Origin of the sequence: Microbacterium sp., assembly GCF_003248605.1 — a bacterium.
Classification (GTDB): domain Bacteria; phylum Actinomycetota; class Actinomycetes; order Actinomycetales; family Microbacteriaceae; genus Microbacterium.
In genome coordinates, this window is record NZ_QFPF01000005.1 from 1 (window position 1) to 57192 (window position 57192).

Below are 57192 nucleotides of genomic sequence, written 5' to 3' on the forward strand. Positions count from 1 at the left end.
GGTACCCGGGCGGCAACTTCGTCTCGGGGTTCCGCTGGGAGGACAGCGTGGGGCCGCGCGAGAAGCGGCCGCGCAGACTCGACCTCGCGTGGCACTCCACCGAGACGAACGAGGTCGGCATGCACGAGTTCTCGTCGTGGCTCGACAAGGTCGGCAGCGACATGATGATGGCGGTCAACCTCGGCACGCGCGGCACACTCGAGGCGATCGATCTGCTCGAATACGCCAATCTGCCCGGCGGCACCGAGCTGTCGGCCCGGCGCGCCGAGAACGGCCGTGCGGAGCCGTTCGACGTGCGCGTGTGGTGCCTCGGCAACGAGATGGACGGTCCGTGGCAGCTCGGCCATCGTTCTGCCGACGACTACGGCAAGATCGCGTCGCAGACCGCGAAGGCGATGCGGCAGCTCGATCCCTCCATCGAGCTCGTCGTGTGCGGATCCTCCAGCGCCCACATGCCGACGTTCGGCGAGTGGGAGCGCGTGGTGCTCTCGCACACCTACGACGACGTCGACATGATCTCGTGCCACGCCTACTACGAGGAGAAGAACGGCGACCTCGACAGCTTCCTCGCCTCGGCGGTCGACATGGACGGCTTCATCGAGACCGTCGTGGCCACGGCGGATCACGTCCGGTCGGTGCGCGGCAGCGGCAAGCGCATCGACATCTCGTTCGACGAGTGGAACGTCTGGTACATCGAGCGCTACCACGGCGTCGACAAGATCGAGGGCATCGCCAACTGGCCGGTCGCCCCGCGGCTGCTGGAGGATGTGTACTCGGTCGCCGACGCCGTCGTCTTCGGCAATCTGATGATCTCGCTGCTCAAGCACGCCGATCGCGTCGCCAGCGCGTCCCTCGCACAGCTCGTGAACGTCATCGCTCCGATCATGACCGAACCCGGCGGGCCGGCGTGGCGGCAGACGACGTTCTTCCCCTTCGCGATCACCTCGCGTCTGGCGGTCGGCAAGGCTCTCCAGCTCAAGCTCGACGCGCCCACCTACAGCACCGAGCAGTACGGCGAGGTTCCGCTGATCGACGCGGTGGCCACGCACGACGCCGAGTCGGGGCGCGCGGCCGTGTTCCTCGTCAACCGCAGTCGGACCGAGGCGATCGACGTGACGGTCGACGTCGCGGCGCTCGGCGGGGTGGGTGTGCTCGAATCGCACACCCTCGCCGACGACGACGTGTACGCCAAGAACACCCTCGACGACCGCGAGCGTGTCGCGCCGCGCCCGAATGACAGCATCCGGCTCTCGGAGGGGCGGTTGACCGTCTCGCTTCCGCCGGTGTCGTGGACGGCGATCGCGCTGGGGTGATCGCCGTCCCACGGATGCTGCGTGTAAAGAATTCTTGACACGCAGCATCCGTGGGCGTAGCCTCCGAATGTCAAACATTCCTGACATTGGGAGGTCGTCGTGGGGTACGTCGAACGCAACACCTGGTCGGGCCTGATCGTCACGATCGCGGCCTTCACCGTCTACATCGTCGTCGTCCTGCAGCAGGCGGACGGCGGATCGCTCGAGCGCGTCGACTGGGTGCCGATCATGCTCTGGACGATCGGCGTCTCGATCATCGCGGTGATCATCCTCACCATCCTGTGGGGGATCGTCGCCGGCATGCGCGACCCGGAGGCCTCGCGAACGGACGTCCGCGACCGCGAGATCGGTCGGATCGGCGACCGTGTCGGTCAGGCGTTCACCGCCATGGGCGGTCTCGGCGCGATCGTGCTGTGCGCGCTCGAGGCGGACTGGTTCTGGATCGCGAACACGATCTTCTTCGGGTTCGGACTCTCGGCCCTCGTCGGGGGCATCGCCACCGTCGTGCTCTACCGCCGCGGGATGCCGTGATGGTCAAGCCCACCAGAGTCACCAACACGATCCGCGAGCTGCGGGGTGCGCGCGAGGTGACACAGGCCGACCTGGCCCGCCGCATCGGCGTGACGCGGCAGACCGTCATCGCGATCGAGCAGGGACGGTACTCGCCCTCGCTCGAGCTCGCGTTCCAGATCGCCCATGTCTTCGGGGTGCGTGTCGAGGACGTCTTCCACTACCCGACCGCCGAGGAGCAGCCATGACCGCCGAGCACCCGAACGAACAGAGGACGGATGCTGCCGCCGCGGCGCTTCCGGCGACGATGACGGCGTGGGTGCAGCGCCGATACGGTGACGCGTCTTCGGTCCACCGCGCGCAGGTGCCGGTCCCGACGCCCGGCCCCGGCGAGGCGCTGCTGCGGGTGCACGCGACCGCGCTGCACGCGGGCGACGTGCACATCATGCACGGGGAGCCCCTGCTCGTGCGGGCCTTCTTCGGTCTGCGCCGTCCGCGCCGGGCGACGCGGGGGATGGATGTCGCAGGCACCGTCGTCGCGGTCGGCGCCGGAGTCCGGGGGCTCGCTCCCGGCGACGAGGTGGTCGGCGAACTGCCCGGAGGAGGGCTCGCCGAGTACACGGTCGCCCCGGCGGCGCGTGTCGTGCGCCGGCCGGAAGCGGTCGCCGCCGGCGTTGCCGCGGCCGTCCCCGTCTCAGCGGGAACGGCGTGGCAGGCGCTCGATCTCGCGGGCCCCGCGGCGGGACCCGACAAGCGGGTGCTCATCATCGGCGCGAGCGGGGGCGTCGGCACCCACACGGTGCAGCTCGCTGCTCTGCGCGGCGCGGAGGTCTGGGCCATCTGCGGCGCGCGGAACGAGCGTCTCGTCGCCGATCTCGGTGCCGCGCGCACCCTCGACTACGCGCGGGTCGACGTCGCGACCCAGTCGCGGGAGCTGTCCCCGGCATCCTTCGACACGGTCATCGACATCGTCGGCGCGGCCCCGCTGCGGACGCTGCGGCGACTCGTCGCACCGGGCGGAAGCGTCGTGCTCGTCTCGGGCGAGGGTGGCCGCGTGCTCGGCCCGGTGGGGCGCATGCTGCGCGCCGGCGTGCTCTCCCTCACCCCCGGCCCGCGGATCCGGCCCCTCGCTGCGACGCCCAAGACCGAGATCACCGCAGAGCTGCTGCGGCTCGTCGCATCGGGCGCGCTGCGCCCGGTGATCGAGCGGACGTTCCCGCTCGCCGACGCCGGCGCCGCGCTCGCGCACGTCGACGCGCGCCACACCGTCGGCAAGGTCGTCGTGCTGCCGTGACGGCGCTCGCCGCGCCTCGGCGGGTGTCGTGGGATAATGGCCTCGGCGTGCTCGAGTGACCTTTCCTCGCGATTCCCCGGAGCCGAGTCGAAGGGCCGCCGAGCCTCAGGACAGCGTCCGCCGCACCTCGACGAAGGAGCGACAGATGTCGACGCACACCGCACCCGCAGCGGCCGAAACCGCCGTATCCACCGCAGCCGCAGCATCCGCCGCCGCCGACACCGCACCCGGCGGCCGCACCGCCCACCGCCGCCGGTACCTGATGTGCCGGCCCGAGCACTTCACGGTCAGCTACACGATCAACCCCTGGATGCAGCCCGCGCTGCCCACCGACACCGCCACCGCGCTGCGGCAGTGGCAGACCCTGTACGACACCTACGTCTCGCTCGGACACGAGGTCGAGCTGATCGATCCCGTGCCCGGCCTGCCCGACATGGTCTACACAGCCAACGGCGGCTTCGTCATCGACGGCGTCGCCTACGGTGCGAAGTTCCGCTTCGCCCAGCGCGCGCCCGAGGCCACGCACTTCAACACCTGGTTCGCCGCGAACGGTTTCGAGCTCGCCGAGGCGCGCGAGGTGAACGAGGGTGAGGGAGACTTCCTGCTCGTGGGCGACACGATCCTCGCGGGCACGGGCTTCCGGTCCACGGGCGACAGCCACCGCGAGGTCGGCGACGTATTCGGTCGCGAGGTGGTGAGCCTGACCCTCATCGACCCGCGCTTCTACCACCTCGACACCGCGATCGCCGTGCTCGATCCCGTCGAGGGTACGGCCCGGGGTGGCGCCCTGCGCGCCAACATCGCCTACCTGCCGCACGCGTTCGATGCGCCGAGCCGCGCCGTGCTCGCCGAGCGCTACCCCGACGCGATCCAGGTGGCCGAGGCCGACGGCGACGTCTTCGGGCTCAACTCCGCGAGCGACGGCCGTCACGTGCTGATCTCGCCCCGCGCGACCGGTTTCGAGGCGCAGCTGCGCGAACGCGGCTACACACCCGTCCTGATCGATCTGTCCGAGCTGCTGCTCGGCGGCGGCGGCATCAAGTGCTGCACGCTCGAACTGCGAGGAGGCTCCCGATGAGCGCACCCGTGCTGGATTCCCAGATCGGCGGTCAGACCGCCGGCATCATCGCGCACGAAGCGGCCCACCTGGCCCACAACTATCACCCCCTGCCGGTGGTCATCACCCGCGGAGAAGGGTCGTGGGTGACGGATGTCGAGGGCAAGCGCTACCTCGACCTGCTCTCGGCCTACTCGGCGCTCAACTTCGGGCACGGCCACCCGGCGATCCTCGCCGCCGCGCGCGAGCAGCTCGACCGGCTCACCCTCACGAGCCGCGCGTACCACAACGACCGGCTCGGAGCATTCGCTGCGGCCCTCGCGGAGCTCGCGGGCAAAGACATGGTTCTGCCGATGAACACGGGCGCCGAGGCCGTCGAGACCGGGATCAAGGTCGCACGGGCGTGGGGCTACCGCGTCAAAGGCATCGCCCCGGATGCCGCCACCATCGTCGTCGCGCACGGCAACTTCCACGGGCGCACGACGACGATCGTCGGCTTCAGCGACGACGATCAGGCGCGCGAGGGCTTCGGCCCCTTCGCTCCGGGGTTCGTGCACGTGCCGTTCGGCGACGCTGCCGCGCTCGCGGGCGCGATCGACGAGAACACCGCGGCGGTTCTGATCGAGCCCGTCCAGGGCGAGGCCGGCGTCATCGTCCCGCCGGAGGGCTACCTGCGTGCGGTCCGCGAGATCACCCGCGAGCGGGGCGTGCTGATGATCGCCGACGAGATCCAGTCCGGCCTCGGCCGCGTCGGCACGACGTTCGCGTGCGACCGTGAAGAGGTCGTCCCCGACATGTACCTGCTCGGCAAAGCGCTCGGTGGCGGCATCCTGCCCCTGTCGGCCGTCGTCGCCGATGCCGACGTGCTCGGCGTGATCCGCCCGGGTGAGCACGGCTCGACGTTCGGGGGCAACCCGCTGGCCGCCGCCGTGGGGCTGCAGGTGGTCGAGATGCTCGCGTCGGGAGAGTTCCAGGCGCGGGCCGCGGCGCTCGGCGAGCACCTCGAGGCGCGGCTGCAGGATCTCATCGGCCACGGCGTCACCGGTGTGCGCGTCGCGGGGCTGTGGGCAGGGGTCGACATCGATCCGTCACGCGGCACGGGTCGCGAGGTCGCGGAGCGCCTGCTCGCGCGGGGCGTCCTGGTGAAAGACACGCACGGGCAGACCATCCGCATCGCGCCGCCGCTCGTGGTGCGCGCGACCGAACTGGACTGGGCCCTCGAGCAGCTGCGGGTCGTGCTCGCCGGCTGAGGTCAGCGCACCGACACGCGGATCTCGTGCCAGCCCGTCGCTCCGTCGGGGATCACGCCCACGCGGGCCTCGGTCTGCGTCTCGCCATCGGCGTTCGTCGCGCGGCAGCGGATGGTGTGGTCGCCGGACTCGGCCTCCCACGGCACGCTCCACTGCACCCAGGTGTCGTCCGAGATGGCGCTCGCGAGCGTGGCCGGCTGCCAGGCGCCGTCATCGATCTGCACCTCGACACCCGACACCCCGACGTGCTGCTGCCAGGCGACACCCGCGATGACGGTGGCCCCGGCATCCACCCCGCCCCGCGGCACGTCGATGCGGGACTGCAGCTTGATGGGCCCCCGCTCCGACCAGCCGCGATCGGTCCAGTACGCCCGCGCGGCGTCGAAGCGCGTCACTTCGAGGTCGACCACCCACTTGGTGGCGGACACGTACCCGTACAGGCCCGGGACGACCATGCGCACGGGAAAGCCGTGCTCGGCGGGCAGGGGCTCGCCGTTCATGCCGACGGCGAGGATCGCGTTGCGATCGTCGGTGAGGGCCTCGATCGGGGTGGATGCCGTGAAGCCGTCGATCGAGCGCGAGAGCACCATGTCGGCCTCGGGCAGGGGAACGGCACGCGCGAGCAGCTCCCGGATCGGGTATCCGAGCCATAGCGCGTTGCCGATGAGGTCGCCGCCCACCTCGTTCGAGACGCAGGTCAGCGTCGTGACGCTCTCTTCGAGGGGAAGGGCGAGCAGGTCGTCCCACGTGATGCTCACCTCGTTCTCGACGAGGCCGTGGATGCGCAGCGCCCACTCCGCGGTGGTCACCTGCGGCACGATGAGCGCGGTGTCGATGCGGTAGAAGATCTCGTTCGGCGTGATGACGGGCGCGAGCCCCTCGATGCCCAGCTCGGCGCCCGCCGGAATCGGCGCGGCGGCCGTCGCGGCGGCGGGCAGCCGGATCGCCTCGCGCACCGCATCGGCCGCGCGCCGCCCCGCCCGGATCGCGCTCGACCCGGCCGCTGCCAGCGCACCCGCCGCGGCGGTGCCGAGGGTCCAGAGCAGGAAGCCGCGTCGCGACGCGTAGCCCTCGGCATCCCGTCCCGCGTCGGGAGCGTCGCGCGGGTCGGGAGCGTCACGGGAGTCGCGCACCCGCACCGCGAGTCGCACGAGCATGCCCAGAGCGAGGGCGGATGCTGCTCCCGCCACCGCCGAGGGAACCCAGGCCATCGCGGGGGCGTTCGCCCGCGTCATCGCCGCGATCACGCCGAAGACCGCGATTCCGGCCACGGCGACCCTGCCCCACGGTGGTCGGAATCGTTCGAGCACACCCGCTCCCGCGGCGGCGACGAGCAGCACGATCGCGATGCCCACCAGCAGGGCGATCTTGTCGGCGGTGCCGAAGAGCGCGATCGCGAGGTCCTTGGCCCACGAGGGGGCGACGTCGATCATCAACGCGCCGATGGCCGCGAACGGGCTGGATTCGGAGGCGACGAGGGCGGCGGTCAGCTCGCCGAGCCCCGCACCCAGCACGACGGCCGCCACGCCCGCCCCGGCCGCGCGCAGGCTCCGACGCCGCGATGTCGCCGTCGTCGATGCCCGCGGAAGGGTGGGGGCGCTCGTCATGCGCCCGAGCCTACGTCGATGCCGCCGCGCCGGGGCCGGGTGGCGGCATCCGTCACCGGCCCGTAAGAAACATTCAGGCAACACGCCCCGGACTAGGCTCGACCCATGGGTGACCTCTTCGACGGCTACGGCTCGACGCTCGCGCCGCGCAAGAGCGTCCACGGCGCTCCGGCGTTCGATGAGATGTTCGGCTCGCCCGCGCATCCGGGTGCGCTCGCCGAGTCCCGCGATGCGTATCGCGAGCTCTACCAGGCGCTCGCCCGCATGACGCAGGAGGAGTTGCGGGGTCGTACCGACTCTCTCGCCAGTTCGTACCTCGCCCAGGGCGTGACGTTCGACTTCGCGGGTGAGGAGCGGCCGTTCCCGCTGGATGCCGTGCCCCGCATCATCGACTTCGACGAGTGGTCCGAGGTCGAGGCGGGCATCAAGCAGCGCGTGCGCGCGCTCGAGGCCTTCCTCGATGACGCGTACGGGCGGCAGAACTGCGTGCGCGACGGAGTGATCCCGGCGCAGCTGATCGCGTCGTCCCAGTACTTCTATCGACAGGCCTACGGCATCCACTCCGCCAACGGCGTGCGCATCCAGGTCTCGGGCATCGACCTGATCCGGGACGAGCACGGCAAGATGCGCGTGCTCGAAGACAACGTGCGGGTACCGAGCGGGGTCAGCTACGTCATCTCCAACCGCCGCGTGATGGCGCAGACGCTGCCCGAGCTGTTCGTCTCGATGCGGGTGCGTCCGGTCGGCGACTACCCCAACAAGCTGCTCGCGGCCCTGCGGGCGTCGGCCCCGCCCGGCATCGACGAGCCCAACGTGGTGGTGCTGACCCCCGGCGTCTACAACTCGGCGTACTTCGAGCACACCCTGCTCGCCCGGCTGATGGGCGTCGAGCTCGTCGAGGGCCGCGACCTGCTCTGCGCGGGCGGCAAGGTGTTCATGCGCACGACGCGTGGACCCAAGCGCGTCGACGTCATCTACCGCCGCGTCGACGATGACTTCCTCGATCCGCTGCAGTTCCGAGCCGACTCGATGCTCGGGGCGCCCGGGCTCATGCTCGCCGCGCGCCTGGGCAACGTCACGATCGCGAACGCCGTGGGCAACGGCGTCGCCGACGACAAGCTGCTCTACACCTACACGCCCGACCTCATCCGCTACTACCTGTCGGAGGAACCGATCCTGCCGATCGTCGACACGTGGCGGCTCGAGGAGCCCGAGGCACTCGAAGAGGTGCTCGACCGCCTCGACGAGCTCGTCGTGAAGCCGGTCGACGGCTCGGGCGGAAAGGGCCTCGTCGTGGGGCCCGATGCCTCGCGCGCCGAGCTCGACACCCTCCGCAAACGGCTTCTCGCCGACCCGCGCGGATGGATCGCCCAGCCGGTGGTCATGCTCTCGACCATCCCCACGCTGGTGGAGGACGGCATGCGGCCGCGCCACGCCGACCTGCGTCCGTTCGCCGTCAACGACGGCGACGACATCTGGGTTCTGCCGGGCGGTCTCACGCGCGTCGCGCTGCCCGAGGGGCAGCTCGTGGTCAACTCCAGTCAGGGCGGCGGATCGAAGGACACCTGGGTCGTCGGCGGCTCGGCGCCCGCGCACGTCGAGTACGGACAGGGGCACGGCCTGGCCGGCCTCGTCGCCGACCAGGCCTCGACCGTCACCGCGGCGATCCCGATCATCACCGCTGCCGCCCTCGAGGCCGAGCACGACGCGGCGCAGCCCGAGGTCGACCACTCGCCCCACGATCGTCCGCGCTCGCGCGTCGAACAGCAGGAGCAGCAGCAGCAGGCCGTCGCCGATGGTGGTGCAGGATGCTGAGCCGCATCGCCGAATCGCTGTTCTGGATCGGGCGTTACATCGAGCGCAGCGACGGCACGGCGCGCATCCTGGACGTGCATCTGCAGCTTCTGCTCGAAGATCCGTGGATCGACGAGGACATCGCCTGCCGGTCGCTGCTGTCGGTGATGGGGTCGGCCCCGGTCAAGACGGTTGAGCGGGTCAGCCGCGAGGACGTTCTGTCGCGGCTGGCCACAGACCGCATGAACCCCGCGAGCATCGTCTACTCGCTCAACGCCGCCCGCGAGAACGCGCGCCGCGCCCGCGAGATCGTCTCCACAGAGCTGTGGGAGTGCCTCAACACGACCAATGCACGCATGCCCCGCCGGCTGCAGACCGACAAGGTGCACGAGTTCTTCCAGTGGGTTCGTGAGCGCGCGGCGCTCGCCGTCGGCGTCGTGGACTCTTCGACCAGCCGCGACGAAGCCTGGCAGTTCTTCACGCTCGGTCGCAGCATCGAACGCGCCGACATGACGGCACGACTGCTCGCCACGCGGTCGCTGACCGAGGCATCCGGCCCGTCGTGGACGACGATCCTCCGCTCCTGCGGCGCCTACGAGGCGTACCTGCGCACGTACCGGGGGATGCCGAGTGCGCGCAACGCGGCCGAGTTCCTGTTGCTCGACCGATTGTTCCCCCGCTCGATCATCTACTCGATCCAGCGGGCCGAGGAGTGCATGAGCGCGATCGATCCGCGCGAGGATCGGGTGGGCCACTCCAACCAGGTGCTGCGGGCGCTCGGGCGCATCCGCAACGATCTCGAATACCGGCCGATCAGCGAGATCCTCGCCGAGCTTCCCACCCACATGCTGCGCGTCGAGACCGTCACCCGCGAAGCGTCCGAGGCGATCCGGCAGCGGTTCTTCCCGACGCAGGCCGAGCCGAGCTGGATCGGGGAGATCTCATGAAAAGACTCCGCATCGAGCACGCGACCGGTTTCAGCTATCACGGCGACGTCACGGCGTCATACAACGAGGCGAGGATGCTGCCGGGCACGACCGACAGTCAGTTCGTGCTGAGTTCGTCCCTCGAGATCGACCCCTCGACGTCGGTGAACAACTACGTCGACTACTTCGGCACCCGGGTGAGCGCGTTCGACGTGCTCTCGCCGCACGCCGACCTCAACCTCACCGCGAAGTCGCTCGTCGAGGTGCGGCCGCGCCCGCTCGAGCACACCGGTATCACGTGGGACAAGCTCGCCGCCGAGGCGGGGCGCTCGATCGACACCGTCGAGCAGCTCGTGCAGACCCAGCGCACGAAGCCGCACGACGATGTCGTCGAGATCGCACGCTCCATCGCGGGCCGGCACGATGATCCGGGTCGCGCGGCGCACGACATCGTCGCCGCGATCGGCGACGCCGTCGAGTACATGCACGGCATCACCGGCGTGCACTCGACCGCCATGGAGGCATGGGAGGCACGCAAGGGCGTGTGCCAGGACATGGCGCATATTGCTCTCGGCGCGCTGCGGGCCGTCGGCATCCCGGCGCGCTACGTCTCGGGCTACCTGCACCCGCGGGCGAACGCCGAGGTCGGCGTCGCCGTCAGCGGAGAGTCGCACGCGTGGGTCGAGTGGTTCGCCGGCGAATGGCAGGGCTTCGACCCCACGAACAACATCGAGATCGGCGACCGTCACGTGCTCGTGGGCCGTGGCCGCGACTACAACGACGTTCCGCCGCTGCGGGGCGTCTACGCGGGGCCGTTCAAGAGCCAGCTCTTCGTCCGGGTGACCATCACGCGCGAGGCGTGAGGCCGTCGGGCGGTCCCTGAGGTGCCGCGGAGCGGCGTCTCGAAAGGACGCGCTGAACCGCTATCAACCTCTCATCTTTTGATGCCTTGATCCGCGCTTTTTCGGCGATCGAATGTCGGTGGCCCCCTGTTGAATGGGGGTCATGAACCTGCTGGTCACCGCTCTCGCCGAGGTCGGCGACAGCGTGCGCGGGGTGGTTGAGCCCGCGCTGGCGGGTGGGGCGTTCGAGGCGCTGGGCGATGATGATCTGCTCGCGGTGATGGGTGCCCTGGCGGCGATCGCGCGGCGAGTGGAGGGCGCGCTGATCGAGGCCGTGGGGGTCGTCGAGGCGCGGTCGCAGGGCGCCCGGAGTGATCGGCTCTCGGCGCGGGCGGGGTGCCGGTCGGTGTCGGAACTCGTGCAGCGTGTCACGCGGGTGTCGCCGCACGCGGCGTCGGGCATGATTCGCGCGGGTCGGGTGGTGCACCGCGATCGGGCCCTGGCGTCAGGGGAGTGGCTGGAGCCCACCCTGCCTGCGCTTCGTGATGCCCTGGTGGCGGGCGAGGTCGGGGTCGAGGCGGTGAACGCGATCGCCGGGCCGCTGACGGACGCCGCCGCGCGGGCGGCGCGTGACGATGTGCTGGCGGCGGACGCGTTCCTCGCCGACGCGGCGAGGGGGCTCCGCGATCGCGATGTCGATGTCGATGTCGATGTCGATGCCGATGCCGATGCCGGTGTTCGGGGGCCTGCGCCGTCGGTGGCGGATCTGCGGGCGATGGCGCACCTGTGGGCGAGTGCGATCGACGCTGACGGCGCTGAGCCGGTCGAGGCTGGGGCGTTGCGAGGCCGAGGGCTGGCGTTGGGGGTGCCGCGGCGGGGGTTGGTGCCGTTATCGGGCATGCTGCTGCCGGAGGTCGCGGCGCAGCTGCAGACGATCTTCGATGCGTTGATGAGTCCGAGGGTGACCGGGCCCGAGCATCCCGGGTCGAATGCGGGTGGTCCGACCTTCCGTGAGGACGCCGCACCCGGCTCATCCGGTGACGGTGTGCCCGTGGATGGGCGCACGCGGCTGCAGAAGCAGCATGACGCGTTCGCGACGGCGCTGGGGGCGGCGGCACGGGCGGGGGAGTTGGCCACGATCGGCGGGGCCGCGCCGACGCTCGTGGTGTACGTGCGGGAGGACGACCTGGTGTCCGGGTCGGGGTGGGCGCAGGTCGAGGGCTCCGACCAGCCGGTGAGCATGGGGGTGGCGGCGCAGATCGCGTGTTGCGGCACGATCCAGCGGGTCGGTTTCGACGGTGCAGGACGGATCGTGTCGCTCGGGGTGCGGGACCGCGTGTTCACCGCGGTGCAGCGCAAGGCGATCGCGTTGCGCGACGGGGGATGCGTGATCCCCGGGTGCGGGGTGCGGGCGGCGTGGTGCGAGGTGCATCACGATCAGGAGCACTCCCGCGGTGGACCCACCCACTGCGACAACGGTCTGCTGCTGTGCTGGTTCCACCACCGCACCCTGGGCACCTCGGGGTGGTCGGTCCGCATGCGCCACGGCGTCCCCGAGGTCCGCGGACCCGCCTGGTGGGATCCCCACCGACGATGGCGACCCGTACGCGGATCACCCCTGCGACGGGTGCGACGGGCTCAGGGCGCGTGAACGCGATGCGAAACGCAATCTTCTCGGTCCGAAACACGAGCGCTATCCGTTCGTAGCCACACCGAAACGCGGAATCCGTCTACTGGAGATATGACTCCCGCATCGGCAGCTCCGACCGACACCGCCGCCCACGTGTCGACCCGAGTGAACATCGCCCTGCTCGGCATCCGAAGCGATGCGCCGGTGCGCCGGACGGGCGGTGCGGGCCCCAGCGACGACGGGCATTTCATCATAAACGGCGAGGGTGCGGCGATCCCGCTCAACCCGTCGAGCCCCTACGTGGTCAACGCCAGCGGCAGGCTCACGTTCGAGGGCGCCGACCTCGGCTTCGATGTGCAGCCTGTGGTGCGTCCCCGCTTCTACGACCTCGAGACCGCCGAGGGCGTCAACTACGAGAAGATCGCCAAGCTCCACGGACGCAACGTGCTCGCGACCACCGTCGTGCAGACCTGCGTGCGCTACGACGAGAGCGAGCGCTGTCGGTTCTGCGCGATCGAGGCGTCGCTGGATGCCGGGCTCACGATCGCGGTGAAGACCCCGGCGATGCTCGCCGAGGTCGCCGAGGCGGCCGTGCGGCTGGATGGCATCACGAGCATGGTGATGACGACGGGCACCTCCAACGGCTGGGACCGCGGAGCCAAGCACATCGCCCGCTGCGTACGCGCCGTCAAGGAGGCGGTGCCCGACCTCCAGATCCAGGTGCAGTGCGAGCCGCCCGCCGATCTGCGCGCCATCACCGACCTCTACGACGCCGGCGCGCGCTCCATCGGCATCCACGTCGAGTCGATGGACGACGAGGTCCGGCGACGGTGGATGCCGGGCAAATCCCGCGTGAGCATGGACGAGTACCGCGCAGCCTGGCGTGAGGCGGTGCGGGTGTTCGGCTTCAATCAGGTCTCGACCTACCTGCTCGTGGGCATGGGGGAGGACCCCGACGAGCTCGTCGAAGGTGCGCGCGAACTGATCGAGATGGGTGTCTACCCCTTCGTCGTCCCGTTCCGCCCGCTCAAGGGCACGCTCGCCACCGACGTCGACAAGGTGCCCGCCCCGCATCGATCGCTGCTCGACTCGGTGACGAGTCGTGTCGCTGATCTGCTCAAGGCGGCGGGCATGCGCGGCGAGGACCAGCGCGCCGGCTGTGTGGCGTGCGGGGCCTGCAGCGTGCTCAAGACGGCAGGAGCCTGACGTGCTCGACGTGCCGCTGCTCGCCGGCGTCGCCCACCGTGCGCGCCCGAACCGGACCGTGTGGCGCATCGAGAGGGCGACCGGCCGCCAGATCGAGGACTATCGCGCGATCCGTCGCGAGGTCTTCGTCGCCGAGCAGGGCATCTTCGATGCCGACGATTTCGATCGCATCGACGACGATCCCCGCACGATCGTGCTCGTCTGCGTCGACCCCGAGGAGGTGGTGCTCGGCGGCGTGCGGCTGGCCCCGGCCCTCGAAGGACGCGACATCGGGTGGTGGACCGGCAGCCGCCTCGTCGTGCGTCGCGATGCCCGCGGCGCGGGCGGCATCGGATCGGCCCTCGTGCGGGAAGCGTGCGCGACCGCGCTCGCCCGCGGCGTGCTCCGCTTCGAGGCGACCGTGCAGGATCGCAACGAACCGCTGTTCCGCCACCTCGGCTGGACAGCGTGGGGGCGAACATCCCTCGGCGGTGCGCCGCACGTGCGCATGCGCTGGCCCATCGACCGCATCCAGCGACTGCTTCAAGCCACGAAGGCCCCGCTCGGCGACGTGCTCGGCGGGCTGCGCGGCGACGACCCGAAAGCCCTCGGCGGCAGCGGCTTCGTCGGCGACGACGGGGCGCCGCTTCCGGGCACGGACGTCATCGCCGCGTGCGACGCGATCCTGCCGGCGATCCTCGAACGCGACCCCGAGTGGGCCGGATGGTGTGCGGTTCTGGTCAACGTGAACGATCTGTCGGCGATGGGTGCGAAGCCGATCGGACTGCTCGACTCCGTCGCCGCCCCCACCGCCTCGTTCGCGCGGCGCATCCTCGGGGGTCTGCGAAGTGGGGCGGATGCCTGGGGCCTGCCGATCCTCGGGGGCCACACCCAGCTGGGGGTCGCGCCGTCGCTGTCGGTGACCGCGCTCGGTCGGACGAAGCGGCCGGTGCCCGGCGGCGGTGGACGCGTGGGCGACGACCTCAGCCTCACCGTCGACCTCCGTGGTCGGTGGCGGCGCGGGTTCGAGGGCCGGCAGTGGGACACGACATCGGCTCGGACCGGTTCCGAGTTGCGCGAGCTCGGCGCCGTCGTGCGGAGAGCCCGCCCCGCCGCGGCGAAGGACGTCAGCATGGGTGGCATCGTCGGCAGCGCGGCGATGCTCGCGGAGGCATCCGGCACGGGGCTCACCCTCGACGTCGCCGCGATCCCGTCACCCGACGACGTCTCGTTCGGAGACTGGCTCACGTGCTTTCCGGGATTCGGGATGCTCACGGCCGACCGCCCGGGACGCTCGCGCGCGGCATCCCGCATCGCCGAGACCGCCGTCATCGGAACGCTGGATGCCGGAGACGATGTCCGGCTGCGCTGGCCCGACGGCGTCGAGACGGTGGCGTGCGAAAGTGCGGCGACGGGGCTCGGATCTGCGAGTTCGTAACACGACCTCATTCCGGATGAAACCAAACAGAAACACCCGCTTGGGAGTGTGGACACACTCTCCCTTCAGCTCCATCCCGTGCACCACCCCACGAAAGAGATGACCAATGCCTGAAGACATCGACGCCCAGATCGCCGAGAACATCGCCAAATCCCTCGGCGAGATCCCGCACCCCTCGCTGCCCAAGGGCACGAACATCTATGGATCGACCAATATCTTCCCCGACTTCCAGGCCGAGGACGGCGAGACTTACTTCACGCTGATCCACGGCATCCCGCACGAGTCCTCGGTCAGCTTCGTCGCGATCCTGCAGGCGACCCGCGCCCTCCGCAAGGGGTTCGAGTCGGCGATCTACTTTTACGGCCCGGGCACGCTCGCCTGCACGGCGAACCGCGGATTCCCGACCACCGGGGATGCCGGATTCCCGGGTGAACTCAACATGAATGGCTCGCTCGAGACCTTCATCAAGGAGGGCGGCACGGTCTACTGCTGCCGCTTCGGCATGGCCCTGCACGGCATGCGCGAAGAAGACCTCATCGAGGGCGTCATCCCGGCGCACCCGCTCGATGTCCAGGACGCCCTCATCTACTACGCGCGCAAGGGCGCGATCATCAACTCCACCTACAACCTCTAGGTCCGGCCATGACACTCACCGTCGCGTCGGTCTCGGCGAACTTCACGCGGGACCTGGACCAGAACTACGCGCTCATCGAGCAGCTGCTCCAGGACGCGCGTGCTCGGGGGGCGCGGATCGTCGCATTCCCCGAGGCGGCGATCGGGGGGTATCTCTCGTCGCTCGGCAAGCACGGCGACACCGTGCAGAACACGAAGCGCTCGCTCCCGCCGGCCATCCGGCTGGACGGACCCGAGATCGCTCGCGTCCAGGAGCTCGCGGGCGACACGATCCTCACGATCGGGTTCTGCGAGCTCGACGACGACGGGGTGACGCGCTACAACGCGGCCGCGTGCCTCGACGGCGGGCAGATCTACGGGTCGTATCGCAAGGTGCATCAGCCGCTCGGTGAGAACATGTCGTACTCGGCGGGGTCCGAATACACGGCGTTCGACACCCCGCTCGCGCGCATCGGGATGCAGATCTGCTACGACAAGGCCTTCCCCGAGGCGGCACGTATGCTCGCGCTCGACGGTGCCGAGATCGTCGTGAGCATGTCTGCCTGGCCGGCGGCCCGCACGGCGACGGCCGAGAACCTGCAGGACGACCGCTGGACGTATCGGTTCAACCAGTTCGACATCGCGCGGGCGCTCGACAACCAGGTGTTCTGGATGGCGTCGAACCAGTCGGGCACGTTCGGGTCGCTGCGCTACGTCGGCAACGCCAAGGTCGTCGATCCGGGCGGCAACATCCTCGCGACGACACTGCTGGGAGCCGGTCTCGCCGTGGCCGAGATCGACATCGACGAGACGTTCCGGGCGATGCGCGGTGGCATGTTCCACCTGCGGGATCGGCGACCGGATGTCTACGGCCCGGTCGCCGAGACGGGGAGCGCCAGCGCGACCCGGTGGACGGAGCTCGCCCATGCCTGAGATGACGTTCGCCGTGCGCTGGCCGGACGGCCGCGAGAGCACGCTCTACTCGCCGAGCCTGGTGATGCACGACTTCCTCACCGTGGGGGAGCGGTACCCGGTGTCGGACTTCGTCGGACGCACGAGCGAGGCCTTCGCCATCGCGAGCGAACGGGTGCGGGCGAAGTTCGGATTCGCGTGCACTTCGGCGATGCACTCGGAGCAGACGATCGCTTCGGCCGCCGCCTCGTACGCGGACGGTGACGTCGAGGTCGTCGCGATGGAGCCCGGCCTGGAGCCGACCGCGGACGGCGGCGGCGCATGATTGCCGTCGAGCTGCGGGACGGCGACCATTTCGATGCCGTGATCGTGGGCGGCGGCCAGGCCGGTCTCGCCCTCAGCTGGCACCTCGTGCAGCAGGGTATCCGGCACGTGGTGATCGAGCGCGACACGCTCGTGCACGAGTGGAGCGACGGCCGCTGGGACAACTTCACGCTCGTGACCCCCAACTGGCACTGCCGGCTGCCGGGTTATCCGTACGACGGAGCCGACCCCGACGGCTTCATGACCCGCGACGAGGTCTACGCCTGGGTGCGGCGCTACGCCGACACCTTCGACGCGCCGGTCGCCGAGGGCACATCGGTCACACTGGTCGAGACCCGCCCGAGCAGGGGCTTCCGGGTGCGCACGAGCGCCGGCACCATCACCGCGGACTCCGTCATCTCCGCCACGGGCGGCTACCACGTTCCCGTCACCCCGGCATGGGCGGGCGACATCCCGGACGCGGTGTTCCAGCTCCACTCGCACGAGTACCGCAACGCGGCACAGCTGCCCGAGGGGCCCGTGCTCGTGATCGGATCCGGCCAGTCGGGCACGCAGATCGCCGAGGATCTCCTGATCGAGGGGCGCGAGGTCCACCTCGCCCTCGGGCGCGCCCCGCGGGTCGCCCGTTTCTACCGGGGCAAGGACTGCATGACCTGGCTCGCGGAGATGGGTGTCTACGACGTGCCCGTCGCCGCCCACGGGCCGGCCAAGCGCGAGTCCACGAACCACTACGTCACGGGCCGAGACGGCGGCCGAGACATCGACCTGCGCGAGTTCGCACGCCGGGGTATGGCCCTCTACGGCCGCGCGATCGGGTTCTCAGGCGGGGGCTTCCGGTTCGACGACACGCTCGCGGAGAACCTCGACTACGCCGACTCGGTGGCCGAGTCGATCAAGAACGACATCGATCGCTACATCGCACGCGAAGGCATCCACGCGCCGCCCGAGGACCGCTACGTCGCGCGCTGGCACCCCCACGGTGTGCCGCACGATCTGCCGGCCGCTGAGATCGCATCGGTGATCTGGTCGATCGGCTTCCGTGCGGACTGGTCGTGGCTCGGCGACCTCGACGTGCTCGACCACGCCGGGCACCCCGCCCACACCTACGGAGAGACGAGCGTGCCCGGGTTCCACTTCATCGGCCTGCCGTGGATGCACACGTGGGGCTCCGGACGCTTCCACGCCATCGCGCGCGACGCCGAGCACGTCGCGAACATGATCGCTGCCCGGGCGGATCAGCAGGTCCGCGTCGCCTGAGGCGAGCGCGTGCCGAGATATAGCCTGAGGCGATGGGCACGGTGACGATGGCGGGAGTCGCGGCGCATTTCGGTCGTGACATCGACCGCACGCTCGCGAAGCTGCCGGGCATCATCACCCAGGCGCGCGAGAAGGGCGTGGATCTGCTCGTCCTTCCCGACGCAACCATCGGCGGATATCTGCTCGAACTCGAGCATCCATCGCAGGACGCGGACAGTGCGCCGCGGTCCGTCGACCTGGACGGTCCCGAGATCGCGTCGGTGATCGCGATGGCGGGTGGCATGACGGTCTGCTTCGGCGTGGCGGAGCGCGCGAGCGTCGACGGTGCCGAGGTGAGATTCAACACCGCGGTGTGTGTGACCGGCGACGGAATCCTGGGTACGCATCGCAAGGTGCACCTGCCGCTCGGCGAGTCCGGCATCTACCGAGCCGGTGACGAGTTCGCGGCGTTCGACACTCCGGTCGGGCGCCTGGGCATGCTGATCGACTTCGACAAGACGTTCCCCGAATCGGCGCGTTCGCTCGCGCTCGACGGCGCCGAGATCCTGGCGTGCCTCTGCGCCTGGCCGGCCAGCGTCACCGATCGCTCCGACCGCATCCGCAACGATCGGCAAGCGCACCTGTTCGATCTCTACGACTGCGCGCGGGCGGCCGAGAACCAGGTCTACCTCGTGTCGTCCAACCAGACGGGCGTCATGGGCGGGCTGCGGTTCCTCGGACAGGCGAAGGTCGTCGACCCCGCCGGCGAGATCATCGCCAAGACCTGGGCCAAGGGAGGTCTCGCGATCGCGGAGGCCGACGTGAGAGCATCCCGTGCCCGCGCGCGACGCAGCCTCAACCACCTCGAGCAGCGCGCGGAGCATGCGTACCGGCTGACCACGTCGTGAAGATCGCCCAGATCACCTACTCGACCAAGCCGCGCGGCGGTGTCGTGCACACCCTCGCGCTGGCGGAGGCGCTGGCGGCCCGCGGCCACGACGTCGAGGTGTGGACGCTCGGTCGTGGCGATGACACTGCGTTCTTCCGCGCGGTCGATCCCGCCGTGCGGGTGCGTGTCGTGCCGTTCGAACCGCGCGAGGGCGAAGACGTCGGCGATCGCATCGAGAGGTCGATCGCCGTGATGGCCCGGAGCTTCTCGGCCGACGCCGATATCGTGCACGCGCAGGACTGCATCTCGGCGAACGCGGTGGAGGCGGCGGGTGCCGCCTGCGTGCGCACCATCCACCACCTCGACGCGTTCACGACACCCAGGCTCATCGAGTGCCACGAGCTCGCCATCCATCGCCCCGTCGCCCGAATCTGCGTCTCGCGCGCCGTCGCCGCCGAGGTCGCGACCGAGTACGGCTACACGCCCACCGTGATCCCGAACGGCGTCGATGCGGAGCGCTTCGAGGCGGCCGCCGGGCCCGCGGGGGACTCGGAGCGGTCGCGGTGGCGCGCCGAGCTGGGAGACTACGTGCTCGCGCTGGGCGGGATCGAGCCGCGCAAGGGATCGATCGATCTGCTCGAGGCGTTCGCGATGCTGCGCGCGAGACGGCGTGAGCTTCGGCTTGTCTTCGGCGGCGGCGAGACGCTCTTCGACTACCGCTCCTACCGCGAAGCCTTCGACCGGCGAGCCGAGCAGTTGGGTGTGGTCCCCACGATTCTCGGCACGCTGCCGGACGGGGACGTGCCGTCGCTCGTGGCCGCCGCGCGCGCTCTCGCCTTCGTCTCGACCAAGGAGGGGTTCGGGCTCGCCGCGATGGAAGCGCTGGCGGCGGGCGTGCCCGTCGTCGCCCGCGACCTTCCCGTCGTGCGCGAGGTCTTCGGCGAGGCGGTGACCTACGCGACGGACGCGCGAGGGATCGCCGACGCCCTCGGCCGGGTGATCGGCGATGGTGTGGTCGACCCGATCGCCGGGGTGCGACTGGCGCGTTCCTACACGTGGCAGATGGCCGCGCGGGCGCACGAGGACTTCTACCGGGCCCTGCTCGGGAGAGGAGGCGAACGGGATGCGGCAGTCCCTCTCCTCGATCATCGCTGACCGCGCGCGATCGCATCCCGACGAGGTCGTCGTCATCGACCGCGACGGGCCGATGACCGCGGTCGAGCTCGACGACGCGGCGACCCGACTGGCCCACCTGCTGGTCGATCGTGGGGTCGGTCACGACGACCTCGTCACGGTGTCGCTGCCCAACGGCAGGGACTACGTCATCGCCTGCGCCGCCGTCTGGCGGGCGGGCGCCACGCCCCAGCCGGTCTCACGTGGCCTCACCGATGCGGAACGGGCGGCCGTGGAGGCCGCAGCACGTCCACGGGCGGCGATCGGCCGCAGGCCGCACTCGCCACGGATCCCATGGATCGATTCCCTCGTCGCTCCGCCCGTCGACCGGGCGCTTCCCGACCTGGTCGCCACGTCGTGGAAGGCCCCGACGACATCGGGATCGACGGGCAGGCCGAAGGTCGTGCGAGCGAACGCGCCCGCGGCGATGGATCCCACGGTGCCGGTCGCCAAGTTCCTGCCGCTACGTGCGACGCAGCTGGTCGCGGGCCCGATGACGCACTCCGCGACCTTCACCTACGCGTTCCGGGGCCTGCTGACCGGGCATCGGCTGGTCATCCTGCCGCGCTTTGACGAGCGCGCCTGGCTCGAGGCGGTCCAGACGCACGCCGTGACGTGGGCTCTCGTGGTGCCGACGATGATGCACCGGCTCCTGCGGCTTCCCGTCTCGGAGCGCGACCCGCTCAGACTCCGATCGATCGAGACCCTCCTGCACATGGGTGCGCCCTGCGCCGTCGACCTCAAACGCGCCTTTCTCGACTGGGTCGGCGCCGAGCGCGTCGTCGAGGTGTACGCGGGCTCCGAGTCGAACGGGCTGACCATGATCCGGGGTGATGAATGGCTCGAGCATCCCGGGAGCGTCGGGCGACCCATCGGCGGGACCGAGGTGCAGATCCGTTCGCCGGCGGGCGAGGAGCGTGCGGTCGGTGAGACGGGCCTCGTGTGGATGCGACGCGGCGAGACGTCCGCCTACGACTACATCGGCTCCGCGTCTCGCCGAGACCCGCTCGGGTGGGACACCCTCGGCGACATCGGTCGTCTCGACGCCGAGGGCTACCTTCACCTCATCGACCGCGAGGACGATCTCATCATCCGCGGCGGCGAGAAGGTGTACCCCGTCGAGATCGAGCGCGTGCTCGAACAGCACCCCGACATCCGCAGCGCGGTGGCGTTCGGTGTGCCCGATGACGCGCTCGGGCAGCGCATCGCCGCCGTGCTCGACGTCGCGGGGGCGACGGTGGACGAGGCCGAACTGGTCGGGTGGGCGCGGCAGCGCCTCGGGTGGCGCGCGCCTGCCGTGCTTCGCCTCGTCCGCGAACCCGTCCGCGACGACGCAGGCAAGACGTCCCGCCGACGGTGGGCTCGCGCCTGACCGGAAGACTCAGGCTCGAGTGAGGGGGATCGGCGTCGTGCCCGCCGCCTCGTCACTGAACTCCACCGGCTCGGGAGCGATGATCGACACCGGACGCGTGTGGCCGAGCGAGAGCCCGAACCGCCGCGTCTCGTGGCGGTGCACGCGGCCGGATGCCAGCATCCACGTCGCCCCGATGAGGAACGCGGCGAACCCCGCTGCGGCGCCCACGAGGATCGCCATGCGCGGGCCGAACTGTCCCGCGATCCAGCCGACGATGGGGGCCCCGACCGGCGTGCCGCCCATGATGACGGCGACATAGAGCGCCATCACCCGCCCGCGCACGGCCGGGTCGGTGGTCGTCTGCACGTAGCCGTTGGCCGTGGTCAGGGTCGTGACGACGCTGAATCCGACGAGCACGAGCGTCGCGGCGTACGCCCAGTACGAGGGCATCAGCACGGACAGCGCCGACGCGAGGCCGAAACCGAGAGTGGCGATGATCACCACGCGGATGCGGGCGCGATCGCGGCGTGCGGCGAGCAGGGCGCCGGCGAGCGAGCCGATCGCGAGGATCGATGAGAGCAGGCCGAACCCGTCGGCCTGCTGCCCGAACTCCAGCGCCATCGTCGACGCGAAGATCGGGAAGTTCATGCCGAACGCGCCCATCAGGAACACCATCGCGAACACGACGAGCAGGTCGGGCCGGTGCGAGACGTACCGGAAGCCCTCGGCGATGCGCGAGCGTCCCGGGGCGCTGGCACGCGGGATCAGCTCGGCGGGCCGGATCAGCAGCAGCGCGATCGCCATCGCGAGGAATGTGAACGCGTTGGCGATGAACACCCAGCCGGTGCCTATCGCGACGATCATGATGCCCGCCACGGCGGGGCCGATCATGCGGGCCCCGTTGAAGGATGCTGCATTCAGGGCGATCGCGTTGGAGGCGTTCTCGCGCTCCACGATGTCGGAGACGAACGCCTGCCGGGCCGGGTTGTCGAAGGCGGTCGCGACGCCGAGCGCCAGCGCGAAGCCGTACATCATCGGCAGAGTCATGACGCCGGTCAGCAGCAGAACGCCGAGGGCGATCGCCAGCAGCAGCATCGCGCCCTGCGTGATCATGAGCAGTCGGCGCCGGTCGAACCTGTCGGCGACCCATCCCGTCACGCTCACGAGCAGCAGCGGGGGCCCGAACTGCAGCGCCATCGTGATGCCCATCGCGCCGGGATCGTTGTCGGTCAGCTCGGTCAGCACGACCCAGCTCTGCGCGGTCGACTGCATCCACGCGCCGATGTTCGACACGAGCGCGCCGATGAACCAGACGCGGTAGTTGAACACCGAGAACGAGCGGAACATGCTCGAGCTCATCGGTCGGCCATCCGGGTCATGATCTCGGCCGCGGCCGCGAGCGTCGCCCGCTCGTCGGCGGACAGCTCGGCGAGCGCGTCGTCAAGCCACGCGTCGCGGCGCCTGCTCGTCTCGACGACGATCTCGTGACCGGCCTCGGTGAGCGAGACGTTGACCTTGCGGCGATCGGCGTCGTCGGGGTTGCGCTCGAGGTACCCGGACTCCTCGAGACAGTTGACGGTGCGGTTCATCGACGGCGCCGACACACGCTCACGCTCGGCGAGTTCGCCGAGCGTGTGTGGGCCGCGCATCTTGAGCCACCCGAGCACGGCCAACTGCCCGTCGCTCATCGTGTCGATCGCGCGCTGGTTGCGCAGGCGCCGCGCGAATCGCAGAACGGCGCCGCGCAGACGCGACGCCTCGGTCGAGTGATCGTCGGTGGCAGCGGGCGCGGAATCGGGTCTCATTCTTTTGTTTAGCATAGCTCATTACCAAGGCTAACTAAATCGTGGGCCGCCGCGTGGGTCGTGCGGGGCCGCCGCGCGCGCCCCCGCCCCTAGACTCGACCGCGTGCCCGAGTTCACCGACGCCCATGGCATCACGATCGTCTACGACGTGCATCCCGCCCGCGGCGCCGCCCGGGGCGTGGTGCAGCTGCTGCACGGCGTCGGCGAACACGCCGGCCGCTACGGCAGCCTCATCGACGCCCTGAACACCGCCGGGTTCACCGTCTACGCCGACGATCACCGCGGCCACGGCCGCACCGGGCTGGCGCATCACGGCACGCCCGAGCGCCTCGGCAGACTGGGCCCGGGCGGCATGCCCGCCACGCTCGACGCGCTCTGGCAGCTGACCGGATTGATCCGCACCCTGCACCCCGGCCTCCCCCTCGTTCTGCTCGGGCACTCGTGGGGCTCGTTCCTTGCGCAGATGCTGCTCGACCGGCATGCCGACGCGTACGACGCGCTCGTCCTGTCGGGGTCGGCGCTGCGCTGGCCCGGCTCACTCAATCCCGGCGACCTCAACGCACCGTGGAAGCACGAGGATCCGACGGGGCTCGCGTGGCTCTCCTCCGATCCCTCCGTGGGCGAGGCGTTCGCCGCCGACCCGCTCACGACGTCGCAGCCGCTGCTGAAGCTGTTCGGCCCGATCGACGCGGCGCGTCTGTACGGGCGCCCGCGCCGGGGCCTGCGCGAGGCGGTGGGCCACAGCATCCCGATCCTTCTCATGGTCGGCCGCGACGACACCGTCGGCGGGCCCGTCTCGGTGCACCGGCTCGCCCGCGCCTACCGCGAGCGCTCGGGGTTCGACGACGTCACGACGCTGGTCTACCCGGGCGCGCGGCACGAGATCTTCAACGAGGTGCAGCAGGGCGAGGTGCGCGCCGACCTGCTCGTGTGGCTCGACGCGCGATTCGCGGCGAGGGTCTGAGATCGCCGTGACCGACGCGCCCGCTCGCCCGCACACGCGCCCCCGTGTCGATCTCATCCGCGGCCTCGTGGTCGTCGCGGCACTGCCCGGCGCCGTGACCACGCCCGTCGCCGTGGCGGCGGTGCTCGAGGGCGGCATCTCGCTCGGCACGGTCGTATCAGCGGCGGTGCTGTCGCCCCTCGTCCTTCCGGGTGTGCTCGGCGGCGCCTTCTCCGGCTTCCGGGTGTTCTCCGTCTTCGGCGCGGCGCACGGGCACGAGCGGGGGGATGCTGCCGCCGAGCGCTCGGAAGCCGACGCCGAGGTTCGCGTGCGCTCGTTCGGGGGCGACCTGCTGTGGGGCGCCGTTGTCGCGGCGGTCGCCGGCATCCTCGGTGCGCTGCTCGCCGGTGTGGCGACTGGTTCGGCCGCTCCGGCCGCCCTCGTGGTCATCGCCGTGCTGCCCGTCGCGTGGGGGATCGGCTGGTGCGTGGGCGCCGTGATCGGCGCGACTCTCGCGGCCGCGACGGCGATCGGGTGGGGCGCCGTGCGGTCCCGGCGCCGCGGCAGAGGCGCCTGATCCGGACCCCGTGGGTCCGCCCGCTTTAGGCTGAGGGGATGCACGGCGAATACAAGGTGCCCGGCGGCAAGCTGGTGGTCGTCGACCTCGAGGTGCGCGAGGGGCGGATCGCCGACTTCCACCTCGCGGGCGACTTCTTCCTCGAGCCGGATGTCGCGCTCGACGCGATCGATGGGGCCGTCACGGGTCTGCCGGAGACCGCGGATGTCGCCGCGATCGCCGCCGCGATCCGCGCCGTGCTCCCCGAGGGCACGCAGATGCTGGGCTTCACACCCGAGGCGGTCGGCACCGCGGTGCGGCGCTCCCTCGTCACGGCGCCCGGCTGGCGTGACTTCGATTGGCAGATCGTGCACGAGAAGGCGGTGTCGCCGCGCATGAACCTCGCCCTCGACGAGGTGCTCACGGCGCGCGTCGGCGACGGGCGCCGCACCCCGACCCTGCGCATGTGGGAGTGGGATGCCTCGGCCGTCGTGATCGGATCGTTCCAGTCCCTGCGCAACGAGGTCGACCCCGAGGGCGCGGCGCGGCACGGCTTCGACGTCGTCCGCCGCATCTCCGGCGGCGGGGCGATGATGATGGGCGCCGGGCAGATCGTGACCTACTCGCTCTACGTTCCGGCGGCGCTGGTGGCGGGTATGACGTTCGCGGACTCGTACGCCTTTCTCGATGACTGGGTGCTGCAGGCTCTGCGCTCGCTCGGCATCGACGCGACCTATCAGCCGCTGAACGACATCGCGAGCCCGACCGGGAAGATCGGCGGCGCCGCGCAGAAGCGTCTCGCGAACGGCGGGGTGCTCCATCACGCGACGCTGAGCTACGACATCGACGGTCAGATGATGACCGAGGTGCTGCGCATCGGCCGCGAGAAGCTCAGCGACAAGGGCACGGCCTCGGCGGCGAAGCGCGTCGATCCGCTGCGCAGCCAGACCGGGCTGCCGCGGGAGGCCGTCATCGAGCGGCTGCTGGAGACCTTCGCGAACCTGTACGGCGCGGAGCGGGGCACCATCAGCGCGGACGAGTACGCCGAGGCCGAGGCCCTCGTCGCCGCCAAGTTCGCCACCGACGCCTGGCTGCGGCGCGTGCCGTGAGCCGGGTCGACATCATCCAGGGTGACAACCTCTCGGTCATGTCCGGCCTCGCCGACGGCGCCTTCACCGTCGTCTACCTCGACCCGCCGTTCAACACCGGCCGCGCGCGCGAGCGAGCCGTGGAGACCGCGCGGGCGCCGGGAGCGGACGCGGGGTCGCCCGGGGACGAGACGGCGGAGGCGGGGGTCGCCCAGGCGGGTGTCATCAACCGCGGCTTCCACGGGCGCGAATACGAGCGGGTGCGGGGGCTGCTCCGGGCGTACGACGACAGGTTCGACGACTACTGGGCGTTCCTCGAGCCGCGCCTGTACGAGGCGTGGCGTCTGCTCTCGCCCGAGGGCACCCTCTACCTGCACCTGGACTATCGCGAGGCGCACTACGCGAAGGTCGCCCTCGACGCCCTCTTCGGCCGGGACTGCTTCTTGAACGAGATCATCTGGGCGTACGACTACGGGGCCAAGACCCGGCGGCGCTGGCCGACGAAGCACGACACGATCTTGGTCTACGTCAAAGACCCGGCGCGGTATGTCTTCGACGCCGATGCCGCCGACCGCGAGCCGTACATGGCCCCGGGCCTGGTGACGCCCGAGAAGGCGGCGCGGGGCAAGCTGCCCACCGATGTGTGGTGGCACACGATCGTGCCCACGAGCGGGCGCGAGAAGACCGGGTACCCCACACAGAAGCCCGAGGGGATCCTGCGGCGCATGATCGGCGCCTCCAGTCGCCCGGGCGACCTCGTGCTCGACCCGTTCGCCGGCAGCGGCACGACGGGCGCGGTCGCGGCCGCTCTCGGCCGCAGCGCCGTGCTCATCGACGCCAACCCCGCCGCGATCGAGGTGATGGCCGTGCGGATGCCGGGGGCCCGAGTGCGCGGCGAAGACCGTGCGAGCGCCGCCCCTGCCTAGGGTGGGGGGATGAGATTCGGAACCTTCATCCCGCAGGGCTGGCGTCACGACCTGGTCGGCATCGAGCCGTCCGAGCAGTGGCGCGTCATGCGCGAACTCGCCCAGCGTGCCGACGAGGGCCCGTGGGAGTCGCTGTGGGTCTACGACCACTTCCACACCGTCCCCGTCCCGAGCGATGAGGCCACCCACGAGGCGTGGACGCTGATGGCGGCGTTCGCCGCCGTGACAGACCGCATCCGCCTCGGTCAGATGTGCACCTGCATGGGCTACCGCAACCCCGCCTACCTCGCGAAGGTCGCCGCGACCATCGACCTGGTCTCGGGTGGACGCGTCGAGATGGGGATCGGCGGTGGCTGGTACGAGCACGAGTGGCGTGCGTACGGCTACGGATTCCCGCCGATCAAGGATCGCCTCGCGATGCTCGACGAGGGTGTCCAGATCATGCAGCAGGCCTGGCGCACGGGCCGAGCCACCCTGCAGGGCGCGCACTACGCGGTCGAAGACGCGATCGTGCAGCCGCGACCGCTCCAGGAGGGCGGCATCCCCGTCTGGGTCGCCGGGGGAGGCGAGAAGGTCACCCTGCGCATCGCTGCGAAGTATGCGCAGTACACGAACTTCTCGAACGATCCCGAGCAGTTCAGCCACAAGCGCGAGGTGCTGAAGGGCCACACCGATGCGATCGGTCGAGACCTCGGCGAGATCACCCTGTCGGCCAACTTCAACACCGTCATCGCCTCGTCCGAGGCCGAGGTGGCGGAGCGCCTCGCGGTCATCGAGGATCGGGTCGCCCCCTATCTCGGCGACCGCACCGAGGCGTTCATGCACGAGTATCGCGGTGGTGCGGGCCTGGTGGGCACGCCCGAGCAGGTCATCGAGCGGCTCGTCGCGCTGCGCGAGCGGGGGCTGGGCTACGCGATCCACTACTTCCCCGAGCACGCCTACGACCGCTCCGGTATCGAGCTCTTCCAGCGAGAGGTGATCCCCGCGCTGACGTGAGGGGCGGCGAGCCCCTGTCGCGGCGCTACTCGGCGCGCTCCTCGAGGGCGCCGAGCAGCGCCGCGATGGTCCCGGCCATGTCGAGCTCGGGATCGACGAGCCACTGCGTCTGAAGGCCGTCGCCGAGGGCGAGCACGATCGTCGCGAGGGTCGCGGGGTCGATGCGCGTCGTCAGCCGGCCCTCCTGCTGCAGTCGCTCGATGACGGGCACGAACAGATCGCGCAACCTGTGCTGGCGCCCGGCGAAGTAGTCGTGCGCGGGGTGCTCCGGATCGACCGCGTCGACGGAGACGTGGGCGAAGAGCTGCACGAGCCCTGGTACGTCCGCATTGTGCCGGATGACATCGAGGTAGGTCTCGAGCACGGCGTCCGGCTGCTGGGCGGAGTCGATGGGGCCGTACGTGGCGGCATCGACCTCGTCGCGCTTGCTGAGGATCGCGGTGTACAGCTCCTCCTTCGTGCCGAAGTAGTGCAGCAGCCCCGCCTGCGAGAGCCCGACCGCGTCGGCCAGCTCCCGCACGGAGGTGTTCCGGAAGCCCTCCCGCGCGATCACCTCGAGAGCCGTGCGCAGGATCTCGTCGCGTTTGGCCACGCCCTTGGCGTATGACCCCCGTTGTGCCATGCCCCGAGCGTAGACCGAGCGATGCTTGCTTTTCAAAACCTAGCGCCATATGGTTTTGCTGGACGGCGTCGCCCGTCCACCCGCTGCGTCGCTGCCGGCGACAGATCCCACGAAGGAGTGACCGTGACCGATACGACCCTCACCGACACCCCCGCCGACACGACCGCACCCGCCGTCGCCGACCTGACTCTCGAGGAGAGGGCGTCGCTGACCAGCGGGGCCGACTTCTGGACGACCACCGCGATCGAGCGCGCCGGCGTGCCCAGCGTCATGATGACCGATGGCCCGCACGGCCTGCGCAAGCAGAGCGGCGGAAACGACCACGTCGGCCTCGCCGACAGCGTGCCGGCCACCTGCTTTCCCCCCGCGGTCGGGCTGAGCGCCACCTTCGACCCCGAGCTCGCGGAGCGCGTGGGCGCGGCCCTGGGCGTCGAGTCCGCCATCGAGGACGTCGCCGTCATCCTCGGCCCCGGCATCAACATCAAGCGCTCGCCGCTGTGCGGCCGCAACTTCGAGTACATGTCCGAGGACCCGATCGTCTCCGGCGTGATGGGCGCCGCGCTCGTGCGCGGCATCCAGTCGCAGGGCGTGGGCGCCTCGCTCAAGCACTTCGCGGCCAACAACCAGGAGACCGACCGCCTGCGCGTCTCGAGCGACGTCGACCCGCGTCCGCTGCGCGAGATCTACCTGCGCGGATTCCAGCGCGCCGTTCAGGACGCGCAGCCGTGGACGGTGATGTGCTCCTACAACCGCATCAACGGGGTCTACGCGTCGGAGGACCCGTGGCTGCTCACGAGCGTCCTGCGCGACGAGTGGGGCTTCGAGGGCCTCGTCGTCTCGGACTGGGGCGCCGTGAACGATCGTGTCGCCGCTGTCGCCGCCGGGCTCGACCTCGAGATGCCCTCCAGCGGAGGGATCTCCGATGCGCGGGTCGTCGCGGCCGTGCGTGAGGGCTCGCTCGCCGAGTCCGCCCTCGACCTGGTCGCCGGTCGCGTGCTCGATCTCGTCGGCAAGGCCCAGCGCCGTCCCGCCCAGGCCGGTCCGCTCGATGTCGACGCGCACCACGCGCTGGCCCGCGAGGTCGCCGGCCGCGCGCTCGTGCTGCTCAAGAACGAGGGCGGGATGCTGCCGCTGAACCCCGCACAGAAGGTCGCCGTCATCGGGGCCTTCGCCACGACGCCGCGCTTCCAGGGCGCCGGGTCGTCGCTGATCAACCCGACCCGTCTCGACACGGCGCTCGAGGCGATCGTCGAGTATGCCGACGAGGACACGGTCTCCTTCGCCGCCGGTTTCCGCATCGACGGTTCGGGCGACGCCGCGGCGCTGCGCGCGGAGGCCGCGGCGACCGCCGCCGCCGCCGACGTCGCCGTCGTCTTCATCGGCCTGCCCGCCGCCGCCGAGTCCGAGGGCTTCGACCGCGAGCACATCGACCTGCCGGCCGATCAGCTCGCCGCGCTCGACGCCGTGGTCGCCGCCAACCCGCGCACGGTCGTCGTGCTCTCCAATGGCGGCGTGGTCGCGCTGCCCTTCGCGGGCGACGTGCCCGCCATCGTCGAGGGCTGGCTGCTCGGCCAGGCCGGCGGATCGGCGACGGCCGATGTGCTCTACGGCGCCGTCAACCCCTCCGGCCGCCTCGCCGAGACCATCCCGCTGCGCCTGGAGGACAACCCCTCCTACGGCAACTTCCCCGGCGAGAACGGCCACGTCCGATACGGCGAGGGCCTGTTCGTCGGGTACCGCTGGTACGACGAGCGGGGGCTCGATGTGACCTACCCCTTCGGTCACGGCCTCTCGTACACGAGCTTCGAATACGGCCGGCCGACAGCATCCCTCGCCGCGAACGGCGACGTGCTCGTGCGGGTCGCCGTCACCAACACCGGGTCGCGCGCGGGCCGCGAGGTCGTGCAGGTCTACACCGCGCTCGAGGGATCGAGCGTGCAGCGCGCACCGCGCGAACTCAAGGCGTTCGAGAGTGTGGCGATCGAGGCGGGGCAGACCCGAGAGGTCGAACTGACGGTGCGCCGCGAGGACCTGGCCTACTGGGACATCCGCGTCGACCGGTGGATCGTCGAGGGCGGCGCGTACCACGTGCACGTTGGAGCGTCCAGCCGCGACATCCGCGGCGTCGTCGTCGTCGACGTGCCCGGTGACGAGCTCGTGCTGCCCGCCACGGCGGACTCGTCGATCTCGGAACTGCTCGCCGACCCGACGGTCGGGCCGCGCCTGCGCGAGATCCTCGGCCAGGCGTTCGGCGTGGGCGACGCGGCCGACGAGATGCTTCAGCTGCTGGGTTCGTTCCCGATCGGGCGTCTCGCGACGTTCCCGAACGTCGCGATCACCCAGGAGCAGGTGCAGGAGCTGCTCGCCGGCGCGTGAGCGCTAGCCGCGGAGGAAGGCGAGCAGCTCATCGTTGATCTCGTCGCCGTGGGTCCACAGCATCCCGTGCGGTGCGCCCTCGATCTCGACGTAGGTCGCGGCGGGGAGCAGCTCCTTGAAACGGCGTCCCGTCGCGTCGATGGGCAGGACGTTGTCGGCCGTGCCGTGCACGATCAGCGCCGGCACGTCGACGGCCGGGATGTCGGCGCGGAAGTCGGTGGGCCACGTCAGCGGCGCGGCGGCCAGCGCGGTGTTGCCCGCCTGGTTGGCGACCTGGATGCTGGCATCCACCGCCTGCTGCGAGATGCGGGAGCCCAGGTTCTCGTCGAGGTTGTAGAAGCCCGCGAAGAACCCGGTCAGATAGGCGTAGCGGTCGCGGCGGATGTCGGTGACGATGCCGTCGAAGAACTCCTGCGGCCCCGCGCCGTCGGGGTTGTCGTCGGTGATCAGCAGGAACGGCTCGAGCGATCCGAGGAAGGCGACCTTCGCGATGCGGTCGCTGCCGTGACGCGAGAGGTACCGGGCGATCTCCCCCGTGCCCATCGAGAACCCCACGAGCACGGTGTCGTGCAGGTCCAGGGTGTTCAGCAGCGCGGCCAGATCGTCGGCGAACGTGTCGTAGTCGTATCCCGTGCCCGCCTTCGTCGAGGCGCCGAATCCCCGCCGGTCGTAGGCGATCACGCGATACCCGGCATCGAGCAGGGCCGACTGCTGCTTGCCCCACGATTCGCCGTTCAGCGGAAAGCCGTGGATGAGCACCACGGGATGACCCGAGCCCTGGTCGGTGTAGAAGAGCTCGACGTCGACCGAGTTCTCCGCTGCGACGGTGACATACGCCATGATGTGTCCTTCCTCGAGGGGGCCCGGATGGGTTGCGAGGCTGACCCCGGCCCCGACTCTACGAAGGTGAGCGGCGCCGCGCGAGGGGTTGCGTGCGTGCCGAGGCTCGCCTATGCGTCCTGCTCCTACGCGTCCGGCGCCTCGCCTACGCGTCGCGTCCGGCGCCGCGCGAGGGTGTGACGGTGAACACGTGCGGCGCGGCGAAGCCGCGGTCGGCGAAGGCCTGGACCGCAGCATCCGCCACCGCATCGCGCAGCGCATCCGGCACGAGCGCGATCGCCGCGCCGCCGAAGCCGCCCCCCGTCATGCGCGCGCCCACCGCCCCCGCCCGCAGCGCGGCCTCGACCGCCGTGTCCAGCTCGGGCACCGAGATCTCGAAGTCGTCGCGCATCGAGGCGTGCGAGGCCACGAGCAGCCCGCCGATCGCGAGCGGACCGCGTTCGCGCAGCGTCTGCACGGTGTCGAGCACCCGGTCGTTCTCCGTCACGATGTGGCGCACGCGCCGGAACGTGACGGCATCGAGCAGGGCTTCGGCGCGGGGCAGGTCGTCGATCGTCAGATCCCGCAGCGCGGGAACGCCCAGCGTCTCGGCCCCGAGCTCGCACGACGCGCGGCGCTCGCGGTAGCCGCCTGTCGCGTGGGAGTGACTGACCCTGGTGTCGATGACGAGCAGCCGCAGCCCGGCGGCGTCGAATCCGAGGTCGACGCTCTGCGTCTCGAGGCTCCGGCAGTCCAGGAACGTCGCGGCGTCCGGTCGACCGAGCATCGATGCGACCTGGTCCATGATGCCAGTGGGTGCGCCGACGGCTTCGTTCTCGGCCCTGCGGCCAACCTGGGCGAGCGCGAGGGGCGTGAGTCCCAGCATCCACAGGTCGTCGAGGGCGGATGCCGTGGCCCCCTCGATCGCGGCCGACGACGACAGGCCCGCCCCGATGGGCACGTCCGACGCGAACGCGAGGTCGAGGCCCGTGAGAGCGCCCGGCGCGGCACCCGCCGCAGCGATCGCGGCCCATGCGACCCCGAGGGGGTATGCCGCCCACTCGGGGATGCCGTGATCCGGCCGGTCGAAGAGGGTGGGGAGGTCGTCGAGGCGCACCTCGACGGGAATCGGGTCGAACGTCGACACCACCCGGACCACGCCGTCGGCGCGGCGCGCGGCGGCGACGTGCGTGCGGTGCTGGATGGCGAAGGGCAGCACGAAGCCCTCGTTGTAATCGGTGTGCTCGCCGATGAGGTTGGCGCGGCCGGGAGCCGACCACGCCCCCTCGGCGGCGGCGTCGGTGAGTGTGCGCAGGAGGGCGGTCGCCCGTGCGGCCGCGGTCTGGGGCTCGGTCAACTCTCGATCGCCTCTCGGATTCGGGTGGCGGCGTCTTCGGGGGCGATGTCGCCGATCCAGGCGCCCATCGCGGCCTCGGAGCCCGCGAGGTACTTCAGCTTGTCGGCCGCGCGCCGGGGTGAGGTCAGCTGCAGGTGCAGGCGCGCGGTGTCGCGCGCCGTGTGCACGGGCGCCTGATGCCACGCGGCGATGTAGGGGGTGGGGGTGTCGTACAGCCGGTCGATGCCGCGCAGCAGCCGGAGGTACACCTCGGCGAGCTCGTCGCGCTCGGCGGCGGTCGTCGCCGCCAGGTCGGGTGCGTGGCGCCGGGGCGCGAGGTGCACCTCGAGGGGCCAGCGCGCGGCGAACGGCACGTACGCGACCCAGTGCTCGGCGTCGATCACGACGCGCGGCCCCGCGGACTCGAACGCGATGATGCGCTCGAACAGATCATCGCCCTCCCGCTCGATCGCCGAGAGCAGCGACCTCGTGCGGGGCGTGATGTAGGGGTAGGAGTAGATCTGGCCGTGCGGATGGTGCAGCGTGACGCCGATCTCCTCTCCGCGGTTCTCGAAGGGGAAGACCTGCTGCACCCCCGGCAGGGCCGACAGCGCGGCGGTCCGGTCGGCCCAGGCTTCGATGACCGTGCGCGCGCGGACGGGGGTCTGCGTGCCGAACGAGCCCTCGTGCGCGGGGCTGAAGCACACGACCTCGCATCGGCCGACGGAAGAGCGGGTGCGGCCGAGGCCCGGGGCGTCGAGGTCGGCGAGATCCTGCGGCGGATCGTCGGCCCGGGGTGCATCCGCCGTGGCCTCGGCGAGGCCCGGCCCGAAGGAGGGCGACTTGTTCTCGAAGACGACGACGTCGTAGAGCGAGGGCACCTCGGAGGGGTTGGTGGGGCTCTGCGGGGCGAGCGGATCGAGGTGGGCGGGCGGCAGGAACGCGCGGTTCTGGCGGGCCTGGGCGACCGAGATCCAGTCTCCGGTGAGCACGTCGTGCCGCATCGTCGCGGTCGCGGGGCGGGGGGCGAGCTCGCGCGCGTCGACGGCGCGCGCGAGCGGCAGGGTGGTGTCGGCGTCGTCGTAGTAGATCAGTTCGCGGCCGTCGGCCATGCGGGTCGCGCGGCGGACGACGCCGGCGCCGAGCGCGGTGACGGTGAGTTCGGCGGTAGTGCCGCCGAGTCCGACCTCGGGGTCGGCGTCCGAGGTCGGATCTGTCCAAAGCTCCGGAGTGTTCACGTCAACACGATAGTGCGGACGCAATGATAACGTCAACATCGGCGAACCACCGGAGTTGTGAACAGAAAGAGGTCGGCATGGAGCGGCGAGTATCGATGGCCGATGTCGCGGCCGAGGCCGGGGTGTCCGGTCAGACGGTGTCGCGCGTCGCGAACGGTCTGTCCAATGTCGATCCGGCGACGCGGGCCCGCGTCGAGGCCGCGATGCAGCGTCTCGGGTATCGTCCGCACCGTGCGGCCCGCGCCCTGCGCACGGGGCGCACGCACACGCTCGGCGTCGTCGTCGCGACCCTCGCCTCGGTCGGCAACACCCGCATGCTCGAGAGCCTCGTCGCCGCTGCCGCGGCGCGCGGGTACGCGGTCGTGGTCGCGAGCCTCTCCGTGCCCGCCGCGAACGCCGCCCCGAATGCCGTGGACGCCGCCCCGAATGCCGTGAACGCCGCCCCGGACGCCGCCCCGGACGCCGCGAACCTACCCGCAGACTCCGCCTTCGCCGCGCTCGCGGAGCAGGGCGTGGACGGTGCGATCGTGCTGAACGAGGCCACGCCCGCGGCCCGCGCCGCGAACGTCCCGGCCGGGATGCCGGTCGTCGCGATCGACTCCGGCGGTGATGCGCGGTTCCTCGCGGTCGAGTCGGACCACGCGGGAGGCGCCGCAGCCGCCACGCGGCATCTGCTCGCGCGCGGGGCACGCACGGTCCATCACGTGGCGGGGCCCGCCTCGGCGTACGCGGCGGCCGAGCGCGAACGCGGCTGGCGTGCGGCGCTCGACGAGGCCGGCATCGCGGCGCCCGAGGTCCGGCGCGGTGACTGGAGCGCAGCATCCGGTCACGTCGCGGGTCGGTCGCTGGCCGACGACCCGGGGGTGGAGGCGGTGTTCGCCGCCAACGATCAGATGGCACTCGGCGTGCTGCGCGCGCTCCACGAGCGCGGTCGCGCCGTGCCCGGCGAGGTCGCGGTGGTCGGCTTCGACGACGTGCTCGACGCCGCCGACTACTGGCCGCCGCTCACGAGCGTGCGGCAGGACTTCGACGCCCTGGGAGCGCGCGCCGTGTCGGCCCTCCTCGCACGCGTCGAGGGTCGGGATGCTGCGGCCCACGACATCGTCGCGACGTCGCTCATCGTGCGCGAGAGTGCCCCGGGGTCTTCGCGATGAGAGCCGCTTCAGTCGCCGAGGGCGGCGGACACCACGGCGCGGGCCTCGGCCTGCACCTGAGCGAGGTGCTCGGGACCGCGCAGCGACTCGGCGTAGAGCTTGTAGACGTCTTCGGTGCCCGAGGGGCGCGCGGCGAACCACGCATGCTCGGTCACGACCTTCAGCCCCCCGATCGCCGCTTCGTTGCCGGGGGCGTGCGAGAGCTTCGCGAGGATCGGCTCACCCGCAAGCTCCGTCGCGGTGACGGCATCCGGAGACAGCTTCGACAGCGCCGCCTTCTGCGCGGGGGAGGCGGGCGCGTCGACCCGCTGGTAGACCGACGCGCCGAACTCGGCCTCGAGCTCGGCGTACCGCTGCGAGGGCGTCTTGCCCGTGACCGCGAGGATCTCGGCCGCGAGCAGACACAGGATGATGCCGTCCTTGTCGGTCGTCCACACCCCGCCGTCGGTGCGCAGGAACGACGCCCCGGCGGACTCTTCGCCGCCGAAGGCGACGGACCCGTCGAGCAGGCCGGGCACGAACCATTTGAATCCGACCGGCACCTCGAGCAGGCGCCGCCCGAGTGACTCGGTCACGCGGTCGATGATCATCGACGACACGAGCGTCTTGCCGACGGCGGCATCGGCGCCCCAGCCCGGGCGGTGCGAGAACAGGTAGTCGATCGCGACCGCGAGGTAGTGGTTGGGGTTCATCAGGCCGGCATCGGGGGTGACGATGCCGTGCCGGTCAGCGTCGGCGTCGTTGCCCGTGAGCAGGTCGTAGTCGTCGCGTCGCGCGACGAGCGAGGCCATGGCGTTCGGCGACGAGGGATCCATGCGGATCTTCTCGTCCCAGTCGAGCGTCATGAACTTCCACGTCGGGTCGACGTCCGGGTTCACGACGGTCAGATCGAGACCGTACATCTCGGCGATGAGCGCCCAGTAGTCGACCGATGCCCCGCCGAGCGGGTCGGCGCCGATGCGCACGCCCGCATTCTTGATCGACTCCAGGTCGATGATGCTCGCGAGGTCGCGGACGTACTCCTGGCGGAAGTCGTAGGTACCCAGCGAGTCGGCCACGATGTCGGCGAACCGCACGCGCTGCACGCCGTCCAGGCCCGCGGCGATGAGCTCGTTCGCCCGGTTCGCGATCCAGCCGGTCGCGTCGGTGTCGGCGGGCCCGCCGTTCGGCGGGTTGTACTTGAACCCGCCGTCGCGCGGGGGGTTGTGACTGGGGGTGACGACGATGCCGTCGGCGCGGCCGGAGTCGTCGAGGTCGAGGTCGCGGTTGTACGCGAGGATCGCGTGGCTGAGCGCGGGCGTGGGCACCCACGAGTCGCGCGCGTCGACGCGCACGTCGATGCCGTTGGCGACGAGCACCTCGATGGCGCTGCGCTCGGCGGGGCGCGAGAGGCCGTGTGTGTCGCGGCCGAGGAACAGGGGCCCCTCGATGCCCTGCGCGCGGCGGTAGTCGATGATCGCCTGCGTCGTGGCGAGGATGTGGTCTTCGTTGAAGCTCGTCGACAGCGACGAGCCGCGGTGGCCGCTCGTGCCGAACGCGACGCGTTGCTCGGGGATGCCGGCGTCCGGCTTTCGGTCGTAGTACGCCGAGATGAGTTCGTCGATGTCGATCAGATCGGATGCCTCGGCGGGCTGTCCTGCGCGGCTCATGTGCTTAGTCTGCCCTGCCGAGGGCGCTCCAGCATCCTTTCGTCGCGTTCGCACACCCCGGCGGGTGCGTGCCGATATGGTTCGAGAGTGCCGCGTGTGACGGAAGTGCAGCCGACCGCGATGCCGACGCGGGTCGCGATCGTCGATGATCACGAACTCGTGGCGATGGCGGTGCGGGCGATCGTCGACGACGCACCCGATCTGGTCTTCGCCCGGCACGAGACGACGATGGATGCTCTCGTCCGCCGTCGTCGGGACGCCGATCTCGTCGTGCTCGATCTGAGTCTGCCGGATGGCACCGCCCCCGACGCGAACGTACGGGCGGCCACTGCGTGGGGGGGGCGTCCATTCTGATCCTGACCGCCGCGGAGAATCCGTACCTCGTGCGCGAGGCGTCGCGGACGGACGCGCTGGGCATCGTGCGCAAGTCCGTTCCGCGCGATGTCCTGGCCGCCGCGCTGCTCGCCGCAGCACGCGGGGAGTACGTGCCCACGACCGAGTGGGCGTCGGCCCTGGACACCGACCCTCTGCTGCGTGCGGCGCCGCTCACCGCTCGGGAGCGAGAGGTGCTGGGGCTCTACGCCGTAGGCCTCGGTGCCAAGGAGGTGGGGGCCGCGCTGTACGTGAGCGAGAACACGGTCAACGATCATCTGCGCCGTATCCGCGCCGTGTATCGCCAGCTCGGGCGCCCCGCGGCGACGAAGATCGAGCTGTACCAGCGCAGCCTCGAGGACGGCTTCCTGCCTGCTCCGCGCCGTGGGTGAGCTCGCGCGGGGGATGCGCGGCGGACGCCGCGCGGAACTCGCCGCTGCGCGGCTGCTCGTCTCGGGGATCGCCGTCACGGTGGTGATGTCGTCCATCACGACGTTCGTCGTCGCTGATCCTCAGGGCCGGGTGGAACTCCCGGGGTGGTTCTCCGTCGTGACCGGTGCGGCCTTCGCGGTGCTCGTGGTCGTGGGCGCTGCATCGGCATGGGTGGGGGTGCGGGCGCTGCGGGTCGGGGCCGCGGCCGGAGTGGCGATCTTCTTCCTCGCGCTCGTGTTGTTCGCGCCCGCGAGCGGCGTGCTGGATGGCACCGCGACCGCGGGAACCGTGCCCTGGGTGCTGACGGCCGTGGGTGGATTCGCCGTCGCCGCCGTGGTCGCAGGGGGACCGGGCCTGGGCTGGGCGGCGATCCTCGCCTGGGCGGGGCTGCTCGCGACATACCGCGTCGCCCTGGGCGGCTACTCGATGACGGGGCTCGCAAACGATGCTCAGGCGCTGATGACCGGCGCGACGCTCTGCCTGATCTCGGCGCGCGTCCTGCGGGTCAGTCGGGAGCTGGACGCGACCGCGGCGCGGGTGAACGCCGTCGTGGCCGAGCAGGGGGCGGCACGGGGTCGCCTCGCTGCGCGCGCCCGTGTCGCCTCCTTCGTCCACGACGACGTCCTGGCGGCGCTCCGCGGCGCATCGGAGGCGGTCGTCGGCACGGCCGAGGCGGTGCGCCTGCAGGCCCGGCGGGCGACCGCCGTGATCGCCGTCGAGTCGGAGTCCGACGACTGGATCGATCGACTTCGGGTGCTCGCCGACGAGGCGGGAGCGCACTTCACCGTCGAGCGCGTGGCGCGGGCCGTCGTTCCCGGCGAGCACGTCAAGGACGCGGTGGTCGTCGCGGCGAGGCAGGCCCTCGACAACAGCGTTCGGCACGCGGGGACGTGCACCCGGAGCGTTCGCCTCGAGGTCGGCGGGGCCGGACTCGTGCTGTGGATCGTCGACGACGGCGTCGGGTTCTCAGCCCCGTCGATCCCGCCGGGTCGTCTGGGTATCGCGACGAGCATCGAGGGCGCCATGCGGGACCTGGCCGGCGGGGACGCGCGCGTCGCATCGGCACCGGGGCGGGGCACGACCGTGGAGCTGCGCTGGGACGAGGAGAGCGGTCCCGACGTCCACTTCGCCGAGCCCCCCTCGTTCCGGCGCCCCGTCTTCTCGCTGCCGGGTGTGCTCGCCATCGCGGCTCTCTTCGTGCTGACGCAGACGCTCGTGGCCGCGGCGGGGGTCTCCGCCGAGCCCGGTGCGGGATGGTGGCCGTTGGCCGTCCTGGCGGGCATCCTGGCGGCGACCGCGCTCGTTCTGCCCATTCCGCCGGGGCGCGCGTCGCGGGGCGTCGCGGTGGTCGTCGTCCTCGGCGTCACGATCCTCGGCGGGTTGCTCGCGACCCCGCCACCCCTCACTTACGGAAGCGCGTGGTTCATCCCCGCTGCCGGGTTCGTCCTCGTCGCCGTGGCGTTCGACGCGCGTCCCGCACTCGCGGTCGTCGGTCTCGTCCCTCTCCTTCTCCTCCTCGTCGCGGACGCGTCCGTGCGGGGCGGCGACCTGACTCAGATCGTCAGCATCGTGGTCCGGACGGCGACGATCGTCGGCCTCGGGGCGCTCTTCGCGGCATCCATCGTGCGCATGCGACGGTCTACCCGTGCCATCGCCCGTCGAGCGGCATCGGCGACGCAGCAGCGGGAATGGGATCGTGCGGCGCAACACGAGATCGAGGCTCGGCGCGCCGAGCTCGACGAGCTGGCAGGGCCCCTTCTCGCACGCATCGCCTCCGGTGAGCAGCTCAGCGCCGACGACCGTGCCCGTGCCCGGGCCCTGGAGGGGCGACTGCGGGATGGCTACCGCGCGGGCCGGCTGCTGCATCCTTCCCTGATCGAGGCCGCGGTACGCGCGCGCATCCGCGGGGTCGACGTGGTGCTGCTGGACGACGCGGGGCAGGCGGAGATCGACGCGGTGGCCGCCGCAACGATCGCGGAGTGGATGCAGGGTGTGCTGGACGAGGCGCACCGACGGTTCGTCGGCCGGCTGCTCCCGCCAGGTCGGGCAACCGCCGCTCAGGTCGTCGTCGACGGCAGCGCCCGGAACTTCCCGGGCTGAGCCACGCCAGCGTCCACAACCACCGACGTCGGTGGGTGAAGCCCGCGTCCCGGGGACGCGCGCGACCCTAGCGTGAGCGGTGTCCCCGCACGATGCCGACTTCCTCTCCCCAAGGAACCCCATGAACAAAGTCATCAAAGGAACCATCGCCGCAGGCGCGGCCGTCGCTCTCTTCGGGGGTGGTGCCGGATCGCTCGCCTACTGGCAGGCCTCGGAGAGCACCGATGAGCTGACCCTTCAGATGGGGCACGTCCAGCTCATGGAAGGCGCGAAGACCTACTACCTCAACGGCGACGAGATGTCCTATGAAACGCTGAACAGCTACGACAGCCGGCTCGTGCCCGGAGATGTGGTCACCTACAACCACCGATTCGGGATCGATGTCGCGACGGGGGCGGACACAGTGCTCAACGTCGCCGAGCTGGAGTTCGAGGACACCCCGCAGTTCGTCCTCGACGCGCTCGAGACCGATCTCACGGTGAGTGTCGTGGAGGAGTGGTCCGAGAACCTGACGTTCTCGGCGACGAATGAGGCGCGTTCGTTCAACGTCTCGGGGCGCGGTTTGGTGGAGGTCACGGTCAAGGTCGCGGTTCCCGCCGACCACGCCGACTCGGAGACGATGGTCTACGGCATCAGCCTGAAGCCGCTTCCGGTGACGCTCACGCAGGTCGCCGAACCTCTGCCTGACGCCGTCGGCTGACGCGGTCGGTGATCGCCTCACTCGGTCGGGGGCTGGCGTGGGGCGCGTTCGGCCTCGTCGCGCTGATCGCCGCGCTGGTGCTCGTCGTGCCCGTTGCGGCCGGAGGTGAGCGGTACACCATCCTCGGCGGCTCGATGGATCCCGCGATTCCGCTCGGGTCGCTCGTCGTCGTGCAGCCCCGCGAGTTCGACGAGGTCCGGGTGGGCGATGTCGTCACCTTTCAGCTCGAATCCGGCAAGTCCCCCGTCGCGACGCACCGTGTCGTCGGCGAGGGTCGGGCGGGCGACGGCGAGCGCGTGCTGGTGACGCAGGGCGATGCGAACGACGCCGCCGATCTCGAACCCGTCCGGGCGCCCCAGCTGCGCGGAGTGCTGCTGTACAGCATCCCGTTGCTCGGATGGATGAACGTCCTGATCTCGGGGGAGTTGCGCGCATGGGTGCTCCCGCTGGCGAGCGGGGCGTTGCTGGTCTACGCCATCTGGATGTTCGTGAGCGCCTGGCGCGATCGCATCCGCCGGCAGGGAGAGGTTCGCACCCGCCTCGAGGCACCCGAACAGGGCGCGGATGCCCGACTAGGCTGACTGCTTGTGACGACCGCCGCCGAACCCGCCCCCCGCACCTACAGCTACCTCGGGCCGGCCGGAACCTTCACCGAGGCGGCCCTCGCGCAGGTGCCCGAGGCGCGGGGGCAGCGCTGGCGGCCAGTACGCAACATCGGCGAAGCGCTCGCCGATGTCACCGAGGGCCGCTCGCACGCCGCGATGATCGCGATCGAGAACTCCGTCGACGGCGGTGTCTCGACTGCACAAGATGCTCTGGCCACCGTTCCCGGACTGCGCATCGTGGGTGAGTATCTCGTGCCTGTGAACTTCGTGCTGGTCGCTCTGCCCGGCACGAGCCTCGCGGACGTCGACGTCGTGGCCGCGCATCCCGTCGCCTACGGGCAGTGCCTGCAGTGGCTCACCAAGGCCCTGCCGGGGCACGCCCACCTGCCGAGCGCGAGCAATGTCGCGAGCGCCGTGGGCCTGCTCGATGGAACGAACGACGCCGATGCCGCGATCGCCCCGCCCACCATCACCGAGCACCACGACCTGGCCGTCCTCGCCGAGAACATCGGCGACAACCCGAGCGCCGTGACGCGGTTCGTGCTCGTCAGCCGTACGGTCGCCCCGGCGCCCCCGACCGGCGCTGACAAGACGTCCCTCATCGTCGAGCTGCCCGAAGACCACCCGGGAGCACTTCTCGAACTGCTCGAGCAGTTCGCCACCCGCGGCATCAACCTCAGCCTGCTCGCCTCGCGCCCGATCGGCGACGCCCTCGGCCGCTATCGGTTCGTCATCGACGCCGACGGGCACATCCACGACGAGCGCATGGCCGACGCCCTGCTGGGCCTGCGGCGGTTCAGCCCGAAGGTGCTCTTCCTCGGCTCGTACCCCCGTGCCGACCGCAACGTCGTCCGCTATCCCGATCGTTACTCCGACGACGTCTTCGTCGAGGCGCGCGATTGGCTGCGCGGACTGCTCAGCGGCGCCCCCGAGGCGTAGCCCGGGAGCGACGCGGCGGCGTCAGCCGACCGCCGCGCGGGCGCCGGCCGCGACGAGCTCGAGTGTCTGCGCGCGGCCACCCGCAGCATCCCGTGGCTCGGCGTCGAAGGCGCCCGCGACCGGCGAGAGCATGACCTCGTCGACGCCGTGCAGGTTCGCGAAGGCCGCGACCTCGGCGGCGACCTGCTCGCCCGTGCCCACGAACCACCGCTGCCGGCCCGACGCCACGAAGGACTCTGCGATCGGGTCCATGGGCTCGGCCTGCGCCTGCTCGACGGTTTCGAGGGGGATGAGGGGCTTGTTGGTGCGGAGCCTGGCCATCATCCGCAGCTGCGGCAGCGCACGCGCCTCAGCCTCGTCGGCGGTCGCGGCGGCGACGACGTTGACGGTCACGAACGTGCGAGGCGCGGGGTGCGACTGGCTGGGGCGGTACTGGTCGCGGTAGAGCGCGAGCGCCCGCTCGAGTCCCTCCCCGGCGAAGTGGTTCGCGAACACGTACGGAAGACCGAGGGACGCCGCCAGCTGCGCCGAGTAGTCACTCGATCCCAGCAGCCAGACCTCGGGTGCGGCGCCCGCCGCGGGGGTGGCGTGCACGTCGTACGTGCCGCCGCTGGTGAAGCGCACCGTCGCGCCCTCGGGGGAGGACATCGCGAGGATGTCGCGGATGTTGTCGGGGAACCGGTCGACCTCGCTCGTCGTGCCAGACTGGCGCAGCAGCTGAGTGATGCCGGGATCGCTGCCGGGCGCGCGCCCGATGCCGAGGTCGATGCGCCCCGGCGCGAGGGCCTCGAGCGCGGCGAACTGCTCGGCGACGATGAGGGGCGAGTGGTTGGGCAGCATGACGCCACCGGAGCCCACGCGGATGCGCGCCGTGCGCGCGGCGGCGGCGGCGATCAGCACCGGCGGCGCCGTGGACGCGACCGCCGGCATGTTGTGGTGCTCGGCGAACCAGTACCGGCGATAGCCGAGCTCGTCGGCGGTGCGTGCGAGATCGAGGGATGCCGCCACCGCCTCGGCGCTGGTCTGCCCTGACCTCACGGGCACGAGATCGAGCACGGACAGGGCGGGGGCGGCGGAAGAAGACATCGCAGAGTCAAACGCGCGGGGCCGCCGGGCATTCCCGCGGCCTCTGCGGGACCCGCGGGGCGGGGTCGGCCGGAGACGGGGCAACACTCCGGAGAGTTGCCGCGTCTGTCGGCTCCGGGCGCCGATATCGGCCCCTCGGGGGCGATGTCTCCGGAATGTTGGCACGCGGCGCCCGCGGAGCCCGCGCCGTACGCGCCGCACGGCCGGGCGGGCGCCGGGCTCAGCGCGCTGCGCGCTTGACCTGCTCGTACGCCTCGAGTGCCGCGGCGCGCGAGCGCTTCAGATCGACAAGGGGCTCGGGTCCGCGGCCCTCCGCGTGGTCGGGCGCCCACTCCCGCACGTACGTGCCGTGTCTGTCGAACTTCTCGGCCTGCAGCTCGGGGTTGAAGACGCGGAAGTACGGTGCCGCATCGGCCCCCGAGCCCGCGACCCATTGCCAGTTGAAGGGGTTGGAGGCGCCGTCGGCGTCGACCAGGGTGTCCCAGAACCACTCCTCGCCGCGCCGCCAATCGATCAGCAGGTTCTTGATCAGATACGACGCCGTCACCATGCGGACGCGGTTGTGCATGATGCCGGTGCGCCAGAGCTCCCGCATGCCGGCGTCGACGAGCGGCACGCCGGTCCGGCCCTGCTGCCAGGCCTCGAGGTGCGAGGGCTTGAGCCGCGGCCACGGAAACGCATCGAACTCGCGGCGCAGATTCACTGTCGCCAGATCGGGATGCGAGAACAGCACGTGCGCGGCGAACTCACGCCAGCCGATCTCGCTCAGAAACCGCGACGCGGCGCCCGCGTTCGCTCCCGACTCCCGTGCCGACACCGTCTCGTGCCACACGGTGTACGGACTGATCTCGCCCCAGCGCAAACGCGGGGACAGTCGCGAGGTCGCTCCCGCGGCAGGTTCGTCGCGCGCGGCGTCGTAGTCGGCGAGATCGTCGGCGAGGAACTCGCGCAGCCGTGCCCGCGCGGCCGGCTCTCCCGGCTCCCACACCTCGCGCAGCCCGCCGGCCCAGTCCGGCGCGGTCGGCAGCAGAGCCCAGTCGTCGAGCTCGTCGGAGTCCACTCGCTCCGCAGGGGCGGGCACCGCGCGCGGCTCGGGAAGCGGAGCGCGCGGCGCGGGCAGCGCGAGACACGCCTTCCAGAACGGGGTGAACACCGAGTACGACCCGCCCGCGCCGGTCGTGACGGTCCAGGGTTCGAAGAGCAGCGACCCGGCGAACGACGCGACCTCGACGCCGTCGGCCCGCAGCGTCTCCTTCAGCCCCGCATCGACATCGCGCTCGGCGCCGCCGTAGCGACGGTTCCAGAACACCGCGCCCGCGCCGGTGTCGCGTACCACCCGCGGCAGCACGTCGGCGGCGGTGCCGCGGCGCAGCACGAGCGTGCCGCCGCGCTCGTGCAGGCGCTCGCCCAGCGATGCCAGCGACCCGTGCAGCCACCACTTCGCCGCTCCGCCGAGCGGCCTGATGCCGGGGGAGACCTCGTCGAGCACGTACACCACGACAACGGGTTCGTCGCGGTCGAGAGCAGCGCGCAGGGCGGGGTTGTCGGCCAGGCGCAGGTCGTCGCGCAGCCACACGATCGAGGGGCTCGTCATTTCTGCAGGCTACCGGCGCGGGGATGCTGCGGCGCGGCCTTGACGCGCGACGCCCGACCGGGCAGAGGCCGCTACAGGGACGACGTGTCGTGCCCGTCCGGCACGACGATGAGCAGCGCGCCGCGGTCGATCGTGCAGCGGATGCGCACCGCTTCGCCGAACTCGTCGCCGTCGAGCTCGATGGGCTGCGCCGGCTGGGTCGCCAGCTCGATGCCCTCACCCTGCAGGTAGCGCACCGACGAGTCGCGGCCGCGACGCTCGAGTACGCGGCGTCCCGCGCGGAAGCGGCGCAGCACGCTGTTGTCCCACCAGACCTTGCGCCAGACGCCCAACCAGCCGAACGCGCCGGTGGGCTGGATGATCGCGACATCGAGCAGGCCGTCGGCGACCGAGGCCTCCGGGATCAGCGAGATGCCCGCGGGCAGCGCGCCGCAGTTGGCGAAGAGCACGCTCTGCACCTTGGCCGAGTGCAGCCGGCGTTCCTTCATCTGGTACATCACGCGGAACGCCTTGGCGGTCGCGAGCGAACGTGCCGCGCCGTCGACGTAGGCGACCCAGCCGACGGCCTTCTTCAGCTGCGAGTTGGTGTTGGCGATCATCGCGGCGTCCAGGCCGATTCCGGCCATGACCACGAAGGCGTGTCGATTGCGCGTGCCATCGGCACGGCGGATGTCGGCGAACCCGATGTCGACGGGGTGCGTGTCGCCCGCGAACGTCGCCGCGACCATGGGCTCCGGGTCGTTCAGGGGCAGGTTCAGGTTGCGCGCGAGGAGGTTGCCGGTGCCGCTGGGCACGATCGTCAGAGGCGTGCCCGTGCCCGCCATCGCCTCGGACACCGCGCGCACCGTGCCGTCGCCGCCCGCCACGAGCACGGCGTCGACGCCCTCCTCGAGTGCCTGGCGGGTGACGTCGTCGCCGAGGTCGTCGACGGTCGTCTCGAAGAAGATCGGCTCGGCCCAGTCGGCCGCCGCCGAGAGGTCGGTGACGAGGGCACGCAGGCGATCGGGCGTGACCTTGATGGGGTTGTAGACCAGCGCCGCGCGTTTGCGGGGCGCGGGGTCGGGGGCATCCATCGAGGTCGTCTCGCCCTCGGGGGTGACCTGACGCGCCGCGCCCGATTCGCCGTCGGCCTTGTCGGGCGCGATGTCATCCGGTTGACGGATGACGTCGTCGGGCCGGGCGGCCTCCGCGGGGTCCGGTTCGTCGTCGGAGGTGCCGGAGGCCGCGGTCATGGGTCCACCTTAGGGTCAGGCCGGGCGCCCGTCCGTGCCCGCGAACCGGCGATGAATGCCGCAACTAGACTGTCCGGGTGATCGATGCCCTGCTCCTTCGCGACCACCCCGACCTGGTGAAGCGCTCGCAGGTGGCGCGCGGCCACTCGCCTCAGACGGTGGATGCCGCCCTCGATGCCGACCGCGAGCGCCGTGCCGCGCTCTCCTCGTTCGAGGAGCTGCGTGCCGCGCAGAACGCCTTCGGCAAGCGGGTGGCGGCCGCCCCGAAGGACGAGAAGGCCGCGCTGGTCGCCGAGGCGAAGGGCATGGCCGAGCAGGTCAAGCAGGCGCAGACCCGGGTCGCCGCGGCGGAGCAGGCGGCAGCATCCGCCCTCTCGCGTATCGAGAATCTCGTGATCGAGGGCGTTCCCGCGGGCGGCGAGGAGAACTTCGCGCTCGTGCGCACCGTCGGCGAGCCCGTCGCGTTCGACTTCGAACCCCTCGACCACCTCGCGCTCGGCGAGAAGCTCGGCGCGATCGACATGGAGCGCGGCGCCAAGGTGTCGGGGGCCCGCTTCTACTTTCTGAAGGGCGTGGGCGCACGCCTCGAGCTGGCGCTCATGAACCTCGCGCTGAACACCGCGATCGAGGCCGGATTCACGCCGCTCATCACGCCGACCCTCGTCCGCCCCGAGATCATGAAGGGCACGGGGTTCCTCGGCGAGCACGCCGACGAGGTCTATCACCTGCCCGACGACGACCTCTACCTCACCGGCACGAGCGAGGTGGCGCTCGCCGGTTCGCCGAGGCCGAGCACCTGCGTCTGCTGGCGTGGCAGGAGCAGATGCTGCAGCCGCTCGGCCTGTCGTACCGCGTGATCGACGTCGCCGCGGGAGATCTCGGGTCGTCGGCGGCTCGCAAGTACGACATCGAGGCGTGGATTCCCACGCAGGGTGCGTACCGCGAGCTGACGTCGACCTCGAACTGCACGACGTATCAGGCGCGCAGGCTCGACATCCGGCATCGCCCCGACGGCGGCAAGACGCAGACGGTCGCGACCCTCAACGGCACGCTCGCGACGACGCGCTGGATCGTCGCGCTGCTCGAGACGCACCAGCGGGCCGACGGGTCGGTCACGGTGCCCGAGGTGCTGCGCCCGTACCTCGGCGGCCTCGAGGTGCTGGAGCCGATCGCATGACCGCGTACCGGGCGAGCGACGAGGGGCCCGAGGGGTCGGCCTCGCTGCCCGAGTCCGGATCGATCGAGATCGTCACGCCCGACGAGGCAGCCGATCTCGTCGAGGACATCGCCGAGGAGACGGGGGATGCTGCAGCGACGGCATCCGCGCTCGCTCCGATGCTCATCGTGCTCGACATCGACGGCACGGTCCTGCTCGAGGACGAGACGTTGAGCCCGGGCATCGTGGAGGCCGTGGCCGATGCACGCGAGGCCGGCCACGAGGTGATGCTCGCCACCGGCCGCAGCTGGGAGGGCACCCGCGGTATTCTGCGGGCGCTCGAGCTCGACCCCGAGTACGTCGTGTGCTCGAACGGCGCCGTGGTGCTGCAGCGGGTGGACCGCGACGACGTGCACTACGAGCGGGTGCACACCGAGACCTTCGATGCGACCGCCGTGCTGACCCTGCTGCGCGAGCACCTGCCCGATGCGCACTACCTCGTGGAGCTGCCCAACGGCGAGCGCATGTACACCGAGTACCTCGACGACTGGAACCTGCTCGCCGCTCACCGCGTGCCGTTCGAGGAGCTCGCGGCGGTGCCCGTGTGCCGCGTCGTCGTCGTCTCGCCGGAGCACGCCGAGTCGGACTTCCTCGAGCTGGTCGATCGCATCGGTCTCAACCAGGTCTCGTACGCCATCGGCTGGACCGCGTGGCTCGACATCGCACCCCAGGGGGTCGACAAGGGCACCGCGCTCGAGATCGTCCGGGGCTGGCTCGGCATGCCCGCCGACCGTGTGCTGGTGATCGGCGACGGTCGCAACGACGTCGGCATGTTCGAGTGGGCGCTCGCGCACGGAGGGCGGGCGATCGCCATGGCGCAGGGACCCGACGAGGTGCGCGCGGCGGCGGGCGAGGTGACGACTTCGGTGCAGGAGGGCGGGGTCGCCGCGATCCTGCGGGCGCTCGGTCGCTGACGCGCGAGCGCCACGCCGAAAGCGTCCCGCTTTCAGGGCCTTGCCAGCCGTTCCTGCCAGAATCGGGGCCATCTCGTCTGTCGGTTAGACTCGACGCCGTCGACGGTTCCGGGTTTCCGGTGCCGCCGGGAGGGTTGTCCGAGCGGCCGATGGACCTGGTCTTGAAAACCAGTGGGCAGCAATGTCCCGTGGGTTCGAATCCCACACCCTCCGCCAGACGTTCTCGGCGGACCCCCGCCCCGAGAGGATCCGAGTGAGCGAGACGAAGCCGCCGAAGCGTCGGTCGACCGTCGCCCGGCACGGTCAGCTGTCGTCGCCGTCCGCCTGGGGTCAGATCGTGCGGTTCGTCGCCGTCGGGCTCGCCGTCGTGATGGTCGCGGGTGTCGGGGTCGTCTCGTACACCGCCTACACGGCCGTCGCGAGCTTCACCGACGCGGCTGTCGAGCTCGAGGGGCAGGCGGCCGTACCGCCCGACATCGGCGAGATCGAGGGCGGGGTCAACCTGTTCGTCGCCGGCACCGACGCGTGCGAGCCGGAGTACGCGCAGTACTTCGGCGATCGCTGCACGGGCCCCGACGCCGGGGGCGAGCTCAACGACGTCAACATGCTCGTGCACATCTCGGACGCCCCGCGTCGGGTGACGGTCGTGAGCTTTCCGCGCGACCTGATGCTGCCGATCCCCGAGTGCACCGACCCCGAGACGGGACGCACGTCGTCGGCGATGAGCAAGCAGCCGCTCAATTCGACCTTCTCGTACGGCGGACTCTCGTGCGCCGTCAACACGATCTCCGACCTCACGGGGCAGAACATCCCGTTCGCCGCATCGATCACATGGGGTGGCGTGATCGAGGTCACCAACGCGATCGGCGGCGTCGAGGTCTGCATCGCCAACGGCATCACCGACTACCACACGGGCCTCGACCTGCCCGAGGGCAATGTGACACTGCAGGGCATCGAGGCGCTGCAGTTTCTGCGCACCCGCCACGGCGTCGGCAACGGAGGCGACCTCGGCCGTATCTCGAATCAGCAGCAGTACATGTCTCGTCTGGCGCGCAAGCTGATCAGCGACGAGGTGCTCGCGAACCCCGCGACACTGTATTCGCTCGCCGGCACCGCGCTGCAGAACATCACGCCGAGCGCGACGCTGACCAACCCGCTGACGCTCGTGCAGATCGCGCTCGCCGTCAAGGACGTTCCGTTCGACGAGATCGTCTTCATCTCCTATCCCGTGCTCACCGACCCGTCCGACTCCAACCGCGTAGTGCCCAACTATGCGGCGGCCGAGGAGCTGTGGGCGGCGCTCGAGGCCAATCAGCCGCTGCAGCTGTCGGGCGAGGCGAGCCAGGGTGACGGCGTGATCGTGCAGTCCCCCGAGCCGACGGCCGAGCCCGCACCCGAGCCGTCCCAGGAGGCCACTTCCGGCGCGACGCCCGAGCCCACCGAGACCGCCGCAGTGCTGCCCGAGGCGATCGCGGGCCAGACGGCCGCCATGGACACCTGTTCGAACGGCAACGGCTGACACCCGCGTGGATGCTGTGGCCACAGCATCCACGGTTCGTCGTGTGCCGCGGTTGCGGTTAGTATTGCGGGGTGCGCCCGCGCCGTTTCGCGTTGGGTGCCATGGAGACGTCGCATAGTCAGGCCTAGTGCACCACCCTGCTAAGGTGGAGTCCCCTCACGGGGACCGAGGGTTCAAATCCCTCCGTCTCCGCTCGAAAAAGTCCTGATCAGAAGCTTTTTTGTCACCACCTGCCACGAAATCTGCCATTTCTGCCACGTTCCTAACGGGGTTGGTGTTGAGCATTCTGGCGATCATGTGCGATCGCACGTAGCTTTCTGCTCGCCGCGCGGTCGTTCGACTTGCCGCTTCGGCCGCTTCGGCGCGGGACCGAGAGCGCGAATCCCTCCGTCTCCTTGTGTGCTTGCGTGCCATCGCTTGAGCGGCACGGCGGGCTCGGTCGCGAACGCGCCGAAGATGCGAGCGACCGCAGTGGCGGTGAATCACGCCGCGGAGAATGCGTGCCCAACTCTCCGTGACCGCGTCGCCGGACTCCGCTCGGTCGGAATGGGCGCTCGTTCATCCCGAGGCGCTACGCAGGATTGGGTTGCTGGCGGCAGCGGATCCCGCGCGAGCTGACGAGCTGAAGAGCCCGCAATTTCCGTCAACCAAGTGGCAGGGGAGGGGCGGCGCGAAGTCGGTGAACGTGATCAATGGGTGGACGACTTAGCATCCCGCCAATGAATGCGTCTAGCTGGACTTGACGGCAGTGGGGCGGCGTGTGCATAATCATCCTGACCGATTGGTCAATCGATTTAGCAGATTCCTCTAGCGGGATATCGCCACCATCGACTCAACGAGGAGCAGGAGTGGGCAGGGTTCGCATTTCCGACGTCGCAGCGGCGGCGGGCGTGTCGGTATCGACCGTCTCGCTCGTCATGAACGACGTCGAATCGCGTATCCCCGAAGCCACGCGTGAGCGGGTGCGTGCCGCCGCGGAGCAGGTCGGCTACCAGCCCAGCTCCGTCGCCCGCAGCCTGCGCACGCAGCGCACCCGCACCGTCGGGCTCATCTCCGACCAGATCGCGACGACGCCGTTCGCCGGACGCATGCTCGCCGGTGCGCAGGACGTCGCCCGCGAGCACTCGCACCTGCTGTTTCTCGTCGACACCGGCGGTGACGTCGACATCGAGCGCGACGCGATCCGTGCCCTCGGCGCGCAGTGGGTCGACGCCATGATTTACGCCGCGATGTGGCATCGCGTGCTCTCGACCCCGGCCGGCCTTCCCGACGACGCCGTCTTCCTCGACTGCCGCCCCGCGGCCGGCGGCTACCGATCCGTCGTGCCGGCCGACCGCGAAGGCGGTCGTGCGGCGGTGCGTGCGCTCACCGAAGCCGGGCACCGGCGCATCGCATACATCGACACCAACGAAGATGCGCCGATCGCCGCGAGCCTGCGTCACGAGGGCTACCTGGAGGCGCTCGCCGAGGCGGGCATCGAGCCCGACCCCGCATGGCACGTCGCCGCGCAGACCTCGCCCCAGGGTGGTCGCATCGCGGCCGAGAGGCTGCTCGACCTGCCCGAAGCGATCCGCCCCACAGCGTTCTTCTGCTTCAACGACCGGATGGCGACCGGCGTCTACCGCGCGGCGCACGCCCGCGGCCTCGACATCCCCCGCGACCTCTCGGTCGTCGGCTTCGACGACCAGCAGTTCGTCGCGGCCGAACAGGACCCACCCCTCACCACCGTTGCCCTGCCCCACTACGAGATGGGTCGCTGGGCGATGGAGGCCGCGCTCGGCATCCGCGCGGAGGGTGAAAAGGATGCCGTGCACCACATGGAGTGTCCCGTCGTGCGACGAGACTCCGTGGGCCCGCCGCCGGCGCACGTCGGCAAACAGAACCGGCGACGGGCTTCACACACAACCGAACGGTCGCGAACCGCGACCACCGATCGGTGATCGACGCGGGCGTCGATCACAAGAAAAGGAAAGCACAATGAAGCGCACTCCCGTGCGGGTCGCCGCGGCAGCGGGGCTCGTGAGCGTTCTGGCACTGGCCGGCTGCGGACAGGCCGGTCAGGGCGACACCACCACCGAGGACGGTCGCACCCAGCTCACCATGTGGACCCACTCGGCCGGAAACGAGGCCGAGCTCGAGGTCTACGAGCAGATCATCTCCGACTTCAACGCGTCGCAGGACGAGTACGAGGTCGTGCACGAGTCGTTCCCGCAGGGCGCGTACAACGACGCGATCGTCGCGGCGGCAGCCTCGAACGACCTGCCCTGCCTGCTCGACCTCGACGGTCCGATCATGCCCAACTGGGCCTGGGCGGGCTACCTGCAGCCGCTCGAGCTGCCCACCGAGCTCACCGACTCGCTGCTGCCCACCGCGGTGGGTGTCTGGGACGACGAGATCTACTCGGCCGGCTACTGGGACGCCGCACTCGGCATCTTCGCTCGCCAGTCGGTGCTCGATGAGAACGGCATCCGCATTCCCACGGTCGACGAGCCCTGGACGGCAGACGAGTTCGCCGACGTCCTGTCGACGCTGAAGGATGCCGGCTACGAGACGCCCATCGACATCGGCGCCGAAGACACCGGCGAGTGGTGGCCGTACGCGTACTCGCCGTTCCTGCAGAGCTTCGGCGGCGACCTCATCGACCGCGACACGATGCTCTCCGCAGGCGGCGCGCTCAACGGCGCGGATGCCGTCGCGTGGGGCGAGTGGTTCCAGGGGCTGTTCGCCGACGGTTACGCGAACGCGAGCGGCACGATCGGCAACCAGGAGTTCATCGACGACCAGGTGGCGCTCAGCTACACCGGCGTGTGGAACGCGCTGACGGCGCTCGAGGAGGTCGGCGACGACCTGCTCATCCTGCCGGCGCCCGACCTCGGCAATGGCCCCAAGATCGGCGGCGGCTCGTGGCAGTGGGGCATCTCGTCCAGCTGCGAGCAGGCAGACGGTGCACGCGCGTACCTGGAGTTCAGCTTCCAGGACGAGTACATCACCGCCTTCGCCGACAAGCAGATCGTGATCCCGGCCACCGAGTCGGCAGCCGCGGCATCCGAGTACTTCGGTGAAGACGGCGCCCTGCGCGACTTCGTCGAGTTCTCGCAGCAGTATGCCGTGCTGCGTCCCGAGACGCCCGCCTACGCGGTCATCTCGACCACGTTCGAGACCGCTGCGAAAGACATCATGAACGGCGCCGACGTGCAAGAGACCCTCGACCGCGCCGTCTCCGAGATCGACGCCAACATCGCGTCGAACGACGGGTACGGATTCCAGTGATCGCCTGACCGGTGGGGGCGCTCGCCCCCACCGGTCCCCACGGAAGCACTCCCATGACTGTCACACCCCCGACGGTCGCGGCCGAGACGCCTCGGCGCGCGACCCGCCGCATCCGCAGCGCACGCGGACGCGAGACCTGGGCCGGCCTCGGCATGATCGCCCCCGCGGCGCTCCTGCTGCTGCTCTTCCTCGTGATCCCGGTGATCCTCGCCTTCACGCTCTCGTTCACCAACGCGCGACTGATCTCGCCGAACCCGCCGCGGTTCGTCGGCTTCGACAACTTCATCCGGGTCTTCACGACCGACCCCGTCTTCTTGCAGTCGGCGTGGAACACCTTCGTCTTCGCCCTGGTCGTCGTGCCGGTGCAGGCGGGCCTCGGCCTGCTGCTGGCCGTACTCGTGAACCGGCGGATGCGGGGGACGACGTTCTTCCGCGTCGTCTTCTTCATCCCCGTCGTCACCTCGATCGTCGTGGTGTCGATCCTCTGGAAGTTCATGTACCAGAAGGACGGCCTCATCAACTCGATGATCGACACGCTCACCTTCGGAGCGTGGGCGGGCGTCGATTGGCTCAACAACCCCGACACGGCCCTCGGCGCCATCATCGTGCTGTCGATCTGGCAGGCCGTCGGGTTCCACATGATCATCTGGCTCTCGGGCCTGCAGACCATTCCCGAAGAGCTCTACGAGGCGGCCAAGATGGACGGCGCGAGCCCGTGGCGCCAGTTCACGAACGTCACCTGGCCGGGCCTGCGCCCGACGATGGTGTTCGTCCTGGTGACCATCACGATCGCGGCCCTCGGCCTGTTCGTGCAGGTCGATGTCATGACGCAGGGCGGTCCCGTCAACTCGACCTCCACGATCGTCTTCCACGCCGTGCGCAAGGGCTACGAGCAGCAGGAGATCGGCTACGCGGCGGCGATCTCGCTGATCTTCTTCGTCGCCGTGCTGATCATCGCGCTCATCCAGCGCTGGCTGACGCGAGAGAAGGACTGACATGGCCATCGATACGACCTCGACCCGTGCCGTCACCACGCGCGGCAGCGGCCAGCGCCGCGCGGCGACGCCCGCCAGCGAGCACCGTGTGCGCCTGCGGGGCCGCATCTTCACCTACATCGCGATGAGCGTGTTCGGGATCATCTTCATGTTCCCGCTCGTGTTCATGTTCGTCTCGAGCCTCAAGCCCGACGCGCAGATCCTGCAGGACGTCGACTCGCCGATGGCGTTCGTGCCGGCAGGTGACATCAGCCTCGACAACTACTTCGGGGTCTTCGACCGGGTGCCGGTGGCGCAGTTCCTGTTCAACTCGATCTTCATCACGGTGCTCACCGTGGGACTCGGGCTCATCGTCAACTCGATGGCCGGCTTCGCACTGTCGCGTCTGCGGTGGAAGGGTCGCGCCGTCGTCATGGCGATGGTGATCGCGACGCTCATCGTGCCCTTCGAGACGATCGCGGTGCCGATGGTCTACTGGGTCGCCCAGCTGCCCACCCTCGTGATGGAGGGCGGACTGCTCAAGTACGACTTCGGCTGGCTCAACACCTACGAGGTGCAGATCGTGCCGTTCGTCGCGAACGCGTTCTCGATCTTCCTGTTCGCGCAGTACTTCTCGACGATCCCGACCTCGCTCGACGAGGCGGCGCGCATCGACGGGGCGAGCTGGTTCACGATCTACCGTCGCATCCTGGTGCCGCTGTCGGGTCCCGCGTTCGCGACGGTCGCGATCCTCACGTTCCTGCCCGCGTGGAACCAGTACCTGTGGCCGCTCATGGTGGTGCAGAAGGAGGAGCTGCGGCCGGTCATGGTCGGCATGCAGTACTTCTTCCAGCTCAACACCGCGTGGGGCGAGGTCATGGCGTACACGTCGCTGATCACGCTGCCCGTGCTCATCGTGTTCTTGATCTTCCAGCGGGCGTTCGTCAGCTCGATCGCCGCGAGCGGGGTGAAGGGATGACGCCGCCTGCGCGCGTGGCCGTCGTCGGCGAAGCGCTCGTCGACGTGGTGCACCGCATCGACGGGAGCGTCGATCGCGCCCCTGGTGGCAGTCCTGCGAACGTCGCCCTGACCCTCGGCAGACTGGGGCTCGACGTGGCGCTGCACACGCGCCTCGGCGACGACCCCGATGGACGCGCGGTGCGGCGGTGGCTCTCCGACTCGGGGGTGCGGATCGAAGCCGCTGCTGCACCGCGCACCTCGACGGCGACCGCCCGGCTCGATGAGGCGGGAGCTGCCGAGTACACGTTCGACATCGACGGCGAGCCCGTCGACGCGGCGCTCGCGCCGGCCGACGTGCTGCACGTCGGCTCGGTCGCTGCGCTGCTGACGCCGGGTGCGGATCTGGTCGTCGAACTGGCCGAGCACCGGATGCCGGGGACCCTCCTCAGCTACGACCCGAACATCCGCCCCGCACTCGTCGACGACCCCGCCGACGTGCGTCATCGCGTGCAGCGCCTGGTCGCCGCGGCCGACATCGTGAAGGCCAGCGATGAGGACGTGCGGTGGTTGCACCCCGACCGCGACATCGACGACGTCGCACGGGAATGGCTGGCGAGCGGGCCGACGCTGGTGGTGGTCACGGCAGGCTCGGGCGGCGCCACCGCCTATCGGACGGACGGACGCCACCGTGTCGTGGCGGCCGACACCACCGTCGTCGACACCGTCGGCGCAGGCGACACGTTCATGGGCACCCTCGTCGCCGCGCTGCTCGCGGCGACATCGGGTGCCGAAGACAGGAGGGCCGCGATCGCGGCGCTCACGCCCGGCGTGCTCGAGCATGTGCTGCTCGCGTGCGCCGAAGCAGCCGCGATCACCGTGTCGCGGCCCGGTGCCGACCCGCCGGTCGCCGCCGAACTCAATTTCCTCAACTCCGTGGGCCTCGCCCACACCACGAAAGGCTGATGCGTGTTCGATCTTCCCGGTTCCTGGGTCTGGGACTACTGGTTCGCCGACGACGGCGAGCGCTACCACCTCTTCTACCTGTACGCCTCGCGCGCGCTGCAGGACCCCGATGCGCGCCACTACCGCGCGTCGATCGGTCACGCCGTCTCGACCGACCTTGAGACGTGGACGCAGGTGCCCGACGCACTCGTGCGCAGCGATGCCCCCGCGTTCGACGACCTCGCCACGTGGACCGGCTCGACCGTGCGCCACCCCGACGGCACCTGGTTCATGTTCTACACGGGGTCGACGCTCGCCGAGGGCGGCAAGAACGTGCAGCGCATCGGGTATGCGACCTCACCCGACCTCGAGGTGTGGACGAAGCACCCCGGTGCCGTGCTCGAAGCATCGGGCCCGTGGTACGAGACCCTCGCCGACGACGCCTGGCACGACGAGGCGTTCCGCGACCCGTGGGTCTTCGCCGACCCGAACGGCGACGGCTGGCACATGTACATCACCGCCCGCGCCCCGCACGGTGACCCCGCAGGGCGGGGCGTCATCGGGCATGCGACCTCGCCGAACCTGCGGGAATGGACCCTGCAGCCGCCGCTGTCGACGCCGAGCGAGACCGGGTTCGGGCAGCTCGAAGTGATGCAGGTCGAGGTCGTCGACGGCACACCCGTGTTGCTGTTCTCGTGCCTGGGTGATCACGCCACGGCATCCCGCAGCGATGCCCGCGGCGGCACCTGGGCGGTGCCCGCGGACAGCCTCACCGGGCCGTTCCACCTCGACGACGCCTACCCGCTCACCGACGAGACGCTCTACGTCGGGCGTCTGCTGCAGCGTCGCGACGACGGCCAGTGGCTGCTGTTCGCATTCCGCCACCAAGATGCCGACGGCCGCTTCGTCGGCGGTGTGACCGACCCGATGCCCGTCTCGTGGGTGGGTGGCCGCCTGACCGCCGCAGGGGTGACAGTCTCCGCCTGACCTCAATGAAAGGAGACGCCGATGACGTCATCTCCCCACCACTCCGACACCCGAGCCCGCCGGTGGGCTCGGGTGGGCGGGGCGTCGGCAGCAGCAGCCGTCGCCGCGTCGCTCGCGCTCGCAGCCCCCGCGGCGCCGGCTGAGGCCGCGCCCGGCGACACGTACCGCAACATACGCCTCGAGCAGGAGCGCATTCCGTGGAGCTACGCGCTCGCACGACTCGGGGTGTCCTGACGAGGATCTGATCGTTGCTCCAGCGCGCTCCTATTGACCTGTCGGTGACGCGTGGTACCTTAATCGCAACAAACGCAACCACCTGCGTTTACGTTTATTGAGGTGATCTCCGTGTCTCGCGCTGCAGTTGTTGAAGAGACGTACCTTCCCAGCAGGGGAGTCGAGCTTGCCCCTGTGCTGGACTTCCTCACCGCCCATGAGGCCGCCGGTCGGGCTCTTCCCGAGCCAAGGTACTTTCTTGCGGGGGCGCGTCCAGGTGACC

At 70.6% G+C, this 57192-nt stretch carries 53 protein-coding genes, 2 tRNA genes and 1 pseudogene (1 of these 56 only partly in view); 45 read left to right on the top strand and 11 right to left on the bottom strand.

All coding sequences use genetic code 11. From position 1 onward, the window contains the following. The 6 genes from DI573_RS01450 to rocD all read left to right on the top strand — a co-directional run. A partial coding sequence (locus DI573_RS01450; protein ID WP_292809882.1) for an alpha-L-arabinofuranosidase C-terminal domain-containing protein occupies positions 1-1313 on the top strand: 1313 nt, incomplete at its 5' end. Between the two features lie 99 nt (positions 1314-1412). Then, a complete protein-coding gene (locus tag DI573_RS01455) occupies positions 1413-1844 on the top strand; it encodes a hypothetical protein (protein ID WP_292809886.1) in 432 nt (143 codons plus the stop codon). Then, the gene (locus DI573_RS01460; protein WP_292809888.1) at positions 1844-2071 is read left to right on the top strand and encodes a helix-turn-helix transcriptional regulator; all 228 of its coding nucleotides are present in this window, start codon (positions 1844-1846) and stop codon (positions 2069-2071) included. Before DI573_RS01455 ends, DI573_RS01460 begins: the two co-directional genes overlap by 1 nt. Continuing rightward, positions 2068-3117: an NAD(P)-dependent alcohol dehydrogenase gene (locus tag DI573_RS01465; protein WP_292809890.1), complete on the top strand. Its 1050-nt coding sequence runs from the start codon at positions 2068-2070 to the stop codon at positions 3115-3117. Before DI573_RS01460 ends, DI573_RS01465 begins: the two co-directional genes overlap by 4 nt. Positions 3118-3262: 145 nt before the next feature. Then, on the top strand, positions 3263-4195 hold the full coding sequence (ddaH, locus tag DI573_RS01470; protein WP_363331323.1) for a dimethylargininase: 933 nt from the start codon (positions 3263-3265) through the stop codon (positions 4193-4195). Further along, the gene (gene rocD / locus DI573_RS01475) at positions 4192-5424 is read left to right on the top strand and encodes an ornithine--oxo-acid transaminase (protein ID WP_292809892.1); all 1233 of its coding nucleotides are present in this window, start codon (positions 4192-4194) and stop codon (positions 5422-5424) included. Before ddaH ends, rocD begins: the two co-directional genes overlap by 4 nt. A 2-nt stretch (positions 5425-5426) precedes the next feature. On the opposite strand, the gene DI573_RS01480 is transcribed toward rocD, so the two are convergent. Further along, positions 5427-7031: a molybdopterin-dependent oxidoreductase gene (locus DI573_RS01480; RefSeq protein ID WP_292809894.1), complete on the bottom strand. Its 1605-nt coding sequence runs from the start codon at positions 7029-7031 to the stop codon at positions 5427-5429. A 105-nt stretch (positions 7032-7136) separates the two neighbouring features. On the opposite strand from DI573_RS01480, the gene DI573_RS01485 reads away from it, so the two are divergent. From DI573_RS01485 to DI573_RS01545, 13 genes are all read left to right on the top strand, one after another. Next, entirely contained in the window at positions 7137-8846 is a 1710-nt protein-coding gene (locus DI573_RS01485; protein ID WP_292809896.1) for a circularly permuted type 2 ATP-grasp protein, read from the top strand. Next, positions 8840-9772, top strand: coding sequence for an alpha-E domain-containing protein (locus DI573_RS01490; RefSeq protein ID WP_292809898.1), 933 nt, complete (start codon positions 8840-8842; stop codon positions 9770-9772). The genes DI573_RS01485 and DI573_RS01490 overlap by 7 nt, the downstream gene beginning before the upstream one ends. After that, positions 9769-10614 (top strand): transglutaminase family protein, encoded by an 846-nt coding sequence (locus DI573_RS01495; protein WP_292809900.1) that lies wholly within the window; start codon positions 9769-9771, stop codon positions 10612-10614. The genes DI573_RS01490 and DI573_RS01495 overlap by 4 nt, the downstream gene beginning before the upstream one ends. A 142-nt stretch (positions 10615-10756) precedes the next feature. Then, positions 10757-12244, top strand: coding sequence for an HNH endonuclease signature motif containing protein (locus DI573_RS01500; RefSeq protein ID WP_292809902.1), 1488 nt, complete (start codon positions 10757-10759; stop codon positions 12242-12244). A gap of 90 nt (positions 12245-12334) precedes the next feature. Next, positions 12335-13429, top strand: a complete 1095-nt coding sequence (locus tag DI573_RS01505; protein WP_292809904.1) for an MSMEG_0568 family radical SAM protein — start codon at positions 12335-12337, stop codon at positions 13427-13429. A 1-nt stretch (position 13430) separates the two neighbouring features. Next, positions 13431-14846: an MSMEG_0567/sll0787 family protein gene (locus DI573_RS01510; RefSeq protein WP_292809906.1), complete on the top strand. Its 1416-nt coding sequence runs from the start codon at positions 13431-13433 to the stop codon at positions 14844-14846. A gap of 106 nt (positions 14847-14952) precedes the next feature. Continuing rightward, on the top strand, positions 14953-15480 hold the full coding sequence (locus DI573_RS01515) for an MSMEG_0572/Sll0783 family nitrogen starvation response protein (protein ID WP_292809908.1): 528 nt from the start codon (positions 14953-14955) through the stop codon (positions 15478-15480). A gap of 8 nt (positions 15481-15488) precedes the next feature. Further along, on the top strand, positions 15489-16391 hold the full coding sequence (locus DI573_RS01520; RefSeq protein ID WP_292809910.1) for a carbon-nitrogen hydrolase family protein: 903 nt from the start codon (positions 15489-15491) through the stop codon (positions 16389-16391). Further along, on the top strand, positions 16384-16695 hold the full coding sequence (locus DI573_RS01525; protein ID WP_292809912.1) for an MSMEG_0570 family nitrogen starvation response protein: 312 nt from the start codon (positions 16384-16386) through the stop codon (positions 16693-16695). Before DI573_RS01520 ends, DI573_RS01525 begins: the two co-directional genes overlap by 8 nt. Further along, a complete protein-coding gene (locus tag DI573_RS01530; RefSeq protein WP_292809913.1) occupies positions 16692-17951 on the top strand; it encodes an MSMEG_0569 family flavin-dependent oxidoreductase in 1260 nt (419 codons plus the stop codon). The genes DI573_RS01525 and DI573_RS01530 overlap by 4 nt, the downstream gene beginning before the upstream one ends. Before the next feature lie 32 nt (positions 17952-17983). Beyond that, positions 17984-18838: a carbon-nitrogen hydrolase family protein gene (locus DI573_RS01535; protein ID WP_292809915.1), complete on the top strand. Its 855-nt coding sequence runs from the start codon at positions 17984-17986 to the stop codon at positions 18836-18838. Further along, a complete protein-coding gene (locus tag DI573_RS01540; RefSeq protein WP_292809917.1) occupies positions 18835-19974 on the top strand; it encodes an MSMEG_0565 family glycosyltransferase in 1140 nt (379 codons plus the stop codon). Before DI573_RS01535 ends, DI573_RS01540 begins: the two co-directional genes overlap by 4 nt. Further along, positions 19943-21364, top strand: coding sequence for an AMP-binding protein (locus tag DI573_RS01545; RefSeq protein WP_292809919.1), 1422 nt, complete (start codon positions 19943-19945; stop codon positions 21362-21364). Before DI573_RS01540 ends, DI573_RS01545 begins: the two co-directional genes overlap by 32 nt. 9 nt (positions 21365-21373) lie before the next feature. Here the strand turns inward: DI573_RS01545 and DI573_RS01550 are convergent, their stop codons facing one another. Both DI573_RS01550 and DI573_RS01555 read right to left on the bottom strand, forming a co-directional pair. Next, on the bottom strand, positions 21374-22705 hold the full coding sequence (locus tag DI573_RS01550) for an MFS transporter (protein WP_292809921.1): 1332 nt from the start codon (positions 22703-22705) through the stop codon (positions 21374-21376). After that, positions 22702-23151 (bottom strand): MarR family transcriptional regulator, encoded by a 450-nt coding sequence (locus tag DI573_RS01555; protein WP_292809923.1) that lies wholly within the window; start codon positions 23149-23151, stop codon positions 22702-22704. Before DI573_RS01555 ends, DI573_RS01550 begins: the two co-directional genes overlap by 4 nt. Positions 23152-23254: 103 nt before the next feature. Between DI573_RS01555 and DI573_RS01560 the strand changes: the two genes are divergently transcribed. The 5 genes from DI573_RS01560 to DI573_RS01580 are packed head-to-tail and all read left to right on the top strand — an operon-like array spanning position 23255 to position 27660. After that, positions 23255-24115 carry an alpha/beta hydrolase gene (locus tag DI573_RS01560; RefSeq protein ID WP_292809925.1) on the top strand — a complete coding sequence of 287 codons (861 nt, stop codon included), beginning with the start codon at positions 23255-23257 and terminating at the stop codon, positions 24113-24115. A 7-nt stretch (positions 24116-24122) separates the two neighbouring features. After that, positions 24123-24671, top strand: a complete 549-nt coding sequence (locus DI573_RS01565; RefSeq protein ID WP_292809927.1) for a hypothetical protein — start codon at positions 24123-24125, stop codon at positions 24669-24671. 38 nt (positions 24672-24709) lie between these two features. Then, positions 24710-25759 (top strand): biotin/lipoate A/B protein ligase family protein, encoded by a 1050-nt coding sequence (locus tag DI573_RS01570; RefSeq protein WP_292809929.1) that lies wholly within the window; start codon positions 24710-24712, stop codon positions 25757-25759. A gap of 38 nt (positions 25760-25797) precedes the next feature. Then, positions 25798-26664 (top strand): site-specific DNA-methyltransferase, encoded by an 867-nt coding sequence (locus tag DI573_RS01575; protein ID WP_292809983.1) that lies wholly within the window; start codon positions 25798-25800, stop codon positions 26662-26664. A gap of 9 nt (positions 26665-26673) precedes the next feature. Further along, positions 26674-27660: an LLM class F420-dependent oxidoreductase gene (locus DI573_RS01580; RefSeq protein WP_292809931.1), complete on the top strand. Its 987-nt coding sequence runs from the start codon at positions 26674-26676 to the stop codon at positions 27658-27660. 25 nt (positions 27661-27685) lie between these two features. On the opposite strand, the gene DI573_RS01585 is transcribed toward DI573_RS01580, so the two are convergent. Beyond that, positions 27686-28282 carry a TetR/AcrR family transcriptional regulator gene (locus DI573_RS01585; RefSeq protein ID WP_292809933.1) on the bottom strand — a complete coding sequence of 199 codons (597 nt, stop codon included), beginning with the start codon at positions 28280-28282 and terminating at the stop codon, positions 27686-27688. A 123-nt stretch (positions 28283-28405) separates the two neighbouring features. Between DI573_RS01585 and DI573_RS01590 the strand changes: the two genes are divergently transcribed. Continuing rightward, positions 28406-30658 (top strand): glycoside hydrolase family 3 C-terminal domain-containing protein, encoded by a 2253-nt coding sequence (locus DI573_RS01590; RefSeq protein ID WP_292809935.1) that lies wholly within the window; start codon positions 28406-28408, stop codon positions 30656-30658. Between the two features lie 3 nt (positions 30659-30661). Here DI573_RS01590 and DI573_RS01595 read toward each other — a convergent pair whose 3' ends face one another. From DI573_RS01595 to galT, 3 genes are all read right to left on the bottom strand, one after another. Continuing rightward, positions 30662-31498 (bottom strand): alpha/beta hydrolase, encoded by an 837-nt coding sequence (locus DI573_RS01595; RefSeq protein WP_292809937.1) that lies wholly within the window; start codon positions 31496-31498, stop codon positions 30662-30664. Positions 31499-31643: 145 nt separating this feature from the next. Next, positions 31644-32792: a galactokinase gene (gene galK, locus DI573_RS01600; RefSeq protein WP_292809986.1), complete on the bottom strand. Its 1149-nt coding sequence runs from the start codon at positions 32790-32792 to the stop codon at positions 31644-31646. A 38-nt stretch (positions 32793-32830) separates the two neighbouring features. Beyond that, the gene (gene galT / locus DI573_RS01605) at positions 32831-33925 is read right to left on the bottom strand and encodes a galactose-1-phosphate uridylyltransferase (protein ID WP_292809988.1); all 1095 of its coding nucleotides are present in this window, start codon (positions 33923-33925) and stop codon (positions 32831-32833) included. Positions 33926-34128: 203 nt separating this feature from the next. On the opposite strand from galT, the gene DI573_RS01610 reads away from it, so the two are divergent. Continuing rightward, positions 34129-35205, top strand: a complete 1077-nt coding sequence (locus DI573_RS01610) for a LacI family DNA-binding transcriptional regulator (protein WP_292809939.1) — start codon at positions 34129-34131, stop codon at positions 35203-35205. Between the two features lie 8 nt (positions 35206-35213). Here DI573_RS01610 and pgm read toward each other — a convergent pair whose 3' ends face one another. Continuing rightward, a complete protein-coding gene (gene pgm, locus DI573_RS01615; RefSeq protein WP_292809941.1) occupies positions 35214-36854 on the bottom strand; it encodes a phosphoglucomutase (alpha-D-glucose-1,6-bisphosphate-dependent) in 1641 nt (546 codons plus the stop codon). Positions 36855-36950: 96 nt separating this feature from the next. Between pgm and DI573_RS01620 the strand changes: the two genes are divergently transcribed. From DI573_RS01620 to pheA, 6 genes are all read left to right on the top strand, one after another. Continuing rightward, complete coding sequence (locus DI573_RS01620) at positions 36951-37208, top strand: hypothetical protein (protein WP_292809943.1); 258 nt, start codon at positions 36951-36953, stop codon at positions 37206-37208. Continuing rightward, complete coding sequence (locus DI573_RS01625) at positions 37187-37618, top strand: LuxR C-terminal-related transcriptional regulator (RefSeq protein ID WP_292809945.1); 432 nt, start codon at positions 37187-37189, stop codon at positions 37616-37618. Before DI573_RS01620 ends, DI573_RS01625 begins: the two co-directional genes overlap by 22 nt. Continuing rightward, a complete protein-coding gene (locus DI573_RS01630; RefSeq protein WP_292809947.1) occupies positions 37611-39758 on the top strand; it encodes an ATP-binding protein in 2148 nt (715 codons plus the stop codon). The genes DI573_RS01625 and DI573_RS01630 overlap by 8 nt, the downstream gene beginning before the upstream one ends. 121 nt (positions 39759-39879) lie before the next feature. Further along, entirely contained in the window at positions 39880-40458 is a 579-nt protein-coding gene (locus tag DI573_RS01635; protein WP_292809949.1) for an alternate-type signal peptide domain-containing protein, read from the top strand. Between the two features lie 8 nt (positions 40459-40466). Then, a complete protein-coding gene (locus tag DI573_RS01640; protein ID WP_292809951.1) occupies positions 40467-41039 on the top strand; it encodes a signal peptidase I in 573 nt (190 codons plus the stop codon). 6 nt (positions 41040-41045) lie between these two features. Further along, positions 41046-42002: a prephenate dehydratase gene (gene pheA / locus DI573_RS01645; RefSeq protein WP_292809953.1), complete on the top strand. Its 957-nt coding sequence runs from the start codon at positions 41046-41048 to the stop codon at positions 42000-42002. A 21-nt stretch (positions 42003-42023) separates the two neighbouring features. Here the strand turns inward: pheA and DI573_RS01650 are convergent, their stop codons facing one another. The 3 genes from DI573_RS01650 to DI573_RS01660 form a co-directional block, all read right to left on the bottom strand. Continuing rightward, positions 42024-43088, bottom strand: a complete 1065-nt coding sequence (locus DI573_RS01650; protein WP_292809955.1) for an LLM class flavin-dependent oxidoreductase — start codon at positions 43086-43088, stop codon at positions 42024-42026. 220 nt (positions 43089-43308) lie between these two features. Next, a complete protein-coding gene (locus DI573_RS01655; protein ID WP_292809957.1) occupies positions 43309-44682 on the bottom strand; it encodes a deoxyribodipyrimidine photo-lyase in 1374 nt (457 codons plus the stop codon). 71 nt (positions 44683-44753) lie between these two features. Beyond that, positions 44754-45914 carry a diacylglycerol kinase family protein gene (locus DI573_RS01660; RefSeq protein WP_292809958.1) on the bottom strand — a complete coding sequence of 387 codons (1161 nt, stop codon included), beginning with the start codon at positions 45912-45914 and terminating at the stop codon, positions 44754-44756. 77 nt (positions 45915-45991) lie between these two features. Between DI573_RS01660 and DI573_RS01665 the strand changes: the two are divergent. The 13 genes and pseudogenes from DI573_RS01665 to DI573_RS01725 form a co-directional block, all read left to right on the top strand. Further along, positions 45992-47091 (top strand): annotated as a pseudogene (locus DI573_RS01665) (serine--tRNA ligase). Beyond that, entirely contained in the window at positions 47088-48044 is a 957-nt protein-coding gene (locus DI573_RS01670) for an HAD family hydrolase (protein ID WP_292809960.1), read from the top strand. Before DI573_RS01665 ends, DI573_RS01670 begins: the two are co-directional and overlap by 4 nt. A 128-nt stretch (positions 48045-48172) precedes the next feature. Continuing rightward, positions 48173-48260: transfer RNA gene (locus DI573_RS01675), tRNA-Ser, on the top strand. A 37-nt stretch (positions 48261-48297) separates the two neighbouring features. Beyond that, the gene (locus tag DI573_RS01680; protein ID WP_292809962.1) at positions 48298-49563 is read left to right on the top strand and encodes an LCP family protein; all 1266 of its coding nucleotides are present in this window, start codon (positions 48298-48300) and stop codon (positions 49561-49563) included. Positions 49564-49666: 103 nt separating this feature from the next. Continuing rightward, positions 49667-49755: transfer RNA gene (locus DI573_RS01685), tRNA-Ser, on the top strand. A gap of 656 nt (positions 49756-50411) precedes the next feature. After that, a complete protein-coding gene (locus tag DI573_RS01690) occupies positions 50412-51503 on the top strand; it encodes a LacI family DNA-binding transcriptional regulator (protein ID WP_292809964.1) in 1092 nt (363 codons plus the stop codon). A 37-nt stretch (positions 51504-51540) separates the two neighbouring features. Next, positions 51541-52833, top strand: a complete 1293-nt coding sequence (locus DI573_RS01695; protein ID WP_292809966.1) for an extracellular solute-binding protein — start codon at positions 51541-51543, stop codon at positions 52831-52833. Between the two features lie 53 nt (positions 52834-52886). Beyond that, positions 52887-53828, top strand: a complete 942-nt coding sequence (locus DI573_RS01700; RefSeq protein WP_292809968.1) for a sugar ABC transporter permease — start codon at positions 52887-52889, stop codon at positions 53826-53828. A gap of 1 nt (position 53829) precedes the next feature. Then, positions 53830-54786: a carbohydrate ABC transporter permease gene (locus DI573_RS01705; protein WP_283716200.1), complete on the top strand. Its 957-nt coding sequence runs from the start codon at positions 53830-53832 to the stop codon at positions 54784-54786. Beyond that, on the top strand, positions 54783-55730 hold the full coding sequence (locus tag DI573_RS01710) for a carbohydrate kinase (RefSeq protein ID WP_283716201.1): 948 nt from the start codon (positions 54783-54785) through the stop codon (positions 55728-55730). The genes DI573_RS01705 and DI573_RS01710 overlap by 4 nt, the downstream gene beginning before the upstream one ends. A 3-nt stretch (positions 55731-55733) precedes the next feature. Further along, on the top strand, positions 55734-56696 hold the full coding sequence (locus DI573_RS01715; protein WP_292809973.1) for a glycoside hydrolase family 68 protein: 963 nt from the start codon (positions 55734-55736) through the stop codon (positions 56694-56696). Between the two features lie 21 nt (positions 56697-56717). Further along, positions 56718-56930 (top strand): hypothetical protein, encoded by a 213-nt coding sequence (locus tag DI573_RS01720; protein ID WP_292809975.1) that lies wholly within the window; start codon positions 56718-56720, stop codon positions 56928-56930. A gap of 102 nt (positions 56931-57032) precedes the next feature. After that, positions 57033-57192, top strand: partial view of a helix-turn-helix domain-containing protein gene (locus tag DI573_RS01725; protein WP_292809977.1) — the 5' portion only. The gene runs 374 nt beyond the window's last position; the window shows 160 of its 534 coding nt (coding positions 1-160); the start codon lies at positions 57033-57035; its stop codon lies beyond the right edge, outside the window.

Coding starts and splice junctions, on each gene's coding strand:
- DI573_RS01650 (WP_292809955.1), bottom strand. CDS start 43,088: ATGTCTTCTTCCGCCGCCCCCGCCCTGTCCGTGCTCGATCTCGTGCCC.
- DI573_RS01580 (WP_292809931.1), top strand. CDS start 26,674: ATGAGATTCGGAACCTTCATCCCGCAGGGCTGGCGTCACGACCTGGTC.
- DI573_RS01520 (WP_292809910.1), top strand. CDS start 15,489: ATGACACTCACCGTCGCGTCGGTCTCGGCGAACTTCACGCGGGACCTG.
- DI573_RS01595 (WP_292809937.1), bottom strand. CDS start 31,498: ATGGCGTATGTCACCGTCGCAGCGGAGAACTCGGTCGACGTCGAGCTC.
- DI573_RS01525 (WP_292809912.1), top strand. CDS start 16,384: ATGCCTGAGATGACGTTCGCCGTGCGCTGGCCGGACGGCCGCGAGAGC.
- DI573_RS01705 (WP_283716200.1), top strand. CDS start 53,830: ATGGCCATCGATACGACCTCGACCCGTGCCGTCACCACGCGCGGCAGC.
- DI573_RS01610 (WP_292809939.1), top strand. CDS start 34,129: ATGGAGCGGCGAGTATCGATGGCCGATGTCGCGGCCGAGGCCGGGGTG.
- DI573_RS01480 (WP_292809894.1), bottom strand. CDS start 7,031: ATGACGAGCGCCCCCACCCTTCCGCGGGCATCGACGACGGCGACATCG.
- DI573_RS01570 (WP_292809929.1), top strand. CDS start 24,710: ATGCACGGCGAATACAAGGTGCCCGGCGGCAAGCTGGTGGTCGTCGAC.
- DI573_RS01460 (WP_292809888.1), top strand. CDS start 1,844: ATGGTCAAGCCCACCAGAGTCACCAACACGATCCGCGAGCTGCGGGGT.
- DI573_RS01710 (WP_283716201.1), top strand. CDS start 54,783: ATGACGCCGCCTGCGCGCGTGGCCGTCGTCGGCGAAGCGCTCGTCGAC.
- DI573_RS01585 (WP_292809933.1), bottom strand. CDS start 28,282: ATGGCACAACGGGGGTCATACGCCAAGGGCGTGGCCAAACGCGACGAG.
- DI573_RS01545 (WP_292809919.1), top strand. CDS start 19,943: ATGCGGCAGTCCCTCTCCTCGATCATCGCTGACCGCGCGCGATCGCAT.
- DI573_RS01700 (WP_292809968.1), top strand. CDS start 52,887: ATGACTGTCACACCCCCGACGGTCGCGGCCGAGACGCCTCGGCGCGCG.
- DI573_RS01575 (WP_292809983.1), top strand. CDS start 25,798: ATGTCCGGCCTCGCCGACGGCGCCTTCACCGTCGTCTACCTCGACCCG.
- DI573_RS01515 (WP_292809908.1), top strand. CDS start 14,953: ATGCCTGAAGACATCGACGCCCAGATCGCCGAGAACATCGCCAAATCC.
- DI573_RS01655 (WP_292809957.1), bottom strand. CDS start 44,682: ATGACGAGCCCCTCGATCGTGTGGCTGCGCGACGACCTGCGCCTGGCC.
- DI573_RS01500 (WP_292809902.1), top strand. CDS start 10,757: ATGAACCTGCTGGTCACCGCTCTCGCCGAGGTCGGCGACAGCGTGCGC.
- DI573_RS01720 (WP_292809975.1), top strand. CDS start 56,718: ATGACGTCATCTCCCCACCACTCCGACACCCGAGCCCGCCGGTGGGCT.
- DI573_RS01465 (WP_292809890.1), top strand. CDS start 2,068: ATGACCGCCGAGCACCCGAACGAACAGAGGACGGATGCTGCCGCCGCG.
- DI573_RS01490 (WP_292809898.1), top strand. CDS start 8,840: ATGCTGAGCCGCATCGCCGAATCGCTGTTCTGGATCGGGCGTTACATC.
- DI573_RS01495 (WP_292809900.1), top strand. CDS start 9,769: ATGAAAAGACTCCGCATCGAGCACGCGACCGGTTTCAGCTATCACGGC.
- DI573_RS01635 (WP_292809949.1), top strand. CDS start 39,880: ATGAACAAAGTCATCAAAGGAACCATCGCCGCAGGCGCGGCCGTCGCT.
- DI573_RS01660 (WP_292809958.1), bottom strand. CDS start 45,914: ATGACCGCGGCCTCCGGCACCTCCGACGACGAACCGGACCCCGCGGAG.
- DI573_RS01505 (WP_292809904.1), top strand. CDS start 12,335: ATGACTCCCGCATCGGCAGCTCCGACCGACACCGCCGCCCACGTGTCG.
- rocD (WP_292809892.1), top strand. CDS start 4,192: ATGAGCGCACCCGTGCTGGATTCCCAGATCGGCGGTCAGACCGCCGGC.
- DI573_RS01670 (WP_292809960.1), top strand. CDS start 47,088: ATGACCGCGTACCGGGCGAGCGACGAGGGGCCCGAGGGGTCGGCCTCG.
- DI573_RS01530 (WP_292809913.1), top strand. CDS start 16,692: ATGATTGCCGTCGAGCTGCGGGACGGCGACCATTTCGATGCCGTGATC.
- ddaH (WP_363331323.1), top strand. CDS start 3,263: ATGTCGACGCACACCGCACCCGCAGCGGCCGAAACCGCCGTATCCACC.
- DI573_RS01550 (WP_292809921.1), bottom strand. CDS start 22,705: ATGAGCTCGAGCATGTTCCGCTCGTTCTCGGTGTTCAACTACCGCGTC.
- pgm (WP_292809941.1), bottom strand. CDS start 36,854: ATGAGCCGCGCAGGACAGCCCGCCGAGGCATCCGATCTGATCGACATC.
- DI573_RS01485 (WP_292809896.1), top strand. CDS start 7,137: ATGGGTGACCTCTTCGACGGCTACGGCTCGACGCTCGCGCCGCGCAAG.
- galT (WP_292809988.1), bottom strand. CDS start 33,925: ATGGCCGACGGCCGCGAACTGATCTACTACGACGACGCCGACACCACC.
- DI573_RS01535 (WP_292809915.1), top strand. CDS start 17,984: ATGGGCACGGTGACGATGGCGGGAGTCGCGGCGCATTTCGGTCGTGAC.
- DI573_RS01695 (WP_292809966.1), top strand. CDS start 51,541: ATGAAGCGCACTCCCGTGCGGGTCGCCGCGGCAGCGGGGCTCGTGAGC.
- DI573_RS01555 (WP_292809923.1), bottom strand. CDS start 23,151: ATGAGACCCGATTCCGCGCCCGCTGCCACCGACGATCACTCGACCGAG.